This is a genomic window from Paenibacillus popilliae ATCC 14706 (genome assembly GCF_000315235.1).
Classification (GTDB): Bacteria; Bacillota; Bacilli; order Paenibacillales; family Paenibacillaceae; genus Paenibacillus_B; species Paenibacillus_B popilliae.
In genome coordinates this window covers 1-57,671 of record NZ_BALG01000080.1, presented here as the reverse complement: position 1 = coordinate 57,671, position 57,671 = coordinate 1, and the positions used below count along the sequence as shown (strand labels likewise).

The window sequence follows — 57,671 nt, the reverse complement described above, 5'->3', positions numbered from 1 at the left end:
ATCCTGTCCGACGAATTACTATTTATCAAAAATTTGTTCTATGGCAGAATCCTGGCTAGTGTGAACAACGGCACCCGCAAACATTGATGCACTTCGCATTGCTTTGGCAACTGATGGTATTACGAGTCTGATTATACCCCCCGCCATAACTTCTGGAGTTACTGATGTACTGCTCTGGAGACTCGCTTTCACTACTTGTTCGCTAACTGCTACAGGTGCAACTTCATTCCCTGTAGTTACAGAGCCATGAATGGTTGCCGCACCAAATGCAATAATACCTAACGACAAACATAGAACCATCCATTTCTTCCTCACTCAAATTCCTCCTTATGTTTTTTTGATAATATGAATCATTTCACGCAAACTTTGTTCATTACTCTCGAAATAGTAGGATGGATAAATTTTACATCAAGTATTTTATATTGTCAATAATTAGTGGTATATTTCGTATATTAGTATACATTCTATAAATATGAAGACAGCCTAATGCCCTGCTCAATCATTTTTTGCAGCTGCGCGTTGTTGAGCGACTCCACGCAGATGTCATCCGGCATATCGCCCGAAGCGGGCATGACCTTGACCTTGTCCTCGATTGTCGTCGGCGTCGGCATTCCGCATAGTGTCAGCCCACACACGCGAAAAAGGCTGCCCAAGAGTCAGGGCGTTTCGCTTAGATTCATCGTCAAAACGGGCCGGTCAAGGGTTCATCCCTGACCGGCCCGCTTGTTGATGTCCTCCGCCGCACAGCACGGCGTTGGAGGCGGTTATAAGTAGTCTGTAGATCTGTCATTATCTATATCATCACCATACCTATACCTATACCTATACCTATACCTATACCTATACCTATTCGTATTCCCTGGCCTCAGAGCATGGTTGCCTTTAAGCATATAAAGGAGCTGTCCTAAAAACAATCATGGCTTTTCACCTACTGGTAACCCGTGTCCAACATTTTGGAAGGCTATTTGACATTGCGTTTGCCAATGTACAGCGGATCTCCAGGAACTACGCGATCTAACACGCTTGCGAAAAAAACGGTCGGGAACCTGAAGGCCTAGAAAAATTGCATCCAGAAGGTGCTGGAAGCTTCCAATGTCAAGTTGAGTAATGTCATTTCAGATGTGTTCGATGTATCCGGATGCAATCTTAATTGTGACATTTGTCTCCACAGGCAATCTTGAATTGCTTAGAGACTCAAAGCGCCGTCTTGTCGAACAAAAAATGCAGGACATGATACAAAGTGCAATATCGTTGAATATCAGCAAAGATGAACTACATGCAATGATGGATATTTTGTATGAGGAGGATTGAAATGAATCGGATTTTAGAGGTATCCGGCTTGAATAAGTCGTATGGGGATTTTTCTCTTGAAGATATAACTTTCTCATTGCCGGAAGGTTGCATTACTGGATTTATTGGCGTCAATGGTGCAGGTAAAACCACTACGTTGCGCTCTTTTGGGACTGAGCAAAAAGGCTTCTGGCAGTATCAAATTGTTCGGGACTGAAATGGAGCGCCATGAGCGCGACCTAAAAAATCGGATTGGCATTGTTCTCGATGACGGCTATTTTTATGATGAACTCACAATGACAGAAATGAAAAATGTAATTGCCTCTGCCTATAGTTCATGGAGTGAACAGGACTATAAGAGTTACATGAGCCGTTTTTCGCTTGATCCTAAACAAAAAATCAATACGCTGTCAAAAGGTATGCGTATGAAATATGCTCTGGCACTTGCACTTTCTCACAAAGCAGAGCTTCTTATTATGGACGAACCAACCAGCGGTCTTGACCCGCTGATTCGTAGCCAGCTACTAACTATTCTGACTGATTACATGAACGAGGGCAGCAAGCGTTTTCTTTTCAACGCACATTACTTCTGACCTTGAGTCGCCATTCAGATACCGCCCTTTATGCTGTGGCGTGCTCCTGAATTTGCAGGCTCCATGAGCTTTTTGCTCTCCGTGATATTCTCTGTATTCATGCTCTTACAGTATGTTTCCATGAAAGAATATCAATACCCCAAAGCATCGACTTTCCTTTGTGCTATTCCTTATCCGCGCAGCGCACTTGTTCAATCAAAATACGGATTTTGTGTTTTCATCTATGCTGTCTGCTGTGTGGTTTATTGGATTGAAACGCTTGTGTTTCCGAACTTAGGGAGCTTTAGCTTCGAAATGGCGTTGGTTGTTTTTTTGGCATTTCCATATTTCTAGCATGACCTATGCAGTTCAAGACACTAATTGGTAATCAGTCAACACTATAAAAGTGTCTACAATATTTCGATAAATATCAAAAAAACAACTTGACTTTTCAAAATAGACACTATAATTGCGAAGGACACCTTTTTTTACAGGGTATATCTTCAGATTATGGGGTGGGTCACCAATGTCAGCATTGCAAAAACCGAAGTTTAGAGAATGGAATCACGGCGAGTGTGCGGGAGCGCCCATTCTGAAGAGTCTCTGGGATCGATTCGACTTCTCCCTGTTACTCACTCAATCCGGCATTATGAAACGCAATGGAACGCCATCTTGGCTTATTTGCTTCCTCTAAGTCGTCGGTCTCGTTTCCAATTGCTCTTCCGTTGCCCAGATGGCACAATTGGCCGACAAAGATGCATTGCTGAAAGTCATGTTTCAGCCTTGGAAACTTGCACAGTACACTTTAAGCCGCTTTTTAACGAAAGGCTTTGCATGGACAACGTTTGGAAAAAAACGTATTGAGCGCTTGCAGCAAGATTCCTTACCTGTGTGGGCAACGAATCTGGTTGTCCTGCAGGCGGTTTTGAAAAGCGGATTGGAGTATCCGTTGATTTACCGTATTTGGCACAAGCCTGAAACGAAAGGAGAAGATCTTACCAAAATTGATTTGGCTACCCGCTGACAGGACAGACTTTTTGCATTACGGCGCCTTATCCGATTGAGCGCAGCATCGTTGCCATCCGGCGGGCGGCCTCTGTCAGTTGCGGCGCATACACCTCCAGCGTCTTGATCGACATCCGGCTAACCGGGCCGGAGACCGACAATGCAGCGGCCAGCCGACCGCTGCGGTCGAATATCGGGACCGAGACCGCAGCCGCTCCCGGCTCGCGCTCCTCGATGCTTACCGCGTACCCTTGTCGCCGGACCTCTTCCAGTTGCTGCATACACGCCTCGCTATCGACACTGGGCGGCCAGAAGGCATCCCGAAGCGCCGCTTCGCGTTCGGCCGGATCGGCGAAGGCGAGCAACACCTTGCTCGACGCGCCAACGAACAGCGGCAGCCGTGCCCCGACCGGGGCCACCCGCCGAATCGCCTGATTGCTCTGGACCGCCTGTATGCGAATCCGGTCCGAGCCGTCGCGCACATACAGACTGACCGTCTCGCCCAGTCGATCACGCAGCGCCTCCATCTCGGGAAGCAGCAGTTGGGCGGCGTCGCCGACCTGCGTCAGGTTCGCAGACAGCTCCCATACCCGATAGCCGAGGCGATACTTGTCGCCGTTACGCAGCACGAAGCCGCGATCCTCCAGCGTCGCCAACAGCCGGTGCACGGTGCTCTTATTCAAGTGGACCCGATCGGCCAGCTCGGTCAAGCTCATCTCATACTGCTCCGTGAAGCACATCAAAATATCGAGCGCCCGTTCCACGGCACGGACGGTTAATTTTCCACGTTCCTCCACGTCATCTCCCGCTTTCGTTCCATTGAGTGAAACTATCTTACATCTAATATAACTCCCTTTTTCGATGACGTAAAGGGACGGGACGCCGATCGTCTCCCAAACAAACGTCCCTGATTTCGACAATTTTTACACCCGGATTGCAATGTTACGACACAATTACAAACACCTTACAAATCACGCACGATTATTGACGTCATGCAGCTCGCAGCCTACGATAGTAGTACCTTTCGGGACCAATGAAATGCTTTCGCCATGAAGCTAATTTGGCCCTAACCAAAACTTTGGTTCCAGTTAATGTAGATTTATGTCGATACCTCGCTTTGCGAGCGTTTCTCCCTTTTCCCCCACATCTGGAAGGAGGTCGTACCTATGAGCACACCTGTCGTCACATCACCCGCACTTCAACCGGAATGGATCGGGCCCTCAGGTCTGGCGCCTGCGGGCACACGCCGCATCCGCCTGAAGCATATCGTGATCGCCTTGTCCTTGTCAACGGTGTTCGCCGCTTCGGTCATCTTCCTCGCTCTGCACGGCGTTATCGCCTGGATGTTCGCGAATCCGCAGGTGCCTCCGCTCTTCTCCAATCCGATGGAGGCCAAGGGAATGCTTTACGAGACGGTGACCTTTCCGGCGGCCGACGGCCACACGCTCGTCGATGGCTGGTATATTCCTTCGAACTCCGCTTCGCCGCGCACCATCATTTTCAGCCATGGCTATGGCGCGAACCGCGAAGAATATTGGGTGCCGATGTACGATCTGGCCCAATTCGCCCATAGGCTTGACTATAACGTCATCATGTTCGATTACGGCTTCGCCTCGGAGCAGCACAAGACAACCGCCACCGGGGGCAAGCTGGAGAAGGATCAGTTGCTTGGCGCCGTGAACCTAGCCAAGGAACGGGGAGCCTCCCACGTCGTCGTCTGGGGCTTCTCCATGGGAGCCGGCACCGCCCTCCAGGCGGCGCTGATGACCGAGGACATCGACGCAATGATTCTGGATAGCACCTTCCTGCTGGAGCCGGATACGCTATACCACAATCTGAAGCAGTACGTGCCGATTCCGAAGCATCCGTCGCTCGATCTGCTGCGTTTCTTCTTCCCGGCGCTGAACGGCACCAGCCTGGCGCAGATCCCGTACAACGATGTGAAGGCAACCAGCTACGAAATGCCGACGCTTATCATCCACGGAACCGCGGATACGAAGGCGCCGTACGAGGTTGCCGAGCAGATTGCGGCTCGACAGAGCAACAAGCTGTCGGAATCCTGGATCGTACCCAATGGGCAGCATGAGCTTATCTACCGCACGCACTGCAAAGACTACCTCGGCAAAGCCGCCGCATTTCTAAGCGCAGCCTACCACGCCGATGCCGCATTGATGATTGCCCGCCCGTAAGCCTTATGGCTTGCGGTTTTTTGCGCCTCGTCGGCGCAGCGGGAGAGAAGCATAGGCCAAGCTGTCGGTGGAATAGGCTAGATACCAGAGGTCACAGATGCGAGCCTCATTGACATGTAAAGGAGGAACGCTCGTTGGAGTACATATATGGGTCACTGATGCCCGTCCGCGTGCTGGAGGAGATCGTATTTTGGAAAAAACAAGAGCGGGAGCACGTCGAGGTCATTCTCGCCATCGTGCCGCAACTTGAGCCGGAATATGTTCAAGTGCTCCGGGAATGGGAGCACGTCTTCACCAAGACCGAGGAAGCGGCCTCGGCCTGGCTCCAGTTCATTCTATCGCAAGGGGGAAGCCCCCCTTCCGAGATGATGCACCAGATCGAGCTGCTGCTCAAGGCATCCGTCTATCAATCCGGGCAGTTCGTGAAGCAACTGGAGACGATGAAGCAGTATAGCCGTGCCGTGCAGAGCGTGCCGCTCGCCCCGATCGTATTCGATCATATCGCCAGTGAATCCGTCTATTTCCTGAACGTCGTGCACGCTCTGAAAGACAGGCCGCTATCTTCCTACGCTTCGCCGGACGTACCGGGGGCGCATGCCGTGCAGCCAAAGGCGTTCATCCACGAAGCCCCGCCGCTCGCCAGCGGCAGCAGCTCCTGCTCCCCAGCGGAAGCGGAATCTCCCTTGACCGCCTATGATAGTGAAGCCGAGAAGGGCTCCTACGGACCGGCGGCAACGGCAGCGCAATCGCCTGCTGCGGGCATTCTGGCTTACATCGGTTCGGGTCAGACGCACCAGACAGCCCATGCAGCCCAGACGGTTCAGACGGTGCAACCGGTTCCGGAACACGGCGAAGCCCGGAACACGCGTGAAGACACCTCATTCAGCAGTACACCGTACCGGGAGCCGTCGTATGCTCCGCCGGGTGGATGGCCGCCCGGCCACCTTCAGCAGCAGCCGCTCGTACCAGAGTACTATTTGCGGGGGGAGCTGGACTCCGTTCCGATCGGCGGCCACACGCTGCCACCTTTGCCCTATCCATATGACGCATTGGAGCCGTATATTGACGAGACAACGATGCGGGTACATCACGACAAGCACCATCAGAGCTATGTCGACGGCTTGAACCAGGCCGAGCACGCATTGGCGGAAGCGCGGCGCACCGGCCGCTTCGATCTGGTGAAGCACTGGGAGAATGAGCTTGCGTTCCACGGAGCAGGCCACTATTTACACACGATTTTCTGGAATACGATGAATCCGGTGGGCGGCGACCAGCCGACCGGGGAACTGCTCGACCAGATTACACGTGATTTCGGAAGCTTCAAGGCGTTCAAAATGCATTTCTCCAAGGCAGCGGAGAAGGTGGAGGGCGGCGGCTGGACGATTCTGGTCTGGAGCCCGCGCAGCCGCCGCCTGGAGATTTTGCAGGCGGAGAAGCATCAGAATCTGTCCCAGTGGGACGTCATCCCGCTCCTTCCGATCGACGTATGGGAGCACGCCTACTATTTGAAGCACAAGAACGAACGGGCCAAATATATCGAAGATTGGTGGCATGTCGTCAACTGGCCTGCGGTCGATGAACGGTTCCAAGCGGCACGCATCCTGGTATGGAAGCCGTATTGATATCTGTCAAATCGCCTCATCCCCCGGCAAGCGATCTGCAGCCGATTTTCGATATTGCGCCTTCTCCCTCCCGTTCGGTACAATAAGTAGAGGATACGCGAACTTATGTGCGGCCTTCAGGCCGCTTTTTTTTGTGTAAGGAGAGACGGCCCGCCTGCGAGCGAGCAAGTCCTCACGACGCAGATAACCGACAGGGGTGAAGGGCAATATTGAAGCATCCCAATTTGATCTCTCATCCTTTACGCTCGGTTATGACCTATTTTCGACGGCGGCTCCTCACCCACGGCAATTTCTTTTTCCGTCGAGGCGATTTCAGATAACGCAGCGGCTCTTTCTACAGCATCCTTCAATTCCATTATATTGGTCCATTCCATACAACCATCTGGAGTATGTTTCGTGTGATCTATTAAAGATAATAATAATTCTTCTATTTTTTTAATATTAGCATCATTCTTTGACATCATCATCAGAGCATTATAGGGCTTTTCATTCCTTACTTCTTCTCCGAAAAAAGCTTTTTCTAAATTTGGAATTGATGCAACTAGCCGAACCTTCGATTTATCCTTGTGTAGATTCACCAAATCTAATATATTTTGGTTTGTAGTCCATGCAGAGTTGCTTCTCTTTGCATCTCTCGTTAAAGGTGTATCACTGTCATGGAGGACAGAATATTTCGTCTCAAAGTGATTCAAAATCTTAACTAAAGATACAATTGTCGCCTTCCCACGCGCTCTTATTATTTGAACATTTCTAAACTTTTCTGGCTCTTTCAAAATGGCATATTTGAACGCAGTATATTCGGTATCCCCTTCAACAATAACAATATGGCCACCAAAGAAAAATTCTGCGACATATGGATCGCAAACATTCAATAACTTTAACCGTTGCTTATCGTCATCGTTTAGTTTAGCTTTTTCAGGACGAAAAAGTGTAGTCCCATTAATTTCTCCATCATCCCCACTTTCAACACGAATAATCGTTGTATTGTTACGTGATAAATCAATAAATGCTGGGGAATGCGTCGTGACCATGACTTGCCAATTACGGGATTGAGGTAAGTCGTATGCGTGTTGACATTGCGGATGTAAAAGGCAAAAAAAGCGCTAAAAATCAATAGAACCGGCGCTCGCCGGTTCTATCCTTGATAATCACATGAACGGGCTATGCTCAACATAGGGTGTCAAAGAATAAAGGTCGGACTGCCAGTCCGACCTTAAAGATGCAGGAACCTCTAGACGTATAAAAAACGCTATGTTATCCTGTAAATAGAAAAGGAGCCGTGCTTGCAACACGACTCCCGAGCAATAGCCGCTTTAAGAGCGGTCGGCTGTTCAGGTGTACGAAATAGATCGCTAACCATCACACGGCGGCGGTCTATTTCTTTGTGTGTAAGTAATATTAGCAGCGTTACGACAAATGTCAATAACGCGAATATCCAAAGTCCGAATTGGAACATAACGGATAGTGCTTCGTATACGCTCACAGGCATCACCTCCCTTCCGGGAGATTAGCCGACCGCCATAAAGCCTTTCTATTGCTCGTCCGTCATACCGTATTTTGGGACAAGATACGGCAAATTTTTGTAATTGTAACCTAACAAGCCGGGCGACAGCGACGATCATGGTCAATGGCTGCGCACATGACGAGCTGGCTGTTAGCTGGCTGTTGATTGGCGGCGTGACCTATGCCCCGGTGCGAGCAGTCGTGGAGGCTGTCGGGGCTGAAGTGAGTGGGTGGGATATCGAAAGGTTGAAATAAGTAAAGCTTAATTTAAATTATGTAAAAGAGCCGTTGACCACGGCTCTTTTTTGTGCAAACTAATTTTGTACTAGAGGACAGGAATTTCTACATCATCACCGAATAAAGGCATTGCGGCTTTTGCCGTTACGGGAATTGGCCGTCGTCTTGTCCGTTTTCTCATATTTCTGGTAGCCCAGATGTGTGTCCATCTCGGCCTCCAGCATTTCCCGAATCATCTCGGCGAACAGGTCCTTTAAGGCATTCTGTGCATCTTGCGCGATCACTAGGTTGTTCTCTTTCATAAACGCTCGTAATTGCTCTTTCGTCCACAATTATTTCCAGTAGGTGTCGCACTTTATATTACAACCCGTCTATTAAAATAATGATATACTTATATAGAACGGACGCTCCGCTCTTTTTTATAAAAAAGGGTTGACGAATAAATGTAGTAATTTATGCTTATTAGGGTAGGGGGCAAATCGTATGACAGTAACGAGAAATAGATTGGCACAGCCCTTCTTAAAGTGGGCAGGTGGAAAACGTCAGCTTCTACCGGAGATTAAAAAGTATATTCCAAAAAAAATAAATACTTACTATGAGCCTTTTGTTGGAGCGGGGGCAGTTTTATTTGACTTGCAACCGAAAAGGGCTGTGATTAATGATATTAATGGTGACTTAATCAATACTTATAACGTTATAAAAAACAATGTAGATGAACTTATTGAGGACTTAAATAAGCATAAAAATGACCCCGACTATTTTTATAAAATTCGCGACTTGGATAGAACAGGAAAATATAAAAACCTTACGAATATAGAGAGAGCTTCAAGAATAATATACTTAAATAAAACATGTTTTAATGGCTTATTTCGTGTGAATAGTCAGGGGCAATTTAACGTACCTTTCGGGAAATATAAAAGCCCTCAAATTGTCAATGAAATAGTCGTAAGGGCAGTAAATCATTACCTAATAAATAGTGATGTAAGTATACTAAACGGTGATTATGAAACAGCATTAGAGACCGCAAGCAAAGGGGATTTCGTATACTTCGACCCACCTTATGACCCTGTCTCAGATACATCTTCCTTTACAGGGTATAGCTTAGATGGATTTGATAAAGAAGACCAAATCAGGCTACGAGATGTATTTATAAAGTTAGATCAAAGGGGTTGTAAAGTCTTATTAAGTAATTCTGCAACAGACTTCATCAAAGATATATATAGTGATTATCACATAAAAATGGTAACAGCAAGTAGGAATATTAATTCTGTTGCTTCAAAAAGAGGAAAAATAGATGAAGTTCTGGTGATGAACTATGAGCCTAAACGATAGGGCATGGGAAGTATTATTTGAAAGACATGACATAATAAATGAAGTACAGACAAATGGATTCTATGAGATAACTGCTAAGGCAATAAAGGAAGAACGGGAGCCACGTTTAATGGCAAAGTTTGACCATAGTAGTAATTTACCTCAATCTTTTAGAAAAAATGGTCTATCTATTCTTCCTGTATCTCGGTCAAGCTATGTTATTGGTGAATTTGATGCCTATCAAAAGGTTTCATATAATCAAAAATTGAAGCCAATACAAGTAGAATTTCCTACAAATCTTACAACTATTGAGCCGTCAAATTTGTACTCTGAAAGTGCAGCTTTACATTGTGCATCTGTCACAGGAATGATTGATCTTTTAATAGGAGAAGAAGCTGTACAAACTATTTCTGGTCGAATGTCCTCCAAAGAGTTTAACTTTACTATAAGAACTAGAAAAGGTATAGACCGCAATGTGTCAATAAGGAATGCACAAGTAGAAATTGACGGTGGTTATGAAAGTGATTCTTCCTTTTTGGTCATTGAGGCTAAAAAGGAAAGTGTAGATGATTTTTTAGTGCGACAGTTGTATTATCCTTATAGACTATGGAAAGACCAAACCTATAAACAAGTTAAACCCGTTTTCTTCACTCATTCAAACGATATTTTTAGTTTCTTTGTCTATGAATTTACTGACCCTATGAGATATTACTCATTAAAACTAATAGAACAAAAAGACTTTGTTATTGCACATGAAGACATTGAGCTTGAGGACATTTTAGCGTTATTAAATGGATCAAATACAGTAACAGAGCCTGAAATACCTTTTCCACAGGCAGATTCATTTCCTAGAATTGTAGACCTTTTGGGCTTGTTAATGGAGAATGATTTAAGTAAAGAAAATATTACGAATAATTACGATTTTGATGAAAGACAAACAAATTATTATACTACTGCGGCAATGTATTTAGGTCTAGTTGAACGGTTAGGACATAGAAATGGTCCAAAGCGTATTGTAACGTTCAGGCTCACTCTTAAAGGAAGGGGAATAATGAAGCTCCCCTTTAAACAAAAATACCTTGCATTAGCAAAATGTATTATAGAACATAAAGCATTCAAAGATACTTTAATTGTCTACCTCCAAAATGGGCATCCACCAGATAGAGACAAAATAGTAGATATAATGTTGGACTGTAATCTTTATAATGTTGGTTCCAAAAGTACTTACTTTCGAAGAGCTTCAACTGTTATAAGATGGATTGATTGGATTTTAGAGCTACCTAACAATTATTAGATCCGCAAGGCTTATTTTATTGACGGCTTGTAAATAAACTACGACACCACTCTCACCTTAGCATGTCTTAACATGCCTTAGTAGCCTGGGCAGACGATATTTCACTCTGCGTTGCCGATTCACAAAAAATTTGTCGTTTTCTGTCCCCGTGGATCGAAATATATGGTATGATAGACAGGAAATAGGAAGCAATTTGGACTTTGGATATTCGCGTTACTGACGTTTGTCGTGACGCTGCTGATATACTTGCACGCAAAGAAATAGGCCGCCCTCGGAATAGGTAACGGTCTATTTCAGATCCAACTATTCAAGCCAACCGCTCTTAAAGCGGCTATGGCTCGGGAGTCGTGTTACCAGCACGACTCCTTTTATATTTATATCTTACCACGGTGTAATTTATACGTCTACGGGGTGTTGTTCGTACCTCTATTTCCCCAACTGCTTCAACATCCGCTCAACTACCACGGCCATCTCAGCCCGTGTAATCTGCTCATTCGGCGCGAATCCAGTGGTACGTCCACCCATAATCCCCGCGTCCATTACACGCTCGACGGATGCCTCGGCCCAATGGCCGTGAACGACAAATAGACCCCACCTAGCAGTCAGAATGGGGGCGTGTATGATGAATGCAGATTCGTTCAAGCGACAGGAATCTGGAAGGTGCGATAACTATGGGGGCGAAGCAATTCCCGAAGCAGACGCGATGGCGATGACGCATCGTCAATGGCATCGAGCTGAACCCGTCGACCCCGCACAGACCGCCCATTCGATCCTGGCCTGGCACGGCTGGCTTGTGCCGTCTGATGGGGAGGGGCCATCCGTCATCAGCTTCGCTCCTCCCTTCCCAACGTACAAAAAAGCTGCCGCGCGCAGGGCGCCATTGTGGCGAACCCATGCAGCGCTAGGCAGCTTATATCTTCTTGCCCTTCCGTGCCGTCATCGATCCGGTTCCCGATTCAGGCCTGTACCTGCCCTTCGTCCGCTCCCGCAGGCGCAGCTTCCAGCCAGGGACTCAGCCGACCCATATAGTAGATATGGAGCTCATGCATCGCCCGCGTGCACGCCACATACAGCAGCTTGCGCTCGCTCTCCCGGCCGTAGCCTTCGTCGGATGCATTGTACAGCACGACGGCATCGAACTCGACGCCCTTGGCCAAGTACGACGGAATGACCAGCGCGCCCGCTTCAAAGGTCACCGTCTCCTGGTGAACGAGCCGCAGCGGCACGAGATCCTTCAGCGCCTCGTACGCCTCGCGACTCTCTTGAGCCGTCGTGCAGAGCAGAGCGACATTGCGGTGCCCGGCGGCAAGCAGTTCGCGCATCCGCACGGCGACCCGGGCGTGTAATTCCTCCCTGTCCTGCAATCCCCTCAGCGTCGGCGCCGGACCTTCGCGCTCGAACGTATCGAACCGCTCCCCGCCCGGAATGATGCGCCGGGCCAGTTCCATTATCGGCCGAGTCGAACGATAGCTTCGGGTCAGCTGGAACGACTCCGTCTCCTCGGCCGGGAACACTTCCGCCAACGCCGGTAGCGGCACTGACGCTGCTCCTTCGGCATGCGGGTAAATCGCCTGATCCTCATCCCCCAGTACCGTGAACCGGGCACGAGGGAACAGGCGCTTGAGGAAATGGAGCTGAAAGACCCCGTAGTCCTGGCCTTCATCCACGAAGACATGCCGGATCGACGTATTCGTGTGAAAGCCTTCCAGGCATTCTTTCAAATACAAGTATGGCGTCGCATCCTCTACGGTCAACTCGCCCCTGTTCATTCGCTCGGACGTCAGGGCACAAATGTCGGCCCAGCGATCAGGCAGCCCCTCTCCTCCGGCCAGGCTGGCCGCGAAGTCCGGACTGGCGAACAATTGCGTGTATATGGCTGGCATATCGACGAAGCGAAATCGCTTGATATCCGCGCGAAGCGGCTTGAAGCGCTCATTCACGATCTGGCGGGCCAGCCATTCGCGTTCGCGATCGAAGTCATCGAACGTCTCCTCCGTAAATCTTTGCCGGCGCTGCAGCTCCTGGAACGCCCTGACGTAATTCTCATTGTCCAGCAACTCGATCTCTTCCTCCACCCAGTCCGCCTTACGTTCCCGGCGCGCGGCGGCGACCAGCTCGTCTCGCAGCCAATCCGCCACTTGGCTCAGCCGGTTCGGGATCGGCAGGGACGCATCCAGCTCATAAAATTGCCGCAACATCGCTTCTCCCGATATGAGCGTCCGATCCCGGAAGCGAAGATCGCGGAACCGCATGCCTTCCTGCCCGATCCGCTCCACATAGCGCCCGATCAGCCGGAAGAAAGTCGCCCCCGACTTATAGCGAATCCCTTCCATTCGCGCTGCGTATTCCGGTTGATCCCCGGCGCTCAGCGCATATTCCATCTGTTCGGCCGGGTGCTCCAGCCGGAAGGAAGCGGCCACTCGGTACTCCACATACTCCTGATACGTCGTCTGCCGCATGTTCCGTTCCCCCAGTTCCGGCAGGACGGTCGATACATAGCGGTTGAACATCGGATTCGGCGAGAACAACACGATCTCTTCAGCCTGCAGCGTATCCCGGTACCGGTACAGCAAATACGCGATCCGCTGCAGGGCGGTGGATGTCTTGCCGCTGCCCGCCGGGCCAGTGACGACCATTAGCCGCTTCTGCTCGTTGCGGATGATGCGGTTCTGCTCCCGCTGGATCGTCGCGACGATACTCTTCAAATGGGCACTGGACGGCCGACTGAGAATCTGCCGCAGCAGTTCGTCGCCAATCGTAAGCCCCGTATCGAACATGCCCTGGAAGCGGCCTTCCGCGATGATAAATTGGCGCTTGAGCCCCATCTCCCCCGACAAGCGGCCGACAGGCGTCTCATAGTGGGCCGGGCCCGGCGAATAGTCATAATACAGGCTGGACACAGGCGCCCGCCAATCATAGACAAGGAAGTTGTCGTCCTTGTCCCGGAAGGAGCCGATCCCGATATACACGCGCTCCGCCTCCGCTTCCCCCTCTTCCCGAAAATCAATCCGTGCAAAATAAGGGGACTGCGCCATCCGCTTCCACGCATCAAGCTGCTGGGCCGCATGAAGATGCCTGCGCTCTCGCTCCGCCAATACTTCCGCCTGCTGCTTCAAGCTGGCATGCGTCTCGACGGCTTCATACGCGTCATCCAGATTGACTTTGACGTCATCCCAGAACTCGCGGCGGATATCCACGACTTCGCCCTTGATTGCGCCCATCTCTTCCTGCAGCGGAATAATGCGCTGCCCAATCTTCTCCATTACCTCGACGGCCCGCGCTTCCTCCAACTGCCACTCCCGATGATTCGGGTCCATCTTATCACCCGCTTTAATATAGATTACGATTTTGCGGCACTGGGTTCCTTCACCAGTTGACAATACCCCGTGGTTTATGATATTATATATTTGGATAAAAATATATTTGTTCATCATAAACTTATGCCGCACCTAATATCGTACCATAGGATGGATGCGGCTGCAAGCGATGATAAGGTGTCAAGTATACCTTATGTTACATAGACAAGCGACTATTGGTAGTTGAATGATGAGAGCGACCGGAGGAGATATTTTCCCCCGGTCTTTTTTGTGTACCCATTTCCTGACCTTATGGAACGTATGCCTTGACATCGGATGAACCCAGGTCAAGCCTATTGCATCGTGAACACGATACAGAATCAGCGGTACGGCCCTTCTACCGTTACCGGAATATGCTTAAAGGCAGCGAAATCGAATAAGCCCATATCCGTCAACTTCAGTTCGGGTATAACGGGCAAGCATAAGAACGACAGCGTAACAAAAGGATTGAACTTACTTGAAACGCCAATCCGCGATAGAGCCTGATGGAGCTGTTCCATATGACGGAGCACCTCGGCATAGTCCCCGGTCGCCATTAAGCCTGCCACTCGAAGCTCGATGGCCGAGAGCACGACGCCATCGCTTGCTACGGCCAATCCGCCCTCCATATCGCGCAGCGCTTGTATGGCGGCCAGCATATCCCGATCGTTGCTGCCGGCCACGACGAGGTTGTGGGAGTCATGCGCCACGGTAGAGGCGATTGCTCCGCATTGAATGCCGAACCCTTTGACGATGCCAAGTCCGATGCAACCGGTATGGTGATGCCGCTCCAACACGGCGATCTTCAATTGATCCTTTGCTACGGAAGGGCGGAAGCAGCCATCCTCCACATCTACCTCCTCCACGAGACGCGTCGTAATGAGACTGTTGGGATTGATGCCGATAATATGGCAGCGGCGCTCCCCCTTCAGCTGGACATGCAGATCCCGTTCCGTTATCTCGGGAAGGTTAACTGTCTTCAAAAGCTTGGCCGGGATTTCTGCTGCTTGCGGCTGCGGTCCGATATATTGGCCATTCTCGCCCACCAGTCTGCCGGCTTTATACACTTGGGTAATTGTCAGACGATCCAAATCGTCGAGCAGTAAGAAGTCAGCCTCGTACCCGGGAGCAATCGCGCCTTTGGTTTGCAATCTGTAGCATTCGGCTGCATTTAGGGAAGCCATCTGGATCGCTTGCAGCGGATCAAGCCCGCAGCGTATAGCCAGACGCGCGTTATGGTCGACGCTGCCCTCCTGCAGCAGCTCGTCCAAATGCTTGTCATCAGTGCAGAACACGCAGCGGCGCGCATTGCTGGCTGTCACTGCCGGGATGAGCGCTTCGACATCCTTGGCAACCGAGCCTTCGCGAATCATGACATACATGCCTCGTCGCAGCCGCGCCTTGGCTTCCTCGGCCGTTACGCATTCATGGTCATTGCGAATGCCGACCGCTCGGTACACATTGATGGCCTCTTCATCCAGCCCTGCACCGTGGCCGTCAATCATTCCACCATGCCGTTGCGAAGCCACCAATTTGTCCAGCATGCCGTCGTCGCCGCGCCGCACGGATGGATAATCCATCACCTCGGCCAACCCCAATACCCGGGGGTGAGCGTAGAATGCGTCCAGACTGGCGGCATCGAGCTTCGCTCCAGCGTGCTCGAACGGCGTGCATGGAACGCAGGATGGCAGCATGACATATACGTCCAGCGGGAGATTATCGGTAGCGTCCAGCATATATTGAATGCCGTCTGTTCCGGCTACATTCGCGATCTCGTGTGGATCGGCAATGACGGACGTGACGCCGTGAGGGAGCACAACGCGAGCGAATTCGGCAGGCGTGATCATGGCGGATTCAATATGAACATGCGTGTCGATGAAGGACGGGGCGATATAGCGGCCCTCCGCATCGATAACGCGGGCGCCTTCATAGCTGCCGCCGATGCCTGCTATGATGCCGTCCACAATCGCGACATCCCCTTCGATAATGTCGAGATTGAAGACATCGACGATTTTTCCGTTCGTTATGACAAGGTCGGCAGGCGCCGTTCTGGCGGCTGCGGCTATCCGCTTGCTCCAATGTTGCTTGCTCCAATTCATTCGATCTCACATTCCTTTGCATAATGAATTCCTGCTCGAAATTCCCTTCATACGCGACATGGAAGCCGACCGCGCTGCGGGTCTGGCGATCGACCCACAGACAGAGCCGCGGGTAATACGGCCGCTCGGCCTCGCCCTGTACCGCAACAGGGGCGAAGAAATAATCGGTCTCCCACTGCCCTCGTTTCTCCGGAATACGGCACACGAGGTTCGCCAGCTTCGCGTCGTCGCTGTATTCATACTTCGCTGGGCGCTTCAGGACGAACTCGGGATCGCGCCAGCCTTCGCTCCATTCCCCGTTCTCCTGCGCGCGAACCAACCGTTGCCCAGAGACCGGCGGCACGAGCAGCTGCTCGTCCTTCTTGCATCGAGCAGCCAGTTCTGCCGCTTGCTCCAAGGCGTTCGTCAGGAAGCAAACCTGCTTCCGGTCAAGCGTCCATGGCACAAGCCCCGGGGCATAAGCCCGGAACAGCGGCCAGGCGTTGTGGCCGCGGAAGCGGAAGCCGAGCTCTTTGATTTGCGCCAGATCCTGCTTGTCCAGATCGGTCCGATCCTCGAACGTCACCATCATGCATTTTTGCCGGTTCAGCCAAGCATAACCATCGTCCCGCTCCAGCATCATGTTCTGCAGACTCTCCAGCCCTTCGCCGCCGCAGAAGACGGCCAGGCCGAACAACTCCTCGCTCGATCCCATAATCGTGCAATATCCGGCCTCTCCATCCTCCGGGTTGCATACGCCGAAGATCTCGAAGTCGGGCATCCATTTCCAGCTTTCTTGCTTCTTGAAGGCCACCGCCGCTTCATAGAGGCGACGCCATTCCGCCTGCTCTTCGGATAATTCCACCTCTTCTTCGCTGCGCTCTGCAGCAAGCGCGCCTCGATCCAAAAAAAACCACATCCCTCTCATGCTTTCTTATAAGCCATGCAAAAAACCCGCCCCTTTGCCCGGAACGGGTTCCATTGGTTCTGCTCAAACCCTAAAGCACCAATTTACTGCTTAATCAGTGACAAAAATTCCGCGCGCTGCGCCGCACCATCCTTGAAGCTGCCCCTCGTCGACATCGTCACCGTCTTGCTGCCGGGCTTCTTGACGCCACGGGAACACATGCATAAATGCTCGCCCTCGACGACTACCATCACGCCGTGCGGCTTCAACACTTCTTCCATAATATCCGCGATTTCCGAGGTGACCCGTTCCTGCACCTGCAGACGGCGCGTGACCGCTTCGACCAGCTGCGCCAGCTTGCTCAGGCCGGCCACCTGTCCGCTTGGAGTATAGCCGATATGCACCTTGCCGAAGAACGGTGCCATATGATGCTCGCACAAGCTGTAATACGTAATGTCCTTGACGATGACGAGCTCCTCGTAGGCTTCGTCGAAGGTAACCCCGAGCACGTCGCGCGGATCAACCTCATACCCGCCGAGGATCTCTTCGTACATCCGGGTAACACGCGCCGGCGTCTCCCTCAGGCCTTCCCGATCGACATCCTCGCCGAGCAGCCTTAAAATTTCTTTTACGTGATGTTCGATCAGCTCGCGATTCTCACCAACTTTTGAATTGGCATAGTCCCTCAAGCCAGCCATAATCGTCCCTCCTCCCGCTTGCCGTGCCCATGGATGCGAGCAGTTCCATTATTTCATTTTCTCTTGTTTTTTTGCATCATTTTCTGAGCTTGCTGCATCTGCTTCGCATTCATATTGTAGCCCATTTGCTTTGCCATTTTTTGCAGCATTTGCGGATCCGATTGCATCTTCTCCATCTGCTTGCGCAGGTAGAACACCCCGCCGGCAAAACCGATAATGACACCCACGATGAGTGCAATAATCCCTACAACCCAAATCATCTGCTTATGGTCACCCCAACAAAAATTTTTTAGAAAGGTAATTCAAAAAACCGTCTTTGATAAAACGCGGCTTTTTGAACACTCACTTCGATCTATCCGTGAGAAAGCATGCCTTCGCGGAACTCGTCCGCCATTTATGATAGCATGTCCCTTCCAAGATGACAAACGAATGGAATCTGACCCTGGTGTCTCCCAAGATCTCATTGCCCACAGGGAATGCCCTCGAGACGAAGCAGTGTGATTTTCTTGCCCATCCCGCCGCCATACCCGACCAGCTTGCCGTCAGCTCCAATCACGCGGTGGCAGGGCACGATAATGGAGAGCGGATTGCGATTGTTCGCTCCGCCGACGGCCCGTACTGCCCCTGGAATGCCGATCGCTTCCGCGATCTGCTTGTAGGACCGGGTCTCCCCATAAGGGATGTCCGTCAAGGCTTGCCATACTTGCCGCTGGAACGGCGTCCCCTGGATATCGAGCGTCAGATCGAATTCTCGGCGCGTTCCCGCAAAATACGCCTCCATCTGCCGCTTGGCCTCCTGCAGCCGCTCCGGATGGCGCTGCAGCACGACGCGGCCGTAGCTGCGGGCCGCCCGCCGCTGGAGCCCTTCCGCCACCGATAATGCGTTCCCGAACTCGAGCGCGAACAATCCAGTCGCCGTTGCGGCCAATGTCAGCGGTCCCAGCGGGCTCTCCATCTCCTGCACATACAGCGGCTCATGCTGAGCTTCGGCGCACTCCTGGGCTTGCATCACAGCTTCCTTCACCTTCGTTTCCTCCTCGCGGCTTAGCGCCGCCTTTAATATGCGCTTGGCGTCCGGCCCACCGATCTGACCAAGCGCCCATGCCGCGGCGGCTCGGATATCCGGCCGCTCATCCATGCACAGCAGCCCTTCTAAGACCGGGACCGCCTGGCGGTCGCGGAAATTGCCAAGTGCCGCAATCGCGTTGCGCTGGATCGGCTTCTTCCCGCGCCACGCCGCCGCGCTGCTGCCGAACCGGGACTTGAATTCCCGGTTCGACAGCGACAGCAGCGGCACGAGTAGCGGCTTCGCCTGCTCCGGATCGGGCTGCATCTCGGCATGATGGGTCCAATTCAGGCCGCGGTTCTTCGGGCATACGATCTGACAGGTATCGCAGCCGTACAGCCGGTTGCCTATCTTGACCATCATCTCATGCGGCAGTATCTCCTTCGACTGCGTCTGGAACGAAATGCAGCGCTGCGCATTGAGCTGCCCGGGCCCGACGAAGGCCCCTGTCGGACAGGCATCGAGGCAGCGCGTGCATTCCCCGCAATCCTCGGTCAGCGGGTGATCCGGCGGCAGCGGCAGATTCGTAATCATTTCACCCAAGTAGATCCACGATCCCCACTTTGGAGAAATAATCGAACAGTTTTTGCCGCTGAAGCCGATGCCGGATCGCTCGGCAACCGCCCGATCGCACAGCTCGCCGGTGTCGACCATGCTCTTGACCCGTACCTCCGGCACCCTCTCGCATAGGAACTGCTCCAACCGCTGCAGCCGGTCCCTCAGCACATGGTGATAGTCCAACCCCCATGCGGTCCGGGCGAACATCCCCCGGCAAGCCCCCCGCTCCGACTTCGGAACGCCCTCCATCTTGGACGGATAAGCAACCGCAATCGCAATAATGGAACGTGCCCGGTCCAGCAGCAACGTAGGCTGCGTCCGCCTGTCCAGGTCCGGCTCCTCGAACCCGGACGCATAACCTTGATCGATGGAATGCTGGAGGCGTGCCTTCAATTCGGTGAACGGGTCTGCCGTCGTGAAACCGACCTGATCGATACCCATGGAAGGCGCCGCATCAATAATCTCTTGCTTGAGCCGCTGCCAGCGATCCGCTTCCCGGATCGCCTTGGCCCCCGCCTCTTGGTCTGTTCCATATGGGGTCCATCGTATCTTTTGCTTGTGTTCCACCATCCCGTTCACCTCCTTCCATTGATCTCGCTGCGCGGATCGCGCCGCTCTAAATGCAGAACGGTCCCCTGGCTCCGGGGCCGGATTCCCCGGAGCAAGTGCCGTTCCTGTTGCAGTCTGACTTCGCTTACTTTCATTCATTCCCTGCCGCATTCCTTGCTCCGCCGGTCTGCCGCTGCAGGGGAATTCCCTCATCCCGGCTGGACCGCCTGCTTCCAGTTGTTATAGTACCGGCGCACTTCATCGTCACAGAACGGAGGCCGGCAATGGCGGATCCGTTCCAGCACCGCGTCGAGGCCAGCACTAATCTTGCACTCCACTAGATCAGGATAATGGTATACACGCCGATTCTGTTCATACTCGTCCTGGTCCACCACATTTACCTGGCCGCCGGGCAGCTGAATGACGTCCAGATCGTAGTCGATATAGGTGAAAATGTTTTCCGTACGGTATGGCGGCGAAGCAATATTGCAGTAGTAGCGAATGCCGTGATCCTCAATCAGAGCCACCACATTGAACCACTGCTTCGGAATGAAGAATGTAACGGCAGGAATTTTGCTATTCCATTGCTTCCCGTCCGCTTCCCTGATCGGAGTTTGGCTGTTAATCAGCACGAACATTCCTTCAGCGGCATGCTCAGGATACACGAGCGAGGAGGGCACGATCCAGTTCTCCAGCCACATCCGGTGCAAATGGCCATCGTGTTTGAAACTTTTCACAAGGGCTTTCTCATAACGTTCCATGCGTTTTCCTCGGCTTTGCTTCATTTCTCTTCACTTATTATTAATAGAAAAGCATATCTTCACCCCGATTGCAACGGTTGTAAAGATATGCCTTCCGATTCGGCGATAAAATGTTCAATTTAGAGACAGCTAGTCGGTAACAATCCGAAGCTGCTTCAACGAACGCAAGACATGTTGGGCCCCGTATCCTAATGCCTCGAACCAAGGCAACACGAATTCCGTATGCTCATCCGCAGCAATCATAATGTTTCGGACCTTGCGCTGCTGGAATTTCTGCTCCATTCCGGCGACAAGCGACTTGCCTACGCCTTGGTTGCGGAAATCTGGATGCACCGCCAAACGATAGTAGTACCCGTTGTTGCGATCGATAGTACCGATAGCCAGTCCGACCATGATCGTCTCCCCGTCCGGGTTCTCCTGTTCCGCAATGAGCACAAGCTCTCCATCCAAGGACAACTGGCGCGCGAAGGCATCCAGCGTCTTCTCACAACATTCCTCGGACAGTGATTCCTTCAATAACTGAGTAGCCGGCAAATAATCCGCCAAACGAAAGGATCGAACGTTCATGTCTTACTCTCCCTCATCCTGAGCTTGGTGTAAAATAAACGGTTCTCTTCTCTATCTGCTATCAAACAAGTCTACGCCAGCGGACATCCATTTTGCTCTTATTCCATTATATATTATAGTACTTACAAATACGACAAAAATCGCGAATTTCCTCCTTTCTCATTCGGATTCCAGGAAAAACGCCGAAAAAGCACGGTTTTTCTATTGTAAGTGCTTTAAAAAAAGTGCTTACAACGATTTTGAACCCGTTGATATAAATAAATTGGAAGTTATACCAACCTTATAACGAACCGTTTCAGCGCCGGCGCTACGTTTGAAGGCGTTCTAACAAAGCTTATACTTTTTAAACATATATGTTGATTTGTTAGCCCGACTCATGGTTAAATGAGAGTAGATCACTTACATATATTTGGGAAGGAATGATACGATGTCGCATCAATTACCAGCTCTTCCGTATGCGAACAATGCACTGGAGCCTCACATCGACGAGACGACGATGATGATTCACCATGACCGTCACCACAACACTTATGTGACGAACTTGAATGCGGCATTGGAGTCTGCGCCTGAACTGCAGTCCAAATCCGTTGAGGATCTCATCTCCAATCTGAACAGCGTGCCTGAGAGCATCCGTACGGCACTTCGCAACAACGGCGGCGGCCATGCCAACCACTCCTTGTTCTGGGAGACAATCGGACCGAACAGCGGCGGACAGCCGGCAGGCAAGCTGGCGGAAGCAATCGATAAGGAGCTTGGCGGATTCGACAAGTTCAAGGAAGATTTCACGAAGGCAGCTACGACCCGCTTCGGCTCCGGCTGGGCTTGGCTGGCAGTCGACAAAGACGGCAAGCTGTCCGTATCCAGCACGGCGAACCAAGACAATCCGCTGATGGAAGGCAAGACTCCGATTCTTGGTCTGGACGTATGGGAGCATGCCTACTACCTGAAATATCAGAACAAGCGCCCGGAATACATCGCTGCGTTTTGGAACGTCGTCAACTGGCCGGCAGTTGAAAAGAAATACGAAGAAGCTACAAAATAAGAAACCAAAATCAGAGACTATCCCTCCCCTAATAGTAGACAGGTTAAGTAATAAAACCCTACTACGAGGGGAGCTTTTTTTTTGCCTAAATTACAAGATAGTGCGTCAGAAAAACTCGTCGTCCTACAAGAAATTGAAAGTGGTCAGATAGGTATTAAGGCTGCAGCTAAAAAATCCGGTATTTCCAAAACCAGCTTGGCGAAATGGCGACGTCCTTATGAAGTGTATGGATACGGTACACGCCCTTGTTCATTCTATCGAAAAATATCCGCACAATCTATTCCTGCTTACCATATTATAGGTACTATATCCCCCCTCTAGAGGTAGCACCTTACTCTTGCATATTTCGCTTATTCGCAGAATTCATTAGCCCTCATCTCGCTTTCAGCTTCCCGCTCCCTCTTCCAACCATGATGCCGCGATGACCGGCAACTAGCAGAAGAGCCATAGCAGAGCATGCCCGTCACAATCACTGGCCGGGCAGCCTCATGGCCGCGTTAGGCATCGCGTCGACTATCGTCATGTTCACCGTTGCCATATTTTTCTTTGGCGTGTATGATAATTACTGGGTGCAGCCCCATTAGACGGAATAAAGCCTGCCGCCGTGGCGCTAATTGCCTTGGCCGCAGTCAACATGATGCGCAACGCAGGCTACCAGGACGGCTGGAACATCAGCTCGACCTGGCCGGTCATTTTGTTTATTTCAGCCTTGTTCGCACTGATCAGGCTTCGTTTGCAACCAAATTACAGTCATCATATTGTCTGGAATAGAGGAGATAATAATCTATGGGTAACGCATTGGAGCAACGCATCTCTTCCAAAAAGGGGAAAGAATTGTTTCAACGAATCCGCCGTGCGCCGGAAATATCGAAAAATGATTTAATCAGCGAGAGCGGGTTTACCGTCAGTACGTTGACCCGTATACTAGATCAATTGACGGCGCTCGGCCTTATTATCGAGAGCGGCTTTGGCGCCTCCACGGGCGGACGGCGTCCAATTCTGTACCGTGTCCGTGCAGAATACGGATATGCTTTCGGACTCGACATCTCCCGGACCTCATCCCGGCTCGTCCTGCTGGACACGGCCGGACAGATGAAGGCAGTTCACGTCATCGAGATGAACGACCAGATGACGCCGGAGCGGCTAATAGAGCGCGTAACGGCTCATATTTATACATGGATGGACGAGTATCGGCTGAATTCGGATACGGCACTCGGTCTTGGCATTGGTGCTGTCGGACCGGTCAACCGGTTTGACGGTGTCATTTTGCAACCGGAGTATTTCACCGCGCCCGGGTGGGAGAATGTGCCTATCGTCGCCGAGCTGGAGCGGCGGCTGCAACTGCCCGTGCTGCTGGAAAATGGCGCGAATACGGCCATCCGGGCTGAGGCCTGGGCGAACCGCTTCATGGGCGTTCGCCACATGCTGTACGTTCATGTCGGGAGCAGTCTCCGTTCGGCGATGATATCCGACGGCAAGCTCGTCTACGGAGCCGTCGACATGGAGGGGGCGCTCGGCCAAATGATCATCCAGGTCGACGGCATTCCTAACCGTTCTGCGAACGGCAATTACGGCTGTCTTGACTCCTATGCCACCATCCACGCGCTGGAGAGCGAGGCGAACGCGATGCTTCGCATCGGCCGGCGCAGCCTGCTGGAGCATATCGTGCCACGCGGGGAGCTTGCCGCATTCCCGCATATTATCGAGGCGCTTAAGAAACACGATCCGCTCGTCACCGAGCTGGTTACCCAAGCGGCAACCTACTTCGGCGTCGGGCTTGCCAACCTGCTCAATGTGCTCCATCCGGAGCGCGTCGTGCTGGGCGGACCGTTTATGGATATTAACGATCTCTATTTCTATACCGCGACGCAGACAGCGATTCGCAAGGCCTATCATTACCCGCAATATCAGGTTGTCTTCAGCAAAGGTAGCTACGGCGAAGACGCCCTGGCGGTCGGGGGAGCGCTCATGGTGCTGGATCAGCTAGCGGCATCTGTCTCGCCCTCCTCGACGATCATATAGTACAATGCACAAGCATGACACTGCCTTCCGGAATTGCAAGGGAAGCAGCTTTCATGACGATCCAGTACAGTACACGTAAGACCGATGCGATACTGCCTGCAAAACACTTGAGTGCACATTACATACACGGAGCACGCAGCAGCGCGCGGCACCTTCCTCTCGGCAGAACCGGCAGCCGGAGATCGCTTGGCTTCTAGTGGCCGTTCGAGAGACGAATCACGTCGAGCAGCGTCCCAGCACGCCGATTTGCGGTGCGGCTATGCCCGCCCCACCGGGGCGGGCATAGCGGGTATCTTTCAAATCATCCAGCAGCGCCAAAGTCCGGTGATTCACCTCGGTAACAGGACGACATATTTTTCGTAGTATCGGATCTCCAAAAGGAAAGATTTCTCGTTGGGCCATGTACGCACTCACCTTCATTTCAAATCGAAAAGGCAGGATGACGTCTACCGTCGGCCTGCCTTTGTCTATTATATCATAGGTACGATGCAGAAATGCTATCCGCTCTGTCCTTGCTCGGCGAAATAAGCATGCAACAGTCGTAAAAATAAGTTCGGGAACGCCAGCCGCTCTATCGCTTCCGGGCCGATCCAGATATATTTGCCGCCGGCAATCGCGCTTGAGGCATCCTCCATTACGCAGCGGTATACGCGCATCTGCCAGTGGATATGACTGAACGTATGCTCTACATCGGTCCAATGCCCTAGCGGCTTCAGCCGTATGCCCTCCGACTGCATCCCTTGCCGCAGCGCCTCCACCGCTTCTTCCTTGTGCAAGTCAAGCAGCCCTCCTGGCTTCGGCGCCAGCAAATGGGGCAGCTCCCACATGCGCGCCAACAGCCCGGCATCCGGGCGCTGGCGCACCAGCACTTTGCCTGCATGCTCCCCTGCGCCTTCCACGACGGCTGCGTAGCGAAGCTCTGGCTTCGGCGGCTTCGCCTTGGTCTTCACCGGCAACATCAGCTCCTCGCCGGCTATCCGCCCGGCACAATGCTCCATGACCGGGCATGGCAGGCACGCCGGGGATTTGGGCGTGCAGACGAGCGCGCCCAGCTCCATCAGCGCCTGGTTGAATTCCGAGGCACAGCCCTCTGGAATCAATTCCTGCGCCAGATGCTCTATATGCGCGCGGGTGCCGGCCTTAGAGATGTCGTCATGCAGGCGGAAGTAGCGCGACAGCACCCGCATAACATTGCCATCGACGGCCGGCTCGGGCCGGTTGAACGCGATGCTCATAATCGCACCCGCGGTATACGGCCCGATGCCCTTCAAGGCCGAAACCTTGGCCTTATCGTCCGGGATGCTGCCGCCGTATTGCTCCTTGACTTCACGCGCGGCAGCTTGAAGATTGCGGGCTCGCGAATAGTAGCCGAGTCCTTCCCATGCCTTCAGCACCTCTTCTTCCGGTGCTTCGGCCAGCGCCTCTACCGTTGGGAAAAGAGCGATGAATCGCTCGAAGTAAGGCTTGACGGTCTCGACGCGAGTCTGCTGGAGCATAATTTCCGATACCCATGTATAATACGGATTCGAATGGCGCCGCCAAGGCAGATCCCGCCGGTTCCCACGGTACCAACTCAGCAACTCCCGGCTGAAATAACGCTTTTGTTCGATCATGACGGCCTCCCGCTCTCGTTTGTTAAATTTAAGGATATTACTTTTTAACGATCTTAACGATAAACAACCTTACGCATTTGTTCAATCCCTCCTCCCGCATTTTTTGCCGCCTCCCGATGGAACTGCGAACAAGATTTTCGCAAAATAGAAAGTATTTTTTTTAATTACCGACAAATTGAAGTCGTTATGTGATATATTTGTACACATCGAAATATATACAAGGGGTTTTTCTTTCGTAACGGTGAAACATCGCTGTTTTCCCGACATCATCATTCTCCTTAGCCTCCGGTTTCTTCTATTTTGAAAGGAGATGGGTTCGTGACGCTCTTTGTTTTTGAAATGCTGCTGATTTCCGTCTTCGCCGGAATCGTCGGATCCGTGCTTGGGCTTGGCGGCGGCATTATCGTCACTCCCGCACTGACGCTGCTGTTCGGCGTCGACATCAATCATGCCATCGGAGCCAGCATTATCTCCGTCATCGCGACGTCCAGCGGATCTACCATCGCATACATCAAGGACCGGATTACGAACCTCCGCGTCGGCATGTTCCTTGAAATTGCGACGACGGTAGGCGCCATTATCGGAGCTTTCTTAGGAGCGATTATTGCGCCTGACTGGCTCTATGTCATCTTCGGTTTGCTGCTGCTGTACTCTGCCCTGGCCATGCTGAAGAAGGCCAAGTCCGACCAGCCGACCGAAGTTGAATCCCATCCGTTGGCGACAAAGCTGAAGCTGCACAGCCATTATTATGATAAAGCCATTCAGCAGGAAGTGCACTATACAGTGGCCAACCCTTACGGCGGATTCGGCGTCATGTACGGCGCAGGCGTCATCTCGGGTCTGCTTGGCATCGGCAGCGGCAGCTTCAAGGTTATGGCCATGGATCTGTTCATGAAGCTGCCGCTCAAGGTATCCAGCGCGACCAGCAATCTAATGATGGGGGTAACGGCGGCGGCCAGCGCCGGAGTCTACCTATTCCGCGGCGACATCGATCCCGTCATCTCCGCTCCGGTCGCACTCGGTGTCTTGATTGGAGCCACCCTGGGCACGCGCATTATGCAGCGGTTGAAAAACAAAACGATTCGCAAGTTGTTCGTACCAATACTGGCCTATGTCGCCATCCAAATGATTATACAAGGGTTAGGTGGTAAAGCATGAACGAACCGGGGGATAAAGAGCAAGAAATGCTTGATGTCGAAGCCGCGGTCAGCACGTTTTTGCGAATTGGCGTCCTGACGAGCGCGTCCGTCATTGTAACCGGACTCATTCTGTTCCTTATTACGGGAGTAAGCGGCTATCCGGAGGGCGAATATCCGACCACCGTCACGGCGATGATACAAGGCATCGCCGCCGGCAGAGCCTACGCGATTTTGATGGGCGGCTTGCTGCTTCTCATCATGACTCCGATAGTGCGGGTTTTTATTTCGATTTTCGTATTTGCCAAAGAGAAAGACTATATGTACGTCGCTATCACATCGCTCGTCTTCGTCATTCTGATGATAAGTCTAGCGTTAGGCAGAGCAGGTTAACGAATTCAGGAGGTGTTCGTATGTTCTCCTTCAACGATATCCCCGCTTCATCGCTCGATGAGATTGATAAAATGATTTTGTCGGCGCTGCACAGCAACAGCCGGATCTCGTATACCGATCTGGCCAAGAAGGTCAACCTGTCCCGCGTGGCCGTACAAGCCCGGATACAGGCGATGATGGAAAACGGTTTATTGGAGAAGTTCACGATCGTCATCAATCCGGAAAAATTGGGCATCCAGGTTTCGGCATTTTTCAATGTTGAGGTGGAGCCCCAATACTTGATGAAGGTCGCAGCGCAATTGGCGAATGAGCCCTGCGTGACGAGCCTGTATCATATGACAGGCCCAAGCAAGCTGCATATGCATGGGCTGTTCGCCTCGAACCGGGAGATGGAGCAATTTCTGCAAGAGAAGGTGTACCCCCTTCCCGGCATTACGAGCGTGGAGACGCAAATTTTAATCAAGCGGTACAAGAGCCGGATGGGCATGAAGCTGTAGACCCGTTGTGAACCTTCTGCAACATTGCGGCGGAAAGCTTGCTTTTCGAGGAATTCCTTTCCTATACTGAGTACAAGATCATAGACAATTCAGGAAGTACCGGAAAGGAAAGGGTCCATGCGCACACGAAAATTAGCGGCGCGCGCCGCGGCGGGTGGAGCGCTGCTGCTCACAATCAGCATGCTGCTTACCGCTTGCGGCGGATCGTCGTCCGCCTCTACCTTGGCAGGGCCTGAGGAAGCGGTCGCCGTCTACAAGCAGCGCTGCATGCAATGCCACGGCAATGAGCTGCAAGGCTTGATGGGGCCGGAATCGAACCTGCAACAGGTTGGGGAACGGCTGTCGAAGGAAGCTATCGTGAATACGATCAAGAACGGGGGCAACCGCATGCCTGCGCAGCGCAACATCGATCCGGACGACATTGACAGGGTCGCCGAGTGGCTGGCCAGCAAGAAGTAGCCGGGCACGGCTGCCGGTCCGGACAGGCAGAACGCAGACGGAAGCGTAGGAGCACATTCCGTGTCTTGTATGGATAGATCTCGCCCCGAATCGAAGCTGTGCGCCGGGCAGGCCGCCTAAGGGCGGTGTTAGTGCCCTTGCTCCGGCAGCCGCTCCACGATCGCCTGGGCCGAGGCGAGGCTCGGCTGATGGGAGATGCTGACGTGAATGTGACAGGAGGAGCCGGACAGGCCGATCCGGTTCCAGGCCGCCTCGCTTAGACAGGCATGCGGCTTGCCGCTTGAATCGGACAGCACTTCGATATCCCGGAAGCCGATCATCGGCCCGATCCCCGTGCCGAACGCCTTCACGACGGCTTCCTTCGCGGCGAACCGTCCGGCCACCCATTCCGTCCGGCGCGCTTCCCGCTGCGCGAGCGCCTCCCGCTCGCCCGCGGTCAAGATCCGCTGCAGGAAGCGCTCTCCGCTGGAGCCATTCAACAGGTGGGCAACCCGCTCCAGCTCCAATATGTCATGCCCGATACCGTAGATCATGAACCTCTGTCCCTTCTTTTCGATTACGCTTGCATTGATATAGAGAGCATACAACTGAGAAGCTGTAAGAAGCAAGTACAAGCTTGGGCGAAGACAGCCGCTCCGGTTCCCGCGAGAGCTGACTCGCGCGGCTCCGGCTTTGCGAACACGATCTGCAGCTTCTTGATTTGCTGCCACGGCTGCTGATCAAAGCAAAGGTCTACTACTCAAACTGGTACATATTGTTTACAATTATAGATATTCATGTCAATATAAAATGGAAAGCAAGGAGGTTGGCTAGATTGAAGTATGGCTTCACCTATTCAGGGCAGGATGGCCGCATCCTGCGCGGGGACGTATTTCTGCCTGCGCAACTGCAGCGTCCAGCGGTGCTCCTCATTGCTCACGGGTACAAAGGGTTCAAGGATTGGGGAATGTTCCCTTATACGGCGGAGCAGATCGTCAATCGCAGCGGACTGCTTACGATGACGTTTAACTTTTCGCATAATGGCGTCGGCTCCTCGCTTGACCGCTTCGATCAGCCGGAGCGGTTCGCGATCAATACGTACGGAGAGGAGCAGACCGACCTTTCCACGCTGCTCGCTTGGGTTGGCTCATCCGAATTCCCCCAATGGCTGTCTGCCCAAGGAGGAAGCTTTACTTGGTCGAAGGAGATGCCGCTGTATCTGCTCGGACACAGCCGAGGAGGGGCAAGCTGCCTGCTGTATGCACTGGAGCACCCGGAGCGTATCGCTGGTGTGCTTACGTGGAATGGCGTGACGAATATGGATTTATTTTCTATGGAACAGAAACAGGAAATGCGGGACAAGGGGCAATCCAAGGTCATCAATGCCCGAACGGGCGAAGCGCTCCCGTTGTCCCGCCTGCTGCTGGACGACCTGGAAGCCAATCGCGGTAAATATGACCTGATTCATCGCGTGCGTGCTGCCCGCTTCCCTCTTGCGCTTATCCAGGGCTCGGACGATCTGCCGGGCTTTCGCGACGGATCAGCCCGTCTGGTCGCCAACTATCCGGAAGCGGAGTGGATGACGATCGAAGGGGGGAGCCATACGTTCAATACGGTCCATCCGTTCCAAGGCACGACACCGGAGCTGGAAGCCGCCATTGAAGCAACCGTTCAGTGGCTGCAGGCCCACTAATTTTCACACATAGACAGGAGATGCTGTGCACTTATTTATGTTGACCCCGCGCCAGTTCGCTGTGTCGGTCCTGACGACGATAGGCGGCCTTACCGCTGCCTATCTGCTCGGTCTGTCGCATGTTGCCGGCTTCCTTGTGCTCGCACTTTGCTCGCGCAACAAGACATGCAATGGCTGAATGATTACTTGTTCTCAGAGGGATGATGGTTTCCCCTTTGATAATGCAATGCAACAAGCGTTTTATTTGATTAGGGCCAAAACTTTTTAGGATTAAGAGTCTTCAAAATAAGGCAAACGTAATCCCAAAGTGTTTCAATATCCGCTTTGTGATGGGAAGTCATTAAAATCGTCGCCTTGTATGGACTCCTCATCTATTCCGTATGCGTTCAACCTTCCCATCCTATCGCTCAGATGCCGGGAATCGGGGCGCGCTTGTGCTCGGTCTTGCGGTAATGCTGTTCGAGCTTCGCTTGAACGTCGGCAGGAACCGGCTTGCCCTCCAGGTAATCGCTGTTGTGCTCATATGACACACCCAGCTCTTTCTCGTCGGTCTGCCCCTCCCACAGGCCGGCGGTCGGCACTTTGCCGATGACACTGTGCGGGACGCCAAGCCGTTCGGCAAGTTGGCCAATCTGGCGCTTGTTCAGGGAGGACAGCGGAGTGATGTCTACGGCTCCGTCGCCCCATTTGGTATAGAAGCCGGTCAACGCTTCGGATGCATGATCGGTACCGACGACGATCAGGCTCAGGTCGAACGCCAGCGCATATTGGGCAACCATCCGTATCCGCGCTTTGATGTTCCCTTTTCCAGGAATACTGATATGGCGCGGTTGAGCGAGTTCCTTGAAGCCTTGCTCGACCTCAAGCGCAACCTCGTTCACCGCCTCTTCGATGTTGGTCTCGACGGTGTGCTTCAACTGAAACGCTTCCGCGACGGCATAGCTGTCCGCAATGTCAACCTGTTCCCCATAGGGCTGGAATACGCCCAGCGTCATATACTCCTGGCCGGATTCTGCAGATAGTTCGTCGGTAGCGCGTTTGCATAAGCCAGTGGTGACGGCGCTGTCGATTCCGCCGCTAATGGCGATCAGCAGCCCCTTCGCAGCAGCGTTGGTTACATACTGCTTCAAAAAATCAACACGTTTGCGGATTTCGGCGTCTACATCGATCTGGGGCTTGACTCCGAACCGACTGATGATTTCCTCTTGTAGGCTCATCTGGATATCTCCCTTCGATCCATCCTATTTCACGATCTGCTCGTATTTATGGAAACATCCCCGCATTAGAGCAACGTGGGGATGAGGCTTGCATTAGCGGCAATGGCAATCAAATGCTGCTGTCAGATCCGCCGCAATCTGCTCGGCAGTGCGGTCTTCTACGCTATGGCGTTCGATAAAGTGCACCAATTTGCCATCCTTCATCAAGGCGATGGACGGGGAAGACGGCGGATACGGCGCAAAGTGTTCGCGCGCTTGTGCCGTTGCTTCTTTGTCCTGACCTGCAAAGACGGTAAATAAATGATCCGGCGTCACTTTATGCTCCAGCGCTTTGCGCACGCCTGGGCGGCATTGTCCTGCTGCACAGCCGCATACAGAGTTCACGACCACAAGCGTGGTTCCCTTCGCCGTCGGCAGCTTCGCTTCGACCTCTTCCTGCGTCCGCAATTCTTCGAAGCCGATCGATGTCAATTCGTTACGCATGGGCTGCACCATATCGCGCATATATTGCTCAAAAGGCATAGACATTTTTACTTCACTCCTCACCCAATAAATAATTCCCCCGATAGACATCACCAGATAGTGCTATCGTTAATATTTTAACCATTTACACAGGAGTAAAGCAAGGGAAAGCCATTCCTTCCGGAAGCGGCTTTCCCTTATCTTGCGCCGTGAGCGCTTATGTGGATGGACGGTTTGGTCCATCCAGCTTTTTGTCAACCGGTATTTTGCCGCGTGTGTCGGCTGTACGGTTGGCTTGTTCCTGCTGCTGTTGCTCCTTGGAATGATTTTTTTGCATCTCCACAGGCCTCCTTCCTGCAGTCTCGCATCTAGTATGCGCACCTACAAAAGAGTCTATCCTTCCCCTGCCGTTCGTGGACGTTCCGCTTAGCAATAATTGCGTGGGCGGCTGTTCCCACACTTCCCTCCCTCATCTATGATAGCTGACGATTAGAGCGTGTTCAACGCGTCCTGCGGATGATGATGTTCCTGTTCTCGCTGCGGTTCTCTTCGCCGCTTCGGATCGATATGGAAGGTAACCAGGAACGTAGTCCCTCTCTCCGACGTATCAATCTCGATCGTTCCTTCATGCCGTTCGACGATACTCAAGCAGAGCGGCAAGCCAAGGCCGGTCCCCTTTGACTTCGTCGTATAGAACGGCTCGAACAGCTTTTCCATGACGGAGTCCGGAATACCTGTCCCGGTATCGCTTACAAGCAACTGCACCCCTTGGGACACGGCACGAGTCGAGATGGTTAGTGTCCCCCGCTTCTCCATTGATTCCATCGATTCCAGTGCATTGCGCGACAGGTTTAGGATAAGCTGCTTCATTTCCTTCGTATCCAGGTACAACTCCGGAATATTATCGCCCAATTGAAAGATTACCTCCTGGCCGCGCAGATTGGCATCTGCACTCAGCAGCGGAGACAGCTGATTCATAATATCGTGGAGATGGACCATTTCCTTCTCGACGATGCGGTTTTGCGCCAACGCTAGGAAATCGTTGATGATCCCGTTGGCACGGTCGATCTCGTCCATGACAATCCGGTAATAGTTCTTCATATTTTCGGGGCTCTTCTCCTGGATCAATTGCATGAACCCGCGAATGACTGCCATCGGATTGCGGATCTCGTGCGTAATACTGGCAGCCATCTGGCCGACCAGATGCAGCCGTTCCATGTTGCCGATCTCGGCGCGGAGCTTGGACAGCTCGGTTACGTCATGGGCCATGCCGACCGCGCCGACAATCTCCCCGGCCTCTTGACTGTAGATGGACTTGGCCAGAATATAGTAGTCACGTTCACCAAGGCGAGCGACTTCTCCTTCGACGGCCCCTTTTTGCAAAGCCCATTGAAGCAGGATGAACTTATTCGGCTCATCTCCCATCCTCTCCAGCAAATCCCGCAGGGGACGCCCCATTAATTGTGCCCTCGTCACGCTCGGAACCTGCAGCTGGATCGCTGTGATCATCATATCGTTGATAGCGGTAATATGGGTATCCGCATCAATGGCAATGACGCAGAGCGGAGCCGTATTGAGAATCTGATTGAGCTTCTCGACCTCCTCCCGGTATTGACGGGAAACAATCCGATATCCCTCCTGCAGGAACGTCTTCTCCCTTATGCCCTCCATCATATACAGGACCAGGCACGCGGTAAGTAGAAACACAATGCTGAATAAGACGAAAAAGGGAGAGCCAAGGGCTCCGCCAGCAGTCTCAACCGGAGCGGTTCGGAGATACACTGCATAGATAATGTTGTAGACGAGCAGGCCAAGTAGCGAGAAGGAAAGAATGATGACAAGCCGCATTCGCAAGCCGGATTGGCGAAATCTGTTAATAGCAATAAACAATAGCGGGGTTAAATAAATCAGGGTATCATCCCATTGGCTCCCCGGCAGTTGATATAGTGGATAAGCGATAATAAAAATGGTATAGATCGCCACTACCACCAATCCGATGCGGTACCCGCCGTATAGTACACCCAGCATAAAAGGAATCAGCCGAAAATCGAATGGCTGCGAAGCCTCCGCATAATGGTAGGAGAACAGGATACACAGAAATACGGAAATCACGGAAGCCGCTCCGACAGCAAGCCGAGTCAGTAATGGTCGTGCCGACTGAATGGAACATAGCTGGCAGGAGAAAGGCGGTATACTAGCAATCAGAACTTGCAGAAGGATTTCCTTTAAAGCGATGTACATGATTTCTCTCCTCTGGCATGTTGTGGAATGCATTGATTAAAACATAAATGCCGGGGTTTGACAATGGAGCGAACCATCTTTTAGGCATTTTTCAACATTATGCGATACAATAAGGGACGAAACGACTTGAAGTCCAGCGGTATGATGGTAAGCCCCTGATTTTTGAGAATTGGAAATTCAGCATAAGCGTCTTTAAACTTGTTGATCCGCTTCGGGAATAGTGAACACCTTGGTATTCAGTCTCAAGGGAATTCCTCCTTTCCATAAGGGATTCAGAGAACGGACAGAGAATCAAAACTGCCTTCAGAAAATACGATGCGAGGAGTATACGACATGAAAGAGACCGATATTATAGTTATCGGCGGCGGACCGTCAGGATTGATGGCCTGTATTGCTGCAGCGGGGCAAGATGCGAACGTGCTGCTGATCGACAAAGGGGACAAACTGGGTCGCAAGCTCATCATTTCCGGCGGCGGACGATGCAATGTAACGAATAATAAAGATTTGGATGAGATGATTCGGCATATTCCAGGGAACGGGAGATTTTTACATAGCGCGTTTTCTCATTTCAATAATCAGGATATTATTCGCTTCTTCGAAGGACTAGGCATCGCGTTGAAGGAGGAGGATAACGGCCGGATGTTTCCGGTGTCCGACAAGGCGAGGACCGTTGTCGAAGCTCTAATCGGGGAAGTCCGCAAGCGGGGCGTCACGATGATGACGAACCGGCCCGTGTCCGGGGTCGTCTACGCGGATGGCAGCGTGGAAGGCGTCCGCCTGTCGGATGGCACGGTCATCCGCGCAAAGTCGGTCATCGTCGCGACAGGAGGAAAGTCCGTTCCCCGCACGGGCTCTACCGGCGATGGCTATCCTTGGGCCGAAGCTGCCGGGCATACGATTACCGAGCTGTATCCGACGGAGGTGCCGCTGACCTCTCAAGCTTATTTCATCCGCGAGAAGCTGCTGCAAGGCCTGTCGCTTCAAGATATCCGTCTTACGGTGTGGAACGACAAGGGCAAAAAAATTATACAGCACGAGGGGGATCTCCTTTTTACGCATTTCGGCCTATCCGGGCCGGCCGCGCTCCGCTGCAGCCAGTTCGTTATCAAGGAGAGGAAGCGAACCGGACAGAAGACGGTACTGCTGACGATCCATATGAAGCCGGAGCTCAGTCCAGAGGAACTGGTAGGGCAGCTGATGGAGCGGTGGAGCCAGGAACCGAAGAAAACGCTCAAAAATATACTCAAGCACCTCGTCCCCGAGCGAATGGTGCCCATCCTGCTCCAGCAAGCCGGCATTGAGGAAAGCGTTACCCGTGATCATATTCGCACACAGCCGCTGCAAGAGTTGTGCCGCCTGATTACGTCCTTCCCCGTCAAGGTGAACGGTACTTTATCCATAGAGGAAGCGTTCGTCACCGGCGGCGGGGTCAGCTTGAAGGAGATTGACCCGCGCACGATGGAGTCGAAGCTGATGCGAGGACTTTTTTTCTGCGGCGAGATTCTCGATGTGCACGGGTATACGGGCGGCTATAACATTACGGCCGCATTCGCTACCGGATATACGGCCGGGAAGCATGCAGCCGCCTTTTTATAACAAACAAAGCGGCTCCACTCTCTGTCGGGAGTGAAGCCGCTTCTTGGGCTGCCCTAGATATGAATCCCTCCCGGGAACTGGTTCGTATCGTCATTCCAGCCCATCGCGTCCTCTTCCCGCGCCGCGAGATCATCATGACTCGACGCGGCCCAGGCATACCGGTCATCGTCTGCCCAATCCTCATTGATCACATGTGCCGGGATCGGAATGAGATCGATATTATAGGCATCATTCACGATTGCCGATTCGGTCATAGCTCCCGCTTCCACAAGTGTGCCGCTGTGAACCTCGGCAATTTCAATCGCCGAGGTCAGATCTCTCTTCTCCACATGAATTTGAAGCTCCATGCGGTAATGGCCGTCATAGACCGGCTCATAACCGAGCTCTTCCAAGGTATCGAAAGCCAATTGGGCACTTGCGGCATCCAAGAACCGGAACCGGATAGCGGCTGCTTCCATGTCTTGCCCTCCTCTTTCTCCGCTTTGGACATAATATGCCCGCAAGACCGGAATCTCATCCGTTCATTGGCTCACGGGCCGCATTCTCCTTCTCTTCCTTCGTCTTCTGCTTCCAACCCGCCTGCCAACGCCCAGAGGAAGCCGGGAGCTGACGCCAGCACCTGATCCATGTGGGTCGCCGCTTGCTGCAGATGCGATGAGCGATACGAGAACATCGAAGGCACGTCTCCTTCAATACAGGAATGGCTCCTATTGCTTATTCTCTTACCGGCTTTCTCTTCTGCTATTGTCCGCTGAATGGAGCTGAAAGATCTCGATCAAATTTAATATTCAAAATTTATTGCACTTTTTATCCGAAAATGTGATCTATGACATGTTGGACATCAACTTGAGCTTATACGATGAAGAGGTAACCAGTAAAGCGAGGTGGAAAGGACTATGTCTGAACGGGGGGCGCAACGCGACACCGACGAAGCCCTGCATTTGTTCCGCGTATTCTCCAAAGCTTTCAAGAGCGTCTCTGATCATGCGGCAGCGGGCTGTAAAAAACAAGGATACAACCCGACCGACTTCGCTGTACTTGAAATGCTCTATCATAAAGGACCACAGCCGATACAACAAATTGGGGCGAAACTGCTACTACAGAGCGGCAATGTCACCTATGTCATCGACAAGCTTGTACGCAACGGCCTGGTGCAGCGCCACCCTTGCTCCAAGGATCGGCGCGTCATTTTCGCCGAATTAACGGAACAGGGCCGGACACAGATGCAGAGTATTTTGCCGAAGCAAGCCCAGACCCTGCGCCGCGCACTAAGCGGGCTGACCTTGGAAGAGAAGGCCCAAGCGATACTTTTGCTCAAAAAGCTGGGTATTCAAGCGGAAAAGCTCAGTCTTGTCACAAAAAAAGAGGGCTAAAACGAGAAGAAACGGCCGCGGATGCGAACGCCGTTTCTTTACTCATTGGGGAAATATTATGTCTGGCCTCCCGCCGCTTCCGCGATGGCTCTCCCATCCGCATAATGAGAGAATTGGTGGAAGCGTGCCACGAATTCCGATGCAGGCAACGGATGACTGACATAGTAGCCTTGAAAATGGTTACAACCCAACGACTCCAAGTAGTGGAATTCCTCGGCCGTCTCCACGCCTTCCGCTATGACGGTGAGATTCAAGCTTTGGCCGAGTTGAATGACGGCCTGCACAATCGCTGCGTTGACCGGATCCGCGGACAGATGCCGGACGAAGGAACGATCAATCTTCAAGGTATGGGCATGCAAGGTCTTCAACCGCTCCAACGAGGAGTACCCGATCCCGAAGTCGTCAAGGGCAATGTTCATGCCGCGCCTCTTCAGCTGACGCAGGACATGATTGGCTTGTCTGATATGCTTGTGGACATACCCTTCCGTTATCTCCAGAACCAATTGCTCCGGTTCGAACTGGGTCTCCTGCACGATACGCTCCACCATTGCCACGAAATCCGGATTCAAAAACTGCCTTAGCGACACGTTCACCGACATGCGAAGTGGCGGCATGCCCTGCTGCTCCCTCCATTGGCGATGCTGCATGCATGCGCTGCGCAGCACCCACTCGCCAATCGGAATGATTAAACCGGTTTCTTCCGCGACCGGAATAAACTGCGAAGGCGGTATATAGCCTTGCTGCGGGTGCATCCAGCGCAGCAGCACCTCGACAGCGACGACCTTCCCGGTGCGATCGACAATCGGCTGATAGTGTAGCGTCAGCTGGTCCCGTTCCTTGGCCTTGTACAGCAAGCTTTCAAGCAGCATGCGACCGGAAGCCAGATCCGGGTGAATCTGATCGAAGAACATGTAAGACTGCCCACCCCGCTCCTTCGCCGCATACATCGCCGTATCGCCTTGCTTGAACAGGGCGGACAGCGTATTCCCGTCATCGGGATAGAGCACAATCCCGATTGAAGCCGAGATGAATAGCTCATGCGCGTGAATGGAGAAGCGTTCGCGGAAATGCTGGAGGATGCGATGCGCCAATTTTTGGGCCCCCTCGCGTGTTCCCTTCTCCAGCATAATGACGAATACATCGCCGCCCAGTCTGGAGCACAAGTGGGCTCCTTCCTGCTTCGATAAACAATGGAGCAGGCGCTGCCCGGCTCGAACGAGCAGCATATCGCCGATCTTGTGGCCGAGCGAATCGTTAATGTACTTGGAGCGATCGAGATTAATGAACAGCAAAGCCAGGGGTGTGGCATCTACCTCGGCCCGTTCCAATGCCTTATCCATCTCTATCGTGAAATAATGGCGGTTCGGCAGTTGGGTGAGTGGATCGTAATAGGCCAACCGCTGCAAGTGCTCTTCCGATTTTTCCAGCAGCTTCGTCTGTTGCACAAGATACTCATTCATCCGGTGAAGCTCGCGGAATTGCGCGGCATGTCTCTCAGCCATGGCGCCGAAATTCAACATCAGGGAGCGAATCTCTCGGACGCGGCTATCCGGCCATGCTTGCCGCTCACACTCCGCAATCGTACCCGGAACAACGCTCGTCATCTGGTTCAACCCGTCAAGAGAACGAATGAGAGAACGGCTGACCATAACCGCGCTCCCTGCTACAATGCCCCACACGGCCAGCATAACGGCCAGCTCCCATACATAAAAAGAGAGGATACCCGGCAGGAACGTATCACTCGGGAGAAAGGCGATCACCGCCCCTGCCCTTCCGGCCTCGCCAAAGCGTTCCAGCACATAGTAGCAGCCCTTCCAGCGACAGGTTCCGTAATGGTAGTTCTCCATTCCCGGCAGGACGCGATAGAAGCCGGCGACCCGGCTTCGCTCCACTCCATCTCCCGACGCCAACGTTTTGGGCACGGGAAGGGCGGTTCGCACCGCTCCCGCCTCCTCATACAATCCCCTTCGGTAGTCTGCCCACATCCGGTCGCTCCAGGCGAACATTACGCCATGCTCGTCCGTCAACGCGAATTTGATGACGCCGTCCAGCGACTCCTCCTTCAGGAGACGCTCCACCAGCGATACGTTCGCCCCTACGCCAGGCCCATTCCCCGGGAGCCGCGGGCTCGATCCTTCCAGCCCCCGCAGCGCCTCCTCGGCCCGGATCGACTGCTCCTTCAGGAGGGCATACGCCTCGCGCTCCAATTCTGTCATCAATTCGATGCTTCCCAGCTTCATGTGCGAGAGGAAGGAGAGAAGGACAGCGACCAGCGCCAGATGAAGGATAACGCGCTGAAGAGAAATCGGCCGGTCGGCGCTGTGTCCGAGCAGCCGCTGCCACGGCACGTAGGCAAGCATCATATCGGCGAGAAGCGCATTGGCGATACCGTTGACAGCGGACATCATATATTGAAGCATGGCCTCTGTCCCGAACACGCCGGTTCGCATCAAGAACAGTAACATGATTCCCGGGGCTCCGATCGCAAGCCAGAACAAGCTGTCCCAGAACAACAGCCTCCGTCTGTGGCGATAGAGAAAGCCCAATACGGCAAGCTCCAATCCGATGAACGCCAGCATATCGATATCATATCCGGCGACATACAGGACCAGTGCGGCCAGCCCGGCGAACGCCATCGTTCGGACGGCACCGAATAAGACAAAAGCCACAAGGAAGAAGGCCCCGCTCAGAGCAAATTCCACGCCGAACGGGAACTTAATTTCCGCTTGGGAGCCAATGACCCCCAGCAGGATAAGTGAGATGTAAGCAAGACCCGTACGTCTTGAGTTCGGCAGTACCGAGGTATACGGCATAGAGGACGGCTCCTTTGGCTGAAGGTAGTTCGACAATTCCCCTATATCCATTCGACACAAATCCATATTTTCCTACTTTATGTTTAAAAAAACCGCTCCGCAAGGGATGGTCGGTTCAATGCGATTTGCTGTTCAGCTTGCCCTTCGGCATCAGCAAGGTGCATCCAAGGCAGATAATGGCGACGGCCGCCATCACGAGGAACACATTCTTGAGTCCGATCTCCAGGAACGTGCGCAGACTGTTCATGACATCCGGCGTCAGTCGGTTGGCGCTCTCCGGGTTCAACAACTGGTTCAGATCATCGTCTGAAATGCGCGAAGCGACGTCTGGCCCGGCAAGTCGTACCATGGACGCGATGCGTTCATTTAGGAAGGTGCCGAGCGCCGCGATGCCGATGGTCTGGCCGAGCGTACGCACGAACGTGTTCAGCGCCGTTGTAGCGCCTCGCATATTCCAATCGACCGACGACTGGACAATAATCGTGAACACGGTAATCGAGAACCCGAAGCCAAGTCCCGATACCGTCATCAGCGCGACGATGATCCACATCGACGTGGCGCTCGTAATGGATGCCAGCCAAATCGATCCGGCGGCAATGAGCGTCATGCCGAGGGAAGAGGTCAGCCGCGGGCCGATGTTGAGCAGCATGCGGCCTCCAATAATCGAACCGATGAGCCAACCGATGGACATCGGCGTCAACGCCATGCCGGAGCTGGTGGCGCTACGTCCCATGATGCCCTGAATCCAGAGCGGCATGTAAGAATTGATACCCATCAGCACGCTGCTGACGAGGAAGCCGACGAGATTGGAGATGGCGATGTCCTTAATGCGGAACAACTGGAACGGAACCATCGGTTCCTGTGCCGTTTTTTCGATACGGTAGAACCAGATGAGGAACACCGCAGCCAAGCCGAGCAGCGCGAACATCCATGGGGATGTCCAGGCAATGTTCTGCCCGCCGGTAATAATGGCGAACAATAAGGCCGTCATCCCAATCGAGAAGGTCGCCGCACCGGCGTAATCGATCGGCTTCTCCTTCTTCTCCACCTTCTCATGGAACAGCTTGGCGATCATCCATACCGAAATCATGCCGAACGGCACGTTAAAGAAAAAGATCCAGTGCCAAGAAAGCGAATCGACAAAAAATCCGCCCACCAATGGGCCGACCAGACCGGCTATGCCCCAAATGGAGCTGAATAGCCCCTGAATTTTGGCGCGTTCCTCCAAGGTGAAGATATCCGCCACGATGGTGAAGGTGGCGGGCATGACAGCACCGGCGCCGATTCCTTGGATGGCCCGGAACAGAATCATTTGCGTCATATTGGAAGATGAGCCGCACAGCATGGAGCCGACGACGAATAAAATAGAGCCGAAAATAAAGATTTTTTTGCGGCCGAACAGATCAGCTAGCTTGCCGAACAAGGGCGTCGAGATAGCCGTCGTCAGCAAATAGGCGGAATAGACCCAACTGATAAGCTTGAGTCCCCCCAGATCGGAGACGATCTTCGGCATCGCAGTGCTGACGACCGTAACCTCAATCGCCGCCAAAAATGTTGATAATAACAGGGCCAGCGTCACCAGCTTCCGTTCTCGCCCGGCCTGCATCGTTGCAGTGCTTCCCATTGCTTCATTCCCTTCTCTATCACTTGCTCTCTGTTTCTTTTCAAACTGGTCCTGCATCTCGTCACGCATGTTGCCGGTATCTGCTATCTTAGCATGCTCTTGTCTAGGCCGCGATCCGGTCGGATTCACGTAACGCTATTCCGGCCCTGGGCTCCACCGCACGTCCGCGCCAAACCAATGGCCCGCCTCCATATAGGCCGAAGCCAACTGCGGATGAGCAGTCTCATCCCATATGTTGTCATGGGTGATGACGATCAAGCCGCAGCCCCGCTCGACCTGTGCAAGGGACCAGTCCCGTATCAGCGCGGCGCCCTCGGCATCGAGACCCGCTGTCGGCTCATCGAGCAGCAGCACGGCGGGCCGGTGCAGGCCAGCCAACGCGACACAAAGCAGCCGGATAGCTCCGGCAGGCAGATCGTGAGGATGGCGGCGACGATTACGGGACAGCCCCGTTGTCTGGAGCAGTTCCTCTGCCATCGCCGCAACGGACTCTTCCCGTGTGGCCTGTGCCGGCGACACCGAGGCGTTTAAGCGGCTGCTCCGCCAAGCCATACCGGCCGCATCGAGCGCTTCTTCTTCAACGGTACGGCCGAACAGTCCGGCTTCCGGCTGCTGCGGGACATACCCGATCAGGCGGGCCGCTTCGTAGACGGAGCAGCGCTGCAGCGGCTGTCCAGCCAGCCGAATCTCTCCGGACATCCGTCCCGCTTGTCGCGGCATGCCCTTCGTCAGCAGCTTGAACAAGGTTGATTTGCCTGCTCCGTTCGGTCCGCGAAGAAGCAAGCATTGCCCCGGATACAGCTCGAACGAGACCTCGCGAAGCGCCTGTTCCCGGCCGTTGGAGTTCTCGATATCCTTCCGTCTTTTCCCATACCGGAACGAAACGCCCCTCACGTGGAGGACGGGGGCTTCCCCTGGATGCTTGCCAGGCAGCCGCTCCGCCCTATGCACAGGGACTCCGGCTGGCCTCTTATCCGGCACAGCGATTGGCTGCACAGATGGCCGCACCGGCGCAGCCATCCGCAACTTGTCCAATGCGGTCACTTCTGCTTCTTGCAGGACACCATCATAGATGATGCGCCCCTCCTTCAGCAACAGCAGCCGCACATCGGGCAACCTCCCGATCCAATCTTCCAGCCGGGCCCCGGCCAGCACCGCCGTTCGCCCAGCCTGCCGCCCCGCGCGAAGCGTCTGCAGGAACCGTTCCCGGGAGGCCTCATCCAGATGACTCCACGCCTGGTCTACGATAAATACCTCCGGGTCCATCGTCATGACCGAAGCGAGAGCCGTCCGCTGCTTTTCTCCCCCTGACAGATCCGTAATCGGCGCCTCCCGCAGCGATTCCAACCCGAACCTATCCAATTGCTCCTCCACCCGGCACATTATCTCATTTGCAGGCAGCCCCATATTTTCCGGGGCGAAGGCCAGTTCGTCCTCAACGGTACCGAGGATAAGCTGGGAATCGGCATCCTGCAGCGCCAAGCCGACCAATGCGGTCGGCATGCCCTCCGGCGGCGCCAACTTCCCTTGCAGCGTACCTTCATGGGGCTGCATCACGCCGGCCAGCAGCTTGCACAGCGTCGTCTTGCCGCTGCCGTTCGCTCCGGCGATATAGACGATATCGCCCCGGCACAGCGTGAAGCTGCAATCGCAGAGGGCCGGTTCGTCCGCGCCCAAATAGGTAAAGGTCACGCGCTCGATGCGCATGACCTCTTCACGCAAAAATTCCATTATGGCCCCCCTATCCCCGATGCTCGCGGTAGGCCTGCCCCAGAGCAAACGGGCGGACAGCCCGGGCGGGTGCCAGCCGATCGCCGATCAGCTTCGTCAATACGCCGCAAAGCACAAGGCCGCTGAGACAGCGAATCACGATCGTCGCAACCCATACCCACGTCTCATAATAAATGTAACCGAACATGAAGGCGGAGACGACGAACCAGATCGGGACCGCAGCCAAGCTGATAAAGAGCATGGCCCCCCAGTCGTAACGTCGGTAACGGAACAGATACAGCAGCGGCTCAATGACGATGCCGTAGCATAGCGCGGCCGCAATCGCCGACCAGGCGCCGTAGGCGGTGCCGACTAGGATCTGAACGACGGCGCCGAGCGCATAGGTCAACATTGCCGCGCCTGGCTTGCGAATTACATAGGCGGCCAGCAGGCCGTAAATCATATATAACCCTACGATGGATGACGTCAGCATCGGTCCGCCCAACGAGTGCAGCAGCTTGTTCAGCCAGGACAAGCCGCTCGTGAGCACCCCGTTCGCCGCGGCCAGCAGGGCCATTAGCACCCATTCGCTCAAGGTAAGCGAGCGCCATAATCGCGTGTTGGATGATGTCATCTGCGATCAACTCTCCCTTATGCGGATATGCGGAAGGATGCGATAGTCCAGCATCCCTTTTCTTCTTTACACGTTACAAGCCATGCGCTGGAAATGCAAGTAAAAAAGCGGGGCTCGCCTGCGCCCGGACCGTGAAGCCCCCGGTCCGCGGGGCTGCCGGCCGCTCAGCCGTACCACCAGGTGATGGCGACTCCTAGCGCCGAGGACAGGGCCAATCCGATGCCCGGGGCCGCGAAGATGAGTCGGCGCCGATACGTCCTCGGGGCAGCCCCAAAGCGCTTCGCCTCCATCGCCGTCGCTACGTCCTGTACCCGGCGAAGCGTATGCGCAGCCGCTCCGGCGAGGACGCGATGCAGCCGCTCAAGCCGTTCCGCTATGCTGTGCGGCGGAACGAGGCGGCGCAATCGCTCGGCGTGCCGGATACGGGCCGTCTCGGCCAGCAGAAGCGGCACGAAGCGCAGTGCAATTGCCACCGCGTACGCGAAGCGGTCCGACAGTCGCAAGTAACGCGACATAGCGAGGACGACATCGCGCGGCGCCGTCGTCCCCGCATAGACGAGTGATGACAGGAACAACGTCATTGCCCTGAGCGTCAGCGCAACCGACTGGAGGCAGGCTTCCCGCGTCAAGGTCAGCTTCCCTGCCGTCAGCCACGGCGTATCGCCAGGCAGGACCAGCCACTGAAACAGCAGAAGCGGAAGGGCGAACCCGCCGATCCATACGCTCACCAGCCTCCAGCGCTGCGCCGACCACCCGGTTCCGGTCAGCGCAATGAGCAGGACGGCAAGGAACCAGCCGGCCTGCCACTCCACCTTCATGCTGATCATGACGGCCAGTCCGGTGCTTAGCAGCCAGATGCCCTTCGTCAAGGGGTCGATGCCAAGCAACCAGCTCATGGGTTCTCCCCCCCTTATCTTCCAAGTGTCGACCGGTACGGACTTCCACCCTTCCGAACCGGCACCCGACGCATAAAATCGTATGTCCCAACCCAACATAATACAGATTGGGAGGAGCTGCAACCCTTCTCTTGCCCGTCCACCGGAAAATTCAATTCGCATCATACCGCTTAACCTGAAGAAAGTAAAGACGAAGCACACGCGGCGAAGCCCTCTTCGAAGGCGACGCAGCGTACGGAAAGGAGGCCAATCGTGGGGGTGAAAGACATAGCGCAGTCTCGTCGCAACATGGTTCTCATCGGTCTCATTATGGGGATGTTTTTCAGCTCGCTCGAACAGACCGTCGTAGGCACGGCCATGCCGACCATTATTAAAGAATTGAGCGGATTCGCTATCTTCGCCTGGGTGACGACAGCGTATATGATCTGTTCGACTACCGTCATCCCGCTCTCCGGCAAGCTGGCGGATCTGTTCGGAAGCCGGTTTATTTATTTGACCGGATGGATTATTTTCGTCATCGGTTCATTTCTGTGCGCCACCGCGGTCAGCATGGAACAGTTGATCGGCTACCGCGCCATTCAAGGAATCGGGGGTGGCCTGCTCATGCCGATGTCCCAGACGATTATCGGGATGATGTTCACCCCGACCCAGCGGGCGAAGTGGCAGGGCGTATTCGGGGCCATCTTCGGGCTCAGTTCCATCGTCGGGCCTTTTCTCGGCGGCTTGATCGTCGATCATATTAGCTGGCACTGGATTTTTCTCATCAACGTCCCCTTCGGCCTGGTCTCGACGGCGCTTATTTTCATCGGGATGAAATCAATGGGCAGCCCACGCGACAAGAGCAAAAAGGTTCACATTGACTGGCTCGGCATCTTCACGCTTATTCCGGGGATTGTGCTGCTACTGTACGGCCTGTCGCTCGATCGTGCGAAGTATGGCTGGACATCCCCCTACAGTCTGTTTATTTTCGGAGCGGCTCTGGTGTTGTTTCTCGTCTTCATTCCGATTGAGCACCGCGCCGCTGATCCGATTATCGACATGTCACTGTTCCGCGGCCGCGTCTTTAATGTCGCCGTCGGACTCGGCTTCTTGGTCGGGCTCGGGATGTTCGGCGCCATAATGTTCGTGCCGATGTTCATGCAGGGCGTCCTCGGGGTTACGCCGACCCAGGCCGGGTCCACCATGACACCGATGATGATCGCGCTCATTATTGCCAGCGTGCTCGGTGGCCGACTTGTGCTCAAGCTCCCTTACCGTACCGTCATGACTTCCGGGATGGTGATTAGCGCCCTGGGCTTCTTGCTCATGTCCACCATGGGCATTCACACGACTCCGTTCACGGCCTACGGCTTCATGATGGTGCTCGGGTTCGGCATGGGCTTGGTTATGCCGCTCATTACCATCGTCGTCCAAAACGAGTTCCCCCGCGAGCAGCTCGGAACCGTCACCTCGGCGACGACCTTCTTCCGTTCCATCGGGAGCACCATCGGCACGACGCTGTTCAACGTCATTATGAACGCCGATATCGCGAGGAACATCACCGTAGCCATGCGGAATGCTGATCCGGTGACGCAGACCGTCCTCGACCAGATCGGGACGGATTCGAACACTCTATACCAGCTTCTGATCAATCCGGCGATACTGCCGCTTGAAGGCGAAGCCAAAATTGCCGTACTCAACACGGTAAAGGAAGCATGGTCGGCTTCCTTCTCGTCCGTCTTTCTGACGGGACTCGGGTTCATCGTCGCCGGCATCTTCATTTCCCTGCTGATCGGCAACGGCCGCATCTCCCACGACGGCCCAAGCCAGACGCGCAATTCGGGATCTGCCCAAGAAGGATCGGACAGGAATTCAGCCCAGCCCACCTAGAGACAGCAAGCTGCTGCCCTGATCACGCATATGCACCAAGCCCACTTGAGGTGGGCTTGTCACGTTATCGTCTCCCCTACTGAGACAAAGAGGCGCCTCTCCATGGAAAAGCGCCTTTCATCATCATCATCATATTATTCTAAACCAAAGTCCGATTATTGCTTGTGCATATACGTCCGGTACCAGAGTCCGAATACGTACAGCACCCAGATTTTGCGGGAGTAATCGCCTTGGCCGTTGCGGTGGAGTCTGAACATCTCTTCCACCGCGCTCAGGTTGACGAGCGGATCGATGCCACTCGCAGCCAGCTCCTCCCACATGATGCCGGCCCGCTCCGTGCGCAGCCAATCTCGCATCGGTACAGGGAAGCCGAGCTTCGGCCGGTGGAGCACCGAATCCGGAATAATGCCCTCCATCGCTTTGCGCAGCGCGTACTTCGTCGTCTTCTCAGCAATCCGGTAGGAAGCAGGGATCGTACGGGCCACGTCGAACACTCTGCGATCCAGGAACGGGACGCGCAGCTCCAGCGAATGCGCCATCGTCAGCTTGTCCGCCTTCATCAGAATGTCGCCTGGCAGCCACAGATTCATATCGATATATTGCATCCGCGACACCGGATCCAGATGGCGGGTGCGATCATAATAACAGCGCGCGATCTCGAACGGCTTCTGATAAGCCGCTATCTCTTCCGCGCCGACGCGCAGCAGTTCCGCCTTCGCATCGTCGGTCATAATATGGGCATTGCCCAGGAAACGCTCCTCCAGCGGAGTCGTTCCCCGCAGCAAGTAATTTTTTCCATAGAAAGAGAACGGTAAGGCGCGCACCATCTTGTTCACGACGCGTTGCATTTCTTCCGGCATCCAGGACAGATAGCGCAGCGAATGCGGTTCGCGGTAGATGCGATAGCCGCCGAACAGTTCGTCCGCGCCCTCCCCGGACAACACGACCGTCACATGTTCCTTCGCCAGCCGCGCGACCTCATACAGCGCGATCGCGGACGGATCGGCCACCGGCTCGTCCAGATGCCAGATCGCGTGCGGTACCGCATCAAAATACATCTCCTGCGTAATCATCCGATCGTAGTGAGCGGTATCGATCTGCCCGGCCGTATCGCGGGCGATAATCGTCTCATTATTCGTCCCCTCGAAGCCGACGCTGAACGTCTTGATCGGCTCGATGGAACGCATGAGCGTGGACGTGATCGTCGAGTCAATGCCGCTCGACAGGAAGCATCCGCGCTCCACCTCGCTGTGCAGATGGTGCTCCACTGAATCACGCATGACGTGGCGAATCTCGTCGATAACCTGCGCAAGCGGGCGATCGACCGGTTCGAACATCGGGTCCCAATATTTCTCGATAACAGGCTGTCCCCCCAGTGGAATCGTCATCGTATGAGCCGGCGGCAGCTTATAGATGCCCGCGTACATCGTCTCCGGATCAGGAATGTATTGGAAGGTCAAATAGTTATAAAAGCCATTTATATTGACCTGTCGGGCCACGCCCGGAACGGCCAAAATGCTCTTGATCTCCGATCCAAAGGCGAGCATCTCGTCGTTCATGTAATAGTACAGCGGCTTGATGCCGAAATGATCGCGGGCCAAGAACAGCTCCTGCTTGTTCCGATCCCAGATCGCGAAGCCGAACATCCCCCGGAGATGGTGGACACACTTCGTTCCGAATTCTTCATACAGGTGCAGGATACATTCCGTATCTGTATTGGTTTTGAACTGATGGCCGCGGCTGAGCAGATCCTCGCGCAGCTCCACATAGTTATAAATCTCGCCATTAAAAATAATCCATGCCGAATCATCCTCGTTGCTCAGCGGCTGCGCGCCTTCAGCAACGTCAATGATGGACAGCCGGCGGAAGCCCAGGCCGACCCGGTCTCCGATCCACAGCTTCGCATCGTCCGGTCCCCGGTGATGGATCAGGTCCATCATGCTGCGAATAATATGTTCGGATGGTTGTTGATCAAGAAAATGATAGATTCCGGCAATGCCACACATCGGTTCCAAATCCTTTCGATCGTTGCATACGGATATGCATGAAGTATGTCAACATATAGTTGGCGCTAGTCGGCGCTTGCCGCCATCGCGGCATAGCTAGCTGGATATCGTATACAGGCCTTGACATTCATAGACCTGTACTTGTTCATTATATACGTTATATACTTTTTTGACGAGATATGACACAGGCCAAGCGCCAATCGCAACGATCTCCGGATTCGACGCGACTTGATTCGTGGACAGGGGCGCCGCGTACGGCCGTTCCATGGTACCACCGCAGTTGGCCGGATCCTCCCATTCCGCTACAGCGGATGGCGAAGGAATGTCGACTTCATCGCTTCCCGCGATAAGCAATCAGCGAAGCCCCTTCTTCGGATTACGATCCCCATTGTACAGAACCTCTGCCGCGAACGCCAATCTTGATCGGTTAAGCGAACGGCAGCATCCTTACCTAGGGATGTGTAAAATGCCATTTTCCTGCACAACCTAGTAGCATCGTATCGACAATAACTGACGAGGGGAACACGCGGATATGATCTACATCTTCCTGGCCTGCATGCTCATCATTATCTTCGTTCTAATCGCATGGATTGTTCCGAGATATGCCGTCTACCAGATGACCCGCAAAAAACCAGCCACCTACGATAATTGCTTCGAGTTGATGGAGCAATATCGCGTCTTCAGCAAAAAGGAATTCGACGATTGCGACAAGGAAGAAATTTTTATTCGCAGCCACGACGGATTGAAGCTTCACGGCAATTACATCGAAAAGCATCCCTATTCCGATCGGATCGTCATTATCGTGCACGGATACACATCCGCTCTTCCGTGGTCGGCCCAATTCATGAACATGTTCTTCAAGCTCGGATACAATGCCCTCTTGATCGATCAGCGGCGGCACGGACAGAGCGAGGGGATCCGCACCACGTTTGGATTAAAGGAAAAGCGCGACATCGAGGCATGGGTAGACTGGGTTATCGCAAATAAAGGAAATGACTGCATCATCGGCCTGCATGGCCAGTCTCTTGGCGGGGGCACCGCGCTGGAGTATGCAGCCCATTCTCATTCACGTGTGAAATTCATCGTGGCGGACTGCCCCTATTCCGATCTGACAGAGCTTATGCGCCATCAGGTTGCCATACTGAATCGCCTTCCGGCTTGGCCCTTCATGAAGCTCATCGACATCCTGCTGGAAAGTAAAGCCGGATTCCGCATGAAAGATGTCAGCCCGATCAAGGTAATGCGGACCTGCAAGCTTCCGATCCTGTTCATCCACGGAGCAGCGGATATATTCGTCCCGACCCAAATGAGCATTGATATGTACGAGGCTAAGCCCGAGCCGAAGGAACTGCTGCTGATAGACGAGGCTACCCATGGGGTTGCCTACTGCTGCGACAAAGAACGGTATGCCGACAGAGTGACCCAATTCGTCATTCAACATACCGGCCTCCCAACCTCCCGCGACATGGAGGGGATCGATCCGAGCAAGCACCAAGACACCGCCTCGGTTCAGCAGCCGTATCCTACATACCAAGCCCAAGAAGAATCTCATGCATCCATATATCGCACCACATGATGATTCACAGCTAAGCAAGCCGGGGAGTGCATGCCCGACATGCACTCCTAAACTAAAAAGCGGCGCCTGCAAGTCCGGGTACCACATGTATTCGATCTGTTACGCCTGAGCCGGGGCTGATACGGGCTGGAACAACAGGCTGTCGTAATCATCGGCCTTAAGGCTGTACATGGCTTCGGGATCAACCGCGCTCCGGATCGCATGCTCCTATGTTTCCAGCAAGAAGCCATCTATGCCGAGGCACTCCGCGAACCTGATGATGAGGCGTCTCTCCAACGGCAGGGAAGGCAGGAACGTATTCGGGCGGGCTCCCATCTTAAATTGCAAAAAGAGACTTGCCCCGCTCATACCGGCGCAAGTCTCGTTTCGCTCAAGTCCATTATTCCATCGGCTCGATGATCAGCCTTGGAACACTTCCGTCTGCCGCTTCAGTCGGGCGGCCTGTTCGCATAGCACCTCCGAAGATGCTGCGATTTCTTGCATCATCGCGGTCTGCTCCTGCGTGGCGCTCGCCACCTGTCTCGTGCCTGACGCCATCTCTCCTACGACGACGGCCATCTGCTTCGTCTGCCCCAGGGTAGCGGCAAATTGCTCGGTCTGCCGTCCGACTGCCGATGCAATATCGCATAACGAAGAGGATGCCCGCTGGGTCACTTCCGCAATCGTGTGAAGCGCTTTTGTTGCATCGTCTTTTTTCCCCGCTTCGACGGTGACCATCTCCACCTGTGCGGTAATATGCCGAACCACTTCTTCAACCTGGGACTGCATTTGTACGATGCGCTTGTTAATGCGGCCGACGGCTTCGGCGCTCTGCTCGGCGAGCTTGCGCACCTGGGAGGCGATAACCGCGAAGCCAGCCCCCTGCTTCCCTGCCCGGGCCGCTTCGATCGAAGCATTCAAGGCGAGAAGTTGCGTCTGATCCGCAATCTCTCGTACGGCAATGGAGATATCCCCAATTTGGGCGGCCTGATCATTCAGGCGTTCTACCGTCTGAATGGAGGCTTGGCCGGATTCCGCAGCATGGAGCATGCCCTCGATGATCGACTTGAGCATCTCCTCGCTGGCGGCTAGCGTTCCCAGCATGTCGAAGGTCATCTGTCCGGTGTCGCTTGCCTGGCGCTGCACGTTCAGCGCGGATTGGTGGATCCGCTCGACCGTCGCCGCCGATTCAGCCGTCCATTCGGCCTGCTGCTCAGCCCCCCGATTCATCTCCTCCGTCGCCCGTGAAATATGCTCCGTCTGTTCGGCTGCCGACGACATCGCATCCCCCAGCATCTCCGTACTGCGCGTCGTAATCTCCACGCTCTGCTTAATCTCCGCAATCATGCTTCGCAGGTTGCGTATCATCGTCCCGAACGATTCGACGAGAACGCGAATTTCATCATGGAACCGGTAAGCCGGAATGTCGACATTCAGATTGCCTTGCGCTGCTTCGTCGGCCGCCCTCGCCAACTGGGTCAGTGGCTTGACAATGAAGCGGGCTGCCAGCCAGCCGAGAAAGCATGTCCAGAGGATGCCAAGCGCAAAAATAATAGCATCATAGACAACCTCGTTCATCTCCGGCGCCAATATCGGCTTCAAAATAAAGATGAAAAAACCGCTGGTCGCATACGTGACCGCAGATACGATCAGCAACCCCAACACCATTTTGGTCTGAAATCCGAATTTCATCTTGTCATCTCCCCATGATTGACGTACGGTATGGTTCGTCTCTGCTCTTCAGATCGGTCCTTACTCGCGGTGAATAACAGGAGCGTAATCAAGGCAAAGGCAACGAGAGCCAGCAACGGAATCGTAATCCAACCGAATAAATCAAGGTAATCGGAACCGCAAGGCACGCCGGTCCGGCAAGGCGATATGTCCTCCATGCCAGAAACTTTCTGTACCATGTAATGATAAATGGACACCGCGCCTCCGATTATCGATAGCGGCAAGGTATAGCGAAAAATCCCCCGGTCTCCGCGGTAAGCGGCAATCCCCAGCAGCAGGGCAAGCGGGTACATGAAGATACGCTGTGCCCAGCACAGCTTGCATGGCTCCCAGAGTAGGATTTCACTCATATACAAGCTGCCGCCCGTCGCGATTAACGCGATGAGCCAAGCGAGATGCAAAGCATATCGTTGAATACTCAGCATAACGGTTCCCCCGCTTCTGTTCCGTTTATTTCGCTTGCTCCAAAGCTTTATCGATCATCGCTTTGAGGCCTTCATAATCTTGAATCTCGCCGGTGAACTCCACACCGTTCACGAACAATGTCGGCGTACTGTTGACCCGGGCTTGGGCCGCTTGCTGCTCGTCCTTCGTCACTTCCTCCTGCATCGTGCGATCCTGAAGCGCCTTTTCCAACTGGGCTATATCGAGATCAGGCACTGTCCGCCGGGCGAAATCGATAAGGAACGGCGCAGTCGCCCAGTCTTTCTTCTTGTCCTGCTGCGCGCGGTACAGTTCGTGATGGAACGACCAGAATGCTTCCGGCTGCTGACGGAACACCTCTTCGGCCGCCTCCGCCGTCAATTCGGAGCCCGCAAGCACGAGCTTGTTCAGGAACGTGAATTTCACTTTGCCCGTGTCAATATAGTCCGCTTTCAATCGAGGGAATATCGTTTCATTCCAAACTTTGCAAGGCGGACACTTGTAATCGCCGAATTCCACGATCGTGACGGTGGCATCGGCATTCCCAAGCGTAGGCTGTCCCTCCAGATTGAATTCAACCGGAGCCTGATTCATCTCTTCCTGCTTCATTTTCTCCCCCTGCTGATTCAATACATAGATGAGAACAGCCAGGACGACAATCGCGATGGGGATCATTAACAATAAGGCGCGTTCATTTCCTTTACGCGAGCTTGAGACCGTTCGGCGCTTCTTAGATTTTGCCAATCGACTCACCCTTTTCTACAGGTTTCTTGCTTTCTTAACTGTAATGGATATACGAGATATTTTCCATTTGTTTTAATAAAATTCTCTTCAAATTTGTGAGGTATGTCACTGTTTGTTAACATAATTAATTATCTTATAATTATTAGTTATAATAAGATACATATCGTTCATCATTGAACCTCTCATGGCTAAATAGAGTACACATATCCTCTGCCATGTTTGACTTCTGTCATGCTATCCACCTCAATTACAGGATAACATATGTCAAATATTTTTCAAGTTATAATCGCTAAATATCAGTGTTTTTGTCAATAGATAAGTTAACATACGTCGAAACATTAAGATGGCAACAAGCCATACCCAAGACGAAAAGGAGTGAATGTGATTGGACGTCGTCGGGAATGCCATCGGCATCAAGATAGAGCAAGGGCCCGATATTCGGGAAGCGGATGAGATCGGCTGCCGTCATCGCAACACCCCGTCCTCCTTCGGCGCCTGCGGCGGCCGGAACGATGGCCATGTCGACTGGCGTCATCACACACCCACTCCTTACTTCATACATTATGTCAGTTATTTCCATGATTATGTCCATTTACACAAACCTGGCTCCGGCTTTATGTTGCGGTACCGCTTGCCTGCCCTTCCTTACCCCTGTACTCCGCCACTCCAACCACATGTTCCCCTCAGCCAAAAAAGACCTTCCCTTGTCGCCTCCTCCGGTGACGTCAAGGGAAGGTCTTACGATCGTGATAGCAAGGCCGGTTTATTTGACGCCAGCCGCATCTTTATCTTTGCCGAGCAGAATGGTCAAGCCCAGCAGCGTGACAAGAATGGTCGCCCCCATGTCCGAGAGGATGGCGATCCACAGCGTGAGCAGCCCTGGAATGGTAAGCAGCAGCGCTGCTATCTTCAGACCGAGCGCGATGCCGATATTCCAGCGGATAATCCGGTTGACGTGCTTCGAGATCCGGATCGCATTCGGCAGCTTGCCGAGGTGATCCTGCATCAATACGATATCGGCCGTCTCGATGGCGCTGTCCGTCCCTTTGCCCATGGCGATGCCGAGCTGGGCGGATGCAAGCGCCGGCGCATCGTTGATGCCGTCGCCGACCATGGCAACCTTGTACTTCGCAGCCAGTTCCTTCACCTTGTCTACCTTCTGCTGCGGCAGCAGTTGGGCGAACCAGTCGGTCACCCCGACCGCATCCGCGACCTGCTTCGCCGATTGGGCGTGGTCGCCCGTCAGCATCAACGTATGCTTCACGCCGACTTCATGCAGCGCGGCCAAGGTAGCGCGGCTCTCCGGACGAATCTCGTCCGCAAGCCCGAACAAGCCAAGCGGCTCCCCGTCCTGCTCGGAGACGACGGCGACCAGAGTCAGGCCCTTCGCCTTCATGCGTTCCGCTTCGTCCCGAGCCTGCCGGATGCGCCCGGCGGCCGGTCCGCGAGCCTGGACGATGTCCAACACGCGCTCGCTGCCTACCCGATACACGGAACCGCCAACTACTGCCCGGATGCCTTCCCCAGGCACCGTCTCGCTCTCCGACGGCTCTTCGAGCACCGTCTCCCGCTTCGCTTCCAGATGGCGTATAATCGCCTTCGCCAACGGGTGAAGCGAAGCCTGCTCGACCGCGCCGGCAATCCGGTAGAAGCGGTCGGCATCGTAGACGACCTCCTCGTGCACGGCCGGTTCGCCTTTGGTCAGCGTACCGGTCTTGTCGAAGGCCAGCGCTTCAATCTTGCCGAGCTGCTCCAGATGAACGCCGCCTTTGACGAGAATCCCGTTGCGGGCATTCCGGGTAATGCCGCTGACAATGGCGATCGGCGACGACAGCACCAGAGCGCACGGACAGCCAACAATCAGCACCGCCAAGCCTTGATACAGCCATTTATACCAATCCCCGTCGAAGAATAGGGGCGGGATAAGGATGACAAGTGCCGCGACGGCCATAATAATCGGGGTATACACCTTCGCGAAGCGGTCGATGAACAGCTCCGTCGGCGTTTTCGTGTCCTGTGCCTCCTGCACGAGGTGCAAAATCTTGGCGAGCGACGAATCCTCGTATGCCTTGTCGATCCGCACCTTGAGAACCCCATCCGTATTTACGCTGCCGCCGAATACGGCGTCCTGGACTTCCTTGGCGACGGGAAGCGATTCCCCCGTAATCGCCGCTTCATCGACGGAACTGCGTCCTTCCATGACGGTCCCGTCGGACGGAAGCTTCTCGCCCGGGCGGACGAGTACGATATCGCCAACGACCAACTGCTCGATGGGAATCGACACCGTCTGCTCATTCCGGATGACGGTCGCTTCCTTCGGAGCGACAGCAAGCAGCGACTCCATGGAACGGCGAGCGCGTTCCATGCCGTAGCCTTCCAGCATCTCATTCAGCCCGAACAGAATCGCGACGAGCGTCGCTTCCTTCCATTCCCCGATGAGTACCGCCCCGGTCAGCGCAACCGTCATCAGTGTATCCATTGTAAAGCGCAACCGCAGCAAATTGCGGGCGCCCTTCAAAAATGTAACATAGCCGCTAAGCGCAATCGCAGCCAGATAGATGACAATAAGAACGGGGCCCGGCAGGCGGCCATCCAATACGAAGGTCGAGAAATACAAGACGCCGGAAATGCCGAGAACCCATTTCATCTGATCCATATTGCCATGGCTGTGGTCATAGCCATGACCGTATCCTGCTGCGTCGTGATGCCCGTGATCGCGGCTGTGCGCTCCCTCGAAGCTGTAGCCGCCGTCGTACGATTTACCATGGGCATAGCCACAAGCGGCCGCCACTCCGGCCGCCACTCCGGCCGCTTGCGGCGCTTCCACCAATCGCGCTCCGTCCAAACGAAGAATGCGCCGTACCTTATCCATATCGATCTGCCGGTGCATTTTCAAGGTCGAGCTGTTATAGCTGAGCACGGTATCTTCGCCGAACTCCAGCTTGCTTATCTCCTCCTGCAGCCCGGCCGCGCAATTGGCGCAAGACAGCCCCTGCACTTTATAGACAACGCGGTCGTCAGCTTCTGTTCTCTCCCGCTCCTGTGTCTTCATGGCAATGTTCCTCCCTCATATGCTCCAATGTCATCCGAATTAAGGTCCGAATATGGTGGTCAGCTAGGGAATAGAAGACATTCTTCCCTTCCTTGCGCGATGTCGCGATCCCCAGCGACTTCATCAAGCGCAAATGATGCGATGCGGTCGCAATCGACTGCTTCGTCAGGATGGACATGTCGCATACGCACAGCTCACCGCCCTCATCCAGCAGCCATGCCATCTTCATCCGCGTTGGATCGGACAGCGCCTTGAACATCTGCGCCATCCCTTGAACCTCTTCCTCCTGCACGCGTCCTTGCAGCTTCCGAATCTTCTCCGAATCATAGCATACAATATCGCACACATCGTCTTTGCTTGTTCCGGAGCTATTCATATCGGCCCGCTGCCGCTTCTCTTCCAACAAGGTCACCACTCCATTCCATTCCATTTCGTTTCGTTATGCGGGGCTCAATTCTAGAACATAAAATCGTAAAGAGATTCGTATAATGGAGTATTCCTCAAACAATCAAATGAATGATTGAATATTTTCTTATCTGTACTATATCCGATATCTTTCTAATATTCAAGCGATTGTTTGACTATAAATGAATTTTTTGCGAGGCGCTCTATCTCCGCAGCCAGGCAGGGTTCATATTCATTATCTCCCAGCTTCCGAATTTATCTCGTTATTCCTAACTTTGATTATCAAGCCTTTAGGATGTACATGCTCAATATATTTTACGGTAAATGTCATATACGTAAATTGGACAAGCAATATTATGTTGATTTGGAAACGGGTGAGAAGCGTGAATTTCAATTATCAGAAAACCGCTCAGAAATTCACAATTCACTTCGACAAACCTTTAAAAATTGCGGTATCTCATCAATAATAACTTTGTAGGCATATTTGATTGACCTTGAACTCGGTACCGAAACTGTGCCCAAGGAGAACCTTCAATAGACATTGTTGGATAAAAAACGAGTGATTAAGGGCGTGAAGTATGAAGGTCAAGACAAGATGATAATGAACGGTGGTCGTTAGCATATGTAAATCCGGCGGTTATGAACCTATTCAGAAAATCTAAGGGGATAGCGTATCCGCAACGGAGAAAGATGCGCTATGATAAGGAAAAAAATAGTAGCGTCTACGACTCTCCACCATCAAAAATCCGACAATGTCGAATTGGACGATGCAGCGCAGCGGTGCACTTGTTTGGGGGCACACCCGGGCCGGGAAAAGGATCCTTTTGATTAAGCTGTAATAAGTTTCGTATTATAACTTAGCGCCGTAAAACCCCTAGCTTTAGCTAGGGGGATATAAGGCGCTTCGGATGCGAGGTGGCTTTAGCTGCCTTAAGCATTCGACA

57 protein-coding genes and 3 pseudogenes are annotated in these 57,671 nt (G+C 53.6%); 22 read left to right on the top strand and 38 right to left on the bottom strand.

What is annotated here, in order from left to right:
* Positions 1-18 precede the first annotated feature (18 nt).
* Complete coding sequence (locus tag PPOP_RS07915; protein ID WP_006285656.1) at positions 19-315, bottom strand: hypothetical protein; 297 nt, start codon at positions 313-315, stop codon at positions 19-21.
* Positions 316-464: 149 nt separating this feature from the next.
* Complete coding sequence (locus PPOP_RS21795) at positions 465-635, bottom strand: hypothetical protein (RefSeq protein ID WP_159101821.1); 171 nt, start codon at positions 633-635, stop codon at positions 465-467.
* 677 nt (positions 636-1,312) lie between these two features.
* On the opposite strand from PPOP_RS21795, the pseudogene PPOP_RS07905 reads away from it, so the two are divergent.
* From PPOP_RS07905 to PPOP_RS07900, 3 genes and pseudogenes are all read left to right on the top strand, one after another.
* Positions 1,313-1,890, top strand: a pseudogene (locus tag PPOP_RS07905) (ATP-binding cassette domain-containing protein); the annotation flags it as partial.
* A 5-nt stretch (positions 1,891-1,895) separates the two neighbouring features.
* Entirely contained in the window at positions 1,896-2,216 is a 321-nt protein-coding gene (locus PPOP_RS25820) for an ABC-2 transporter permease (RefSeq protein WP_422730630.1), read from the top strand.
* Positions 2,217-2,604: 388 nt separating this feature from the next.
* Positions 2,605-2,886 carry a hypothetical protein gene (locus PPOP_RS07900; protein WP_042227890.1) on the top strand — a complete coding sequence of 94 codons (282 nt, stop codon included), beginning with the start codon at positions 2,605-2,607 and terminating at the stop codon, positions 2,884-2,886.
* Positions 2,887-2,914: 28 nt separating this feature from the next.
* On the opposite strand, the gene PPOP_RS07895 is transcribed toward PPOP_RS07900, so the two are convergent.
* On the bottom strand, positions 2,915-3,664 hold the full coding sequence (locus PPOP_RS07895) for an IclR family transcriptional regulator (RefSeq protein WP_006285650.1): 750 nt from the start codon (positions 3,662-3,664) through the stop codon (positions 2,915-2,917).
* Between the two features lie 369 nt (positions 3,665-4,033).
* On the opposite strand from PPOP_RS07895, the gene PPOP_RS07890 reads away from it, so the two are divergent.
* Together PPOP_RS07890 and PPOP_RS07885 are read left to right on the top strand one after the other, a co-directional pair.
* Positions 4,034-5,056 (top strand): alpha/beta hydrolase, encoded by a 1,023-nt coding sequence (locus PPOP_RS07890; protein WP_006285649.1) that lies wholly within the window; start codon positions 4,034-4,036, stop codon positions 5,054-5,056.
* 134 nt (positions 5,057-5,190) lie between these two features.
* Positions 5,191-6,678 carry a Fe-Mn family superoxide dismutase gene (locus PPOP_RS07885; RefSeq protein WP_006285648.1) on the top strand — a complete coding sequence of 496 codons (1,488 nt, stop codon included), beginning with the start codon at positions 5,191-5,193 and terminating at the stop codon, positions 6,676-6,678.
* Between the two features lie 6 nt (positions 6,679-6,684).
* Here PPOP_RS07885 and PPOP_RS07880 read toward each other — a convergent pair whose 3' ends face one another.
* From PPOP_RS07880 to PPOP_RS25815, 3 genes are all read right to left on the bottom strand, one after another.
* Positions 6,685-6,885, bottom strand: coding sequence for a hypothetical protein (locus PPOP_RS07880; protein ID WP_006285647.1), 201 nt, complete (start codon positions 6,883-6,885; stop codon positions 6,685-6,687).
* Between the two features lie 32 nt (positions 6,886-6,917).
* Positions 6,918-7,709, bottom strand: a complete 792-nt coding sequence (locus tag PPOP_RS07875; RefSeq protein WP_006285646.1) for an ATP-dependent nuclease — start codon at positions 7,707-7,709, stop codon at positions 6,918-6,920.
* A gap of 218 nt (positions 7,710-7,927) precedes the next feature.
* Positions 7,928-8,167, bottom strand: a complete 240-nt coding sequence (locus PPOP_RS25815; protein WP_422730627.1) for a putative holin-like toxin — start codon at positions 8,165-8,167, stop codon at positions 7,928-7,930.
* Positions 8,168-8,298: 131 nt separating this feature from the next.
* Between PPOP_RS25815 and PPOP_RS22655 the strand changes: the two genes are divergently transcribed.
* Complete coding sequence (locus PPOP_RS22655) at positions 8,299-8,436, top strand: hypothetical protein (protein ID WP_159101820.1); 138 nt, start codon at positions 8,299-8,301, stop codon at positions 8,434-8,436.
* Between the two features lie 113 nt (positions 8,437-8,549).
* Here PPOP_RS22655 and PPOP_RS07865 read toward each other — a convergent pair.
* Positions 8,550-8,750 (bottom strand): annotated as a pseudogene (locus PPOP_RS07865) (transposase); the annotation flags it as partial.
* Between the two features lie 151 nt (positions 8,751-8,901).
* On the opposite strand from PPOP_RS07865, the gene PPOP_RS07860 reads away from it, so the two are divergent.
* The 3 genes and pseudogenes from PPOP_RS07860 to PPOP_RS25810 form a co-directional block, all read left to right on the top strand.
* The gene (locus PPOP_RS07860) at positions 8,902-9,750 is read left to right on the top strand and encodes a DNA adenine methylase (RefSeq protein WP_006285643.1); all 849 of its coding nucleotides are present in this window, start codon (positions 8,902-8,904) and stop codon (positions 9,748-9,750) included.
* Positions 9,734-11,023 (top strand): type II restriction enzyme, encoded by a 1,290-nt coding sequence (locus PPOP_RS07855; protein ID WP_006285642.1) that lies wholly within the window; start codon positions 9,734-9,736, stop codon positions 11,021-11,023. The genes PPOP_RS07860 and PPOP_RS07855 overlap by 17 nt, the downstream gene beginning before the upstream one ends.
* A gap of 195 nt (positions 11,024-11,218) precedes the next feature.
* Positions 11,219-11,287 (top strand): annotated as a pseudogene (locus PPOP_RS25810) (hypothetical protein); the annotation flags it as partial.
* Positions 11,288-11,449: 162 nt separating this feature from the next.
* On the opposite strand, the gene PPOP_RS07850 reads toward PPOP_RS25810, so the two are convergent.
* The 9 genes from PPOP_RS07850 to PPOP_RS07810 form a co-directional block, all read right to left on the bottom strand.
* Positions 11,450-11,665, bottom strand: a complete 216-nt coding sequence (locus PPOP_RS07850) for an S-layer homology domain-containing protein (protein ID WP_006285641.1) — start codon at positions 11,663-11,665, stop codon at positions 11,450-11,452.
* A gap of 314 nt (positions 11,666-11,979) precedes the next feature.
* The gene (gene helD, locus PPOP_RS07845; protein WP_006285640.1) at positions 11,980-14,340 is read right to left on the bottom strand and encodes an RNA polymerase recycling motor HelD; all 2,361 of its coding nucleotides are present in this window, start codon (positions 14,338-14,340) and stop codon (positions 11,980-11,982) included.
* A gap of 359 nt (positions 14,341-14,699) precedes the next feature.
* Positions 14,700-16,385 (bottom strand): adenine deaminase, encoded by a 1,686-nt coding sequence (ade, locus tag PPOP_RS07840; RefSeq protein ID WP_234399732.1) that lies wholly within the window; start codon positions 16,383-16,385, stop codon positions 14,700-14,702.
* Positions 16,285-17,343 (bottom strand): DUF7309 domain-containing protein, encoded by a 1,059-nt coding sequence (locus PPOP_RS19335; RefSeq protein ID WP_006285638.1) that lies wholly within the window; start codon positions 17,341-17,343, stop codon positions 16,285-16,287. The genes ade and PPOP_RS19335 overlap by 101 nt, the downstream gene beginning before the upstream one ends.
* Before the next feature lie 104 nt (positions 17,344-17,447).
* Entirely contained in the window at positions 17,448-18,041 is a 594-nt protein-coding gene (folE, locus tag PPOP_RS07830) for a GTP cyclohydrolase I FolE (RefSeq protein WP_006285637.1), read from the bottom strand.
* A gap of 53 nt (positions 18,042-18,094) precedes the next feature.
* The gene (locus PPOP_RS07825; RefSeq protein WP_006285636.1) at positions 18,095-18,301 is read right to left on the bottom strand and encodes a YneF family protein; all 207 of its coding nucleotides are present in this window, start codon (positions 18,299-18,301) and stop codon (positions 18,095-18,097) included.
* 200 nt (positions 18,302-18,501) lie between these two features.
* Entirely contained in the window at positions 18,502-20,235 is a 1,734-nt protein-coding gene (gene queG, locus PPOP_RS25315; protein ID WP_006285635.1) for a tRNA epoxyqueuosine(34) reductase QueG, read from the bottom strand.
* Positions 20,236-20,423: 188 nt separating this feature from the next.
* Positions 20,424-20,975 (bottom strand): DUF402 domain-containing protein, encoded by a 552-nt coding sequence (locus PPOP_RS07815; RefSeq protein WP_042227886.1) that lies wholly within the window; start codon positions 20,973-20,975, stop codon positions 20,424-20,426.
* Between the two features lie 129 nt (positions 20,976-21,104).
* Positions 21,105-21,542 carry a GNAT family N-acetyltransferase gene (locus tag PPOP_RS07810; RefSeq protein WP_006285632.1) on the bottom strand — a complete coding sequence of 146 codons (438 nt, stop codon included), beginning with the start codon at positions 21,540-21,542 and terminating at the stop codon, positions 21,105-21,107.
* 427 nt (positions 21,543-21,969) lie between these two features.
* Here PPOP_RS07810 and PPOP_RS07805 point away from each other — a divergent pair, with 427 nt between their 5' ends.
* From PPOP_RS07805 to PPOP_RS07800, 3 genes are all read left to right on the top strand, one after another.
* Positions 21,970-22,584, top strand: a complete 615-nt coding sequence (locus PPOP_RS07805; RefSeq protein ID WP_006285631.1) for a superoxide dismutase — start codon at positions 21,970-21,972, stop codon at positions 22,582-22,584.
* Between the two features lie 81 nt (positions 22,585-22,665).
* Positions 22,666-22,905 carry a helix-turn-helix domain-containing protein gene (locus tag PPOP_RS21785; RefSeq protein ID WP_006285629.1) on the top strand — a complete coding sequence of 80 codons (240 nt, stop codon included), beginning with the start codon at positions 22,666-22,668 and terminating at the stop codon, positions 22,903-22,905.
* A 465-nt stretch (positions 22,906-23,370) separates the two neighbouring features.
* Positions 23,371-24,606, top strand: a complete 1,236-nt coding sequence (locus tag PPOP_RS07800; RefSeq protein WP_006285628.1) for an ROK family protein — start codon at positions 23,371-23,373, stop codon at positions 24,604-24,606.
* A gap of 216 nt (positions 24,607-24,822) precedes the next feature.
* Here PPOP_RS07800 and PPOP_RS20285 read toward each other — a convergent pair whose 3' ends face one another.
* Both PPOP_RS20285 and mutY read right to left on the bottom strand, forming a co-directional pair.
* Positions 24,823-25,008, bottom strand: a complete 186-nt coding sequence (locus PPOP_RS20285; RefSeq protein ID WP_093471007.1) for a peptide deformylase — start codon at positions 25,006-25,008, stop codon at positions 24,823-24,825.
* A gap of 95 nt (positions 25,009-25,103) precedes the next feature.
* Entirely contained in the window at positions 25,104-26,219 is a 1,116-nt protein-coding gene (mutY, locus tag PPOP_RS07795) for an A/G-specific adenine glycosylase (protein ID WP_006285627.1), read from the bottom strand.
* A 339-nt stretch (positions 26,220-26,558) separates the two neighbouring features.
* Here mutY and PPOP_RS07785 point away from each other — a divergent pair, with 339 nt between their 5' ends.
* The 4 genes from PPOP_RS07785 to PPOP_RS07770 all read left to right on the top strand — a co-directional run bounded on the left by PPOP_RS07785 (position 26,559) and on the right by PPOP_RS07770 (position 28,704).
* Complete coding sequence (locus PPOP_RS07785; RefSeq protein ID WP_422730629.1) at positions 26,559-27,377, top strand: sulfite exporter TauE/SafE family protein; 819 nt, start codon at positions 26,559-26,561, stop codon at positions 27,375-27,377.
* Entirely contained in the window at positions 27,374-27,748 is a 375-nt protein-coding gene (locus PPOP_RS07780; protein ID WP_006285625.1) for a DUF1634 domain-containing protein, read from the top strand. The genes PPOP_RS07785 and PPOP_RS07780 overlap by 4 nt, the downstream gene beginning before the upstream one ends.
* Positions 27,749-27,768: 20 nt before the next feature.
* On the top strand, positions 27,769-28,245 hold the full coding sequence (locus PPOP_RS07775; protein WP_006285624.1) for a chromate efflux transcriptional regulator ChrS: 477 nt from the start codon (positions 27,769-27,771) through the stop codon (positions 28,243-28,245).
* 117 nt (positions 28,246-28,362) lie between these two features.
* The gene (locus PPOP_RS07770) at positions 28,363-28,704 is read left to right on the top strand and encodes a c-type cytochrome (protein WP_006285623.1); all 342 of its coding nucleotides are present in this window, start codon (positions 28,363-28,365) and stop codon (positions 28,702-28,704) included.
* A gap of 128 nt (positions 28,705-28,832) precedes the next feature.
* Here the strand turns inward: PPOP_RS07770 and acpS are convergent, their stop codons facing one another.
* Positions 28,833-29,237 carry a holo-ACP synthase gene (gene acpS, locus PPOP_RS07765; protein ID WP_006285622.1) on the bottom strand — a complete coding sequence of 135 codons (405 nt, stop codon included), beginning with the start codon at positions 29,235-29,237 and terminating at the stop codon, positions 28,833-28,835.
* 281 nt (positions 29,238-29,518) lie between these two features.
* On the opposite strand from acpS, the gene PPOP_RS07760 reads away from it, so the two are divergent.
* Both PPOP_RS07760 and PPOP_RS22650 read left to right on the top strand, forming a co-directional pair.
* A complete protein-coding gene (locus tag PPOP_RS07760) occupies positions 29,519-30,376 on the top strand; it encodes an alpha/beta hydrolase family protein (RefSeq protein ID WP_006285621.1) in 858 nt (285 codons plus the stop codon).
* A 25-nt stretch (positions 30,377-30,401) separates the two neighbouring features.
* Positions 30,402-30,554: a hypothetical protein gene (locus PPOP_RS22650; protein WP_006285620.1), complete on the top strand. Its 153-nt coding sequence runs from the start codon at positions 30,402-30,404 to the stop codon at positions 30,552-30,554.
* Between the two features lie 229 nt (positions 30,555-30,783).
* Here PPOP_RS22650 and nadE read toward each other — a convergent pair whose 3' ends face one another.
* From nadE to PPOP_RS07745, 4 genes are all read right to left on the bottom strand, one after another.
* The gene (nadE, locus tag PPOP_RS07755; protein ID WP_006285619.1) at positions 30,784-31,593 is read right to left on the bottom strand and encodes an ammonia-dependent NAD(+) synthetase; all 810 of its coding nucleotides are present in this window, start codon (positions 31,591-31,593) and stop codon (positions 30,784-30,786) included.
* A 93-nt stretch (positions 31,594-31,686) separates the two neighbouring features.
* On the bottom strand, positions 31,687-32,121 hold the full coding sequence (locus PPOP_RS07750; protein ID WP_042227882.1) for a BrxA/BrxB family bacilliredoxin: 435 nt from the start codon (positions 32,119-32,121) through the stop codon (positions 31,687-31,689).
* Between the two features lie 151 nt (positions 32,122-32,272).
* Positions 32,273-32,392: a hypothetical protein gene (locus PPOP_RS23330; protein ID WP_006285617.1), complete on the bottom strand. Its 120-nt coding sequence runs from the start codon at positions 32,390-32,392 to the stop codon at positions 32,273-32,275.
* A 152-nt stretch (positions 32,393-32,544) separates the two neighbouring features.
* On the bottom strand, positions 32,545-34,296 hold the full coding sequence (locus PPOP_RS07745; RefSeq protein WP_042227880.1) for an ATP-binding protein: 1,752 nt from the start codon (positions 34,294-34,296) through the stop codon (positions 32,545-32,547).
* A gap of 333 nt (positions 34,297-34,629) precedes the next feature.
* Between PPOP_RS07745 and PPOP_RS07740 the strand changes: the two genes are divergently transcribed.
* The gene (locus PPOP_RS07740; protein WP_042227878.1) at positions 34,630-35,892 is read left to right on the top strand and encodes a BaiN/RdsA family NAD(P)/FAD-dependent oxidoreductase; all 1,263 of its coding nucleotides are present in this window, start codon (positions 34,630-34,632) and stop codon (positions 35,890-35,892) included.
* A 53-nt stretch (positions 35,893-35,945) separates the two neighbouring features.
* On the opposite strand, the gene PPOP_RS07735 is transcribed toward PPOP_RS07740, so the two are convergent.
* Complete coding sequence (locus PPOP_RS07735) at positions 35,946-36,350, bottom strand: hypothetical protein (protein ID WP_006285614.1); 405 nt, start codon at positions 36,348-36,350, stop codon at positions 35,946-35,948.
* Positions 36,351-36,421: 71 nt separating this feature from the next.
* Positions 36,422-36,565: a hypothetical protein gene (locus PPOP_RS22645; protein WP_159101819.1), complete on the bottom strand. Its 144-nt coding sequence runs from the start codon at positions 36,563-36,565 to the stop codon at positions 36,422-36,424.
* A 223-nt stretch (positions 36,566-36,788) separates the two neighbouring features.
* On the opposite strand from PPOP_RS22645, the gene PPOP_RS07730 reads away from it, so the two are divergent.
* Entirely contained in the window at positions 36,789-37,265 is a 477-nt protein-coding gene (locus PPOP_RS07730) for a MarR family winged helix-turn-helix transcriptional regulator (RefSeq protein ID WP_006285613.1), read from the top strand.
* Positions 37,266-37,321: 56 nt separating this feature from the next.
* Here the strand turns inward: PPOP_RS07730 and PPOP_RS07725 are convergent, their stop codons facing one another.
* The 5 genes from PPOP_RS07725 to PPOP_RS07705 form a co-directional block, all read right to left on the bottom strand.
* Positions 37,322-40,078, bottom strand: coding sequence for a putative bifunctional diguanylate cyclase/phosphodiesterase (locus PPOP_RS07725; protein WP_006285612.1), 2,757 nt, complete (start codon positions 40,076-40,078; stop codon positions 37,322-37,324).
* A gap of 115 nt (positions 40,079-40,193) precedes the next feature.
* Entirely contained in the window at positions 40,194-41,702 is a 1,509-nt protein-coding gene (locus PPOP_RS07720) for an MDR family MFS transporter (protein WP_052516595.1), read from the bottom strand.
* A 135-nt stretch (positions 41,703-41,837) separates the two neighbouring features.
* Entirely contained in the window at positions 41,838-43,433 is a 1,596-nt protein-coding gene (locus PPOP_RS07715) for an ABC transporter ATP-binding protein (RefSeq protein WP_006285610.1), read from the bottom strand.
* A 10-nt stretch (positions 43,434-43,443) separates the two neighbouring features.
* Positions 43,444-44,046, bottom strand: a complete 603-nt coding sequence (locus PPOP_RS07710) for an ECF transporter S component (RefSeq protein ID WP_042227875.1) — start codon at positions 44,044-44,046, stop codon at positions 43,444-43,446.
* A 164-nt stretch (positions 44,047-44,210) separates the two neighbouring features.
* Entirely contained in the window at positions 44,211-44,942 is a 732-nt protein-coding gene (locus tag PPOP_RS07705; protein WP_006285608.1) for an energy-coupling factor transporter transmembrane component T family protein, read from the bottom strand.
* A gap of 252 nt (positions 44,943-45,194) precedes the next feature.
* On the opposite strand from PPOP_RS07705, the gene PPOP_RS07700 reads away from it, so the two are divergent.
* The gene (locus PPOP_RS07700) at positions 45,195-46,811 is read left to right on the top strand and encodes an MDR family MFS transporter (RefSeq protein WP_006285607.1); all 1,617 of its coding nucleotides are present in this window, start codon (positions 45,195-45,197) and stop codon (positions 46,809-46,811) included.
* A gap of 155 nt (positions 46,812-46,966) precedes the next feature.
* Here the strand turns inward: PPOP_RS07700 and asnB are convergent, their stop codons facing one another.
* Complete coding sequence (gene asnB, locus PPOP_RS07695) at positions 46,967-48,817, bottom strand: asparagine synthase (glutamine-hydrolyzing) (protein ID WP_006285606.1); 1,851 nt, start codon at positions 48,815-48,817, stop codon at positions 46,967-46,969.
* A 96-nt stretch (positions 48,818-48,913) separates the two neighbouring features.
* A complete protein-coding gene (locus tag PPOP_RS07690; protein WP_006285605.1) occupies positions 48,914-49,171 on the bottom strand; it encodes a hypothetical protein in 258 nt (85 codons plus the stop codon).
* Between the two features lie 178 nt (positions 49,172-49,349).
* On the opposite strand from PPOP_RS07690, the gene PPOP_RS07685 reads away from it, so the two are divergent.
* Positions 49,350-50,393 carry an alpha/beta hydrolase gene (locus tag PPOP_RS07685; protein WP_006285604.1) on the top strand — a complete coding sequence of 348 codons (1,044 nt, stop codon included), beginning with the start codon at positions 49,350-49,352 and terminating at the stop codon, positions 50,391-50,393.
* A 399-nt stretch (positions 50,394-50,792) separates the two neighbouring features.
* Here PPOP_RS07685 and PPOP_RS07680 read toward each other — a convergent pair whose 3' ends face one another.
* From PPOP_RS07680 to PPOP_RS07655, 6 genes are all read right to left on the bottom strand, one after another.
* Positions 50,793-52,064: a methyl-accepting chemotaxis protein gene (locus tag PPOP_RS07680; protein ID WP_006285603.1), complete on the bottom strand. Its 1,272-nt coding sequence runs from the start codon at positions 52,062-52,064 to the stop codon at positions 50,793-50,795.
* On the bottom strand, positions 52,061-52,528 hold the full coding sequence (locus tag PPOP_RS07675) for a disulfide oxidoreductase (protein ID WP_042227872.1): 468 nt from the start codon (positions 52,526-52,528) through the stop codon (positions 52,061-52,063). The genes PPOP_RS07680 and PPOP_RS07675 overlap by 4 nt, the downstream gene beginning before the upstream one ends.
* Before the next feature lie 25 nt (positions 52,529-52,553).
* A complete protein-coding gene (locus PPOP_RS07670; RefSeq protein ID WP_422730625.1) occupies positions 52,554-53,279 on the bottom strand; it encodes a thioredoxin domain-containing protein in 726 nt (241 codons plus the stop codon).
* A gap of 280 nt (positions 53,280-53,559) precedes the next feature.
* Positions 53,560-53,805 (bottom strand): hypothetical protein, encoded by a 246-nt coding sequence (locus PPOP_RS07665; RefSeq protein ID WP_042227870.1) that lies wholly within the window; start codon positions 53,803-53,805, stop codon positions 53,560-53,562.
* A gap of 228 nt (positions 53,806-54,033) precedes the next feature.
* Positions 54,034-56,322 carry a heavy metal translocating P-type ATPase gene (locus PPOP_RS07660; RefSeq protein WP_006285600.1) on the bottom strand — a complete coding sequence of 763 codons (2,289 nt, stop codon included), beginning with the start codon at positions 56,320-56,322 and terminating at the stop codon, positions 54,034-54,036.
* Positions 56,288-56,734, bottom strand: coding sequence for an ArsR/SmtB family transcription factor (locus tag PPOP_RS07655; RefSeq protein WP_148277869.1), 447 nt, complete (start codon positions 56,732-56,734; stop codon positions 56,288-56,290). The genes PPOP_RS07660 and PPOP_RS07655 overlap by 35 nt, the downstream gene beginning before the upstream one ends.
* Between the last annotated feature and the right edge of the window lie 937 nt (positions 56,735-57,671).

What these genes read in the sequence shown, in the direction of transcription:
- mutY (WP_006285627.1), bottom strand. Translation starts at nt 26,219, where the DNA reads ATGATCGAACAAAAGCGTTATTTCAGCCGGGAGTTGCTGAGTTGGTAC.
- PPOP_RS07815 (WP_042227886.1), bottom strand. Translation starts at nt 20,975, where the DNA reads ATGGAACGTTATGAGAAAGCCCTTGTGAAAAGTTTCAAACACGATGGC.
- PPOP_RS07710 (WP_042227875.1), bottom strand. Translation starts at nt 44,046, where the DNA reads ATGACATCATCCAACACGCGATTATGGCGCTCGCTTACCTTGAGCGAA.
- PPOP_RS07890 (WP_006285649.1), top strand. Translation starts at nt 4,034, where the DNA reads ATGAGCACACCTGTCGTCACATCACCCGCACTTCAACCGGAATGGATC.
- PPOP_RS07720 (WP_052516595.1), bottom strand. Translation starts at nt 41,702, where the DNA reads ATGGGAAGCACTGCAACGATGCAGGCCGGGCGAGAACGGAAGCTGGTG.
- PPOP_RS20285 (WP_093471007.1), bottom strand. Translation starts at nt 25,008, where the DNA reads ATGGCCCAACGAGAAATCTTTCCTTTTGGAGATCCGATACTACGAAAA.
- PPOP_RS07680 (WP_006285603.1), bottom strand. Translation starts at nt 52,064, where the DNA reads ATGAAATTCGGATTTCAGACCAAAATGGTGTTGGGGTTGCTGATCGTA.
- PPOP_RS07735 (WP_006285614.1), bottom strand. Translation starts at nt 36,350, where the DNA reads ATGGAAGCAGCCGCTATCCGGTTCCGGTTCTTGGATGCCGCAAGTGCC.
- PPOP_RS07715 (WP_006285610.1), bottom strand. Translation starts at nt 43,433, where the DNA reads ATGGAATTTTTGCGTGAAGAGGTCATGCGCATCGAGCGCGTGACCTTT.
- PPOP_RS23330 (WP_006285617.1), bottom strand. Translation starts at nt 32,392, where the DNA reads ATGCAAAAAAATCATTCCAAGGAGCAACAGCAGCAGGAACAAGCCAAC.
- PPOP_RS07745 (WP_042227880.1), bottom strand. Translation starts at nt 34,296, where the DNA reads ATGTACATCGCTTTAAAGGAAATCCTTCTGCAAGTTCTGATTGCTAGT.
- PPOP_RS07750 (WP_042227882.1), bottom strand. Translation starts at nt 32,121, where the DNA reads ATGTCTATGCCTTTTGAGCAATATATGCGCGATATGGTGCAGCCCATG.
- PPOP_RS07810 (WP_006285632.1), bottom strand. Translation starts at nt 21,542, where the DNA reads ATGAACGTTCGATCCTTTCGTTTGGCGGATTATTTGCCGGCTACTCAG.
- nadE (WP_006285619.1), bottom strand. Translation starts at nt 31,593, where the DNA reads ATGAGCCTACAAGAGGAAATCATCAGTCGGTTCGGAGTCAAGCCCCAG.
- PPOP_RS07825 (WP_006285636.1), bottom strand. Translation starts at nt 18,301, where the DNA reads ATGATTTGGGTTGTAGGGATTATTGCACTCATCGTGGGTGTCATTATC.
- PPOP_RS22655 (WP_159101820.1), top strand. Translation starts at nt 8,299, where the DNA reads ATGGTCAATGGCTGCGCACATGACGAGCTGGCTGTTAGCTGGCTGTTG.
- PPOP_RS07800 (WP_006285628.1), top strand. Translation starts at nt 23,371, where the DNA reads ATGGGTAACGCATTGGAGCAACGCATCTCTTCCAAAAAGGGGAAAGAA.
- PPOP_RS07675 (WP_042227872.1), bottom strand. Translation starts at nt 52,528, where the DNA reads ATGCTGAGTATTCAACGATATGCTTTGCATCTCGCTTGGCTCATCGCG.
- PPOP_RS07805 (WP_006285631.1), top strand. Translation starts at nt 21,970, where the DNA reads ATGTCGCATCAATTACCAGCTCTTCCGTATGCGAACAATGCACTGGAG.
- acpS (WP_006285622.1), bottom strand. Translation starts at nt 29,237, where the DNA reads ATGATCTACGGTATCGGGCATGACATATTGGAGCTGGAGCGGGTTGCC.
- PPOP_RS07785 (WP_422730629.1), top strand. Translation starts at nt 26,559, where the DNA reads ATGCTGCTGATTTCCGTCTTCGCCGGAATCGTCGGATCCGTGCTTGGG.
- PPOP_RS07705 (WP_006285608.1), bottom strand. Translation starts at nt 44,942, where the DNA reads ATGAGCTGGTTGCTTGGCATCGACCCCTTGACGAAGGGCATCTGGCTG.
- PPOP_RS07730 (WP_006285613.1), top strand. Translation starts at nt 36,789, where the DNA reads ATGTCTGAACGGGGGGCGCAACGCGACACCGACGAAGCCCTGCATTTG.
- PPOP_RS07685 (WP_006285604.1), top strand. Translation starts at nt 49,350, where the DNA reads ATGATCTACATCTTCCTGGCCTGCATGCTCATCATTATCTTCGTTCTA.
- PPOP_RS07660 (WP_006285600.1), bottom strand. Translation starts at nt 56,322, where the DNA reads ATGAAGACACAGGAGCGGGAGAGAACAGAAGCTGACGACCGCGTTGTC.
- PPOP_RS07875 (WP_006285646.1), bottom strand. Translation starts at nt 7,709, where the DNA reads ATGGTCACGACGCATTCCCCAGCATTTATTGATTTATCACGTAACAAT.
- PPOP_RS25815 (WP_422730627.1), bottom strand. Translation starts at nt 8,167, where the DNA reads ATGCCTGTGAGCGTATACGAAGCACTATCCGTTATGTTCCAATTCGGA.
- PPOP_RS07725 (WP_006285612.1), bottom strand. Translation starts at nt 40,078, where the DNA reads ATGCCGTATACCTCGGTACTGCCGAACTCAAGACGTACGGGTCTTGCT.
- PPOP_RS07740 (WP_042227878.1), top strand. Translation starts at nt 34,630, where the DNA reads ATGAAAGAGACCGATATTATAGTTATCGGCGGCGGACCGTCAGGATTG.
- asnB (WP_006285606.1), bottom strand. Translation starts at nt 48,817, where the DNA reads ATGTGTGGCATTGCCGGAATCTATCATTTTCTTGATCAACAACCATCC.
- folE (WP_006285637.1), bottom strand. Translation starts at nt 18,041, where the DNA reads ATGGCTGGCTTGAGGGACTATGCCAATTCAAAAGTTGGTGAGAATCGC.
- helD (WP_006285640.1), bottom strand. Translation starts at nt 14,340, where the DNA reads ATGGACCCGAATCATCGGGAGTGGCAGTTGGAGGAAGCGCGGGCCGTC.
- PPOP_RS22645 (WP_159101819.1), bottom strand. Translation starts at nt 36,565, where the DNA reads ATGTTCTCGTATCGCTCATCGCATCTGCAGCAAGCGGCGACCCACATG.
- PPOP_RS07780 (WP_006285625.1), top strand. Translation starts at nt 27,374, where the DNA reads ATGAACGAACCGGGGGATAAAGAGCAAGAAATGCTTGATGTCGAAGCC.
- PPOP_RS07665 (WP_042227870.1), bottom strand. Translation starts at nt 53,805, where the DNA reads ATGACGCCAGTCGACATGGCCATCGTTCCGGCCGCCGCAGGCGCCGAA.
- PPOP_RS07860 (WP_006285643.1), top strand. Translation starts at nt 8,902, where the DNA reads ATGACAGTAACGAGAAATAGATTGGCACAGCCCTTCTTAAAGTGGGCA.
- PPOP_RS07775 (WP_006285624.1), top strand. Translation starts at nt 27,769, where the DNA reads ATGTTCTCCTTCAACGATATCCCCGCTTCATCGCTCGATGAGATTGAT.
- PPOP_RS07855 (WP_006285642.1), top strand. Translation starts at nt 9,734, where the DNA reads ATGAGCCTAAACGATAGGGCATGGGAAGTATTATTTGAAAGACATGAC.
- PPOP_RS07770 (WP_006285623.1), top strand. Translation starts at nt 28,363, where the DNA reads ATGCGCACACGAAAATTAGCGGCGCGCGCCGCGGCGGGTGGAGCGCTG.
- queG (WP_006285635.1), bottom strand. Translation starts at nt 20,235, where the DNA reads ATGGTGGAACACAAGCAAAAGATACGATGGACCCCATATGGAACAGAC.